Origin of the sequence: Pseudomonas songnenensis, assembly GCF_003696315.1 — a bacterium.
In the GTDB taxonomy this organism is placed as follows: Bacteria; Pseudomonadota; Gammaproteobacteria; order Pseudomonadales; family Pseudomonadaceae; genus Stutzerimonas; species Stutzerimonas songnenensis.
Genome location: NZ_RFFN01000008.1, coordinates 1 through 57,671 on the forward strand (window position 1 = coordinate 1; position 57,671 = coordinate 57,671).

The window sequence follows — 57,671 nt, forward strand, 5'->3', positions numbered from 1 at the left end:
GGCAGGCCTTGCAGCCGATGCACACCGACACGTCGATCAGCTTGGTCACCTTCTCCACGCCGCCGGAGCGGATCTGCGGCGAAGGCTCGGTGGTCGCCGAACGCGCGATGATGTTCTGCAGGTTGATCTGGTCACCTCGCATCAGACGTCTCCTATGGCTTCTCGACGTTCACCAGGAACGACTTGAATTCCGGGGTCTGGGTGTTGCCGTCGCCCACGAAGGGGGTCAGCGTGTTGGTCAGGTGGGCTTTCTTCGCCACGCCGGTGAAGCCCCAGTGGATCGGGATACCGACCTGATGCACGGTGCGCCCGTCCACCTGCAGCGGACGCAGGCGCTTGGTCACCACCGCCACCGCATCGATATGCCCGCGCTTGGAGCGCACCCGCACCTTTTCCCCCGCGGCGATGCCCAGCTCGCCAGCCAGCACCTCGCCGATCTCGACGAACTTCTCCGGCTGGACGATGACATTGAGCAGCACGTGGGTCGTCCAGTAGTGGAAGTNTCTCCGGCTGGACGATGACATTGAGCAGCACGTGGGTCGTCCAGTAGTGGAAGTGTTCGGTGAGGCGGTAGGTGGTCGCCGCATATGGAAACTCCTCGAACGTGCCGAAGGTGTCGCGATCCTCGGGGAATATCCGCGCTACCGGGTTGTGGTAGGCCAGCGGATTGTCCGGATGCAGCGGATTGTTGGGGATCGGCGATTCCAGCGGCTCGTAGTGCTCGGGGAATGGCCCCTCGCCCAGCCACTCGCTGGCGAAGAAGTGCCCGGTGCCGCTCTCGGTGAGGATGAACGGCTTGACGTCATCTTCCGGCGGCGCGGCCACGGGGTAGTCCGGTACGTCGGCACCGACCCAGCGTTCACCGTTCCACCAGACCAGCGCACGGTTCGGGTCCCACGGCGTGCCGTCGGGGCGGGCCGACGCGCGGTTGTAGAGAATCCGCCGGTTCAGTGGCCAGGCCCAGGCCCAGCCGAGGGTGACACCGATGTCGTAAGGGTCCGAGTTGTCGCGCCGGTCCATCATGTTGCCCTGCTCGGTCCAGGCGCCCGAATAGATTCAGCAGCCGCAGGACGTCGAACCGTCGGCGCGCAGCTCGCCGAAGTCGTTGAGCAGCTCGCCCTTGCGACGGATGATCCGCCCCTGGTCCTCGATGTCCGCCAGCGCGCGGCCGTTGTATTCCTTGGCCAGCTCCGACGCGGCGGGATGCGCCGGGTCGCTGTAGTTCCAGGTCAGGTTGAGGATCGGCTCGGGGAAGGCGCCGCCCTCGTCCCGATAGAGTTTCTGCAGGCGATGGAACAGCCCGGCGAGAATCGCCGTATCGGTCTTCGCCTCGCCGGGTGGCGGTGCCGCCTGGTGGTGCCACTGCAGCCAGCGCGAGCTGTTGGTGATCGATCCGTCATCCTCGGCGAAGGTGGTGGTCGGCAGGCGGAACACCGCGGTCTGGATCTGGCTCGGGTCGACGTCGTTGAACTCGCCGTGGTTTTTCCAGAACTCGCCGGTCTCGGTGGCCAATGGATCCATGATCACCAGCCACTTGAGCTTCGACAGCCCATCCAGCACCTTCGCCTTGTTCGGGAAGGCCGCGAGGATGTTGAAGCCCTGGCAGAAGGCGCCGGTCATCTTGCCCTTGGTCATGTCGTTGACCGCGTAGAGCACGTCGTACAGCGGCTCGGACAGCTTCGGCAACCACTCGTAGCACCAGTCGTTCTCGGCGCTGGCGGCATCACCGTAGAACGCCTTCATCATGCTGACGAAGAAGCGCTCGTAGTGCTTCCAGTACGACACCTGGTTGGGCAACAGCGGCTGGCGCACTTTCTGCCGGATGTAGTCCTCGTAGCGCTGGGCGCTGGCCGCCGGCAGCGTCATGTAGCCGGTCAGCAGGTTGGAGAGCAGGCCGATATCGGTCAGCCCCTGGATGTTGGAGTGCCCGCGCAGCGCGTTGACCCCGCCTCCCGGCATGCCCATGTTGCCCAGCAGCAGCTGGACCATGGCGCCGGTGCGGATCATCTGCGCGCCGATGGAATGCTGGGTCCAGCCCAGGGCGTAGAGGATGGTCATGGTCTTGTCCGGCGCCGCGCTCTGTGCCAGCAGCTCCCAGAGCTGCAGGACCTTGGCCTGCGGCATGCCACAGACGCGCTCGACCATCTCCACCGTGTAACGGCTGTAATGCTTGCGCATCATCTGGAACACGCAGCGCGGGTGTTGCAGCGTTTCGTCGCGACGGACGAAGCCCTGCTCGTCCAGGTCGAAGTTCCAGGTGGCCTTGTCGTACTGGTGGCGCTCCTCGTCGTAGCCGGTGAACAGCCCGTCGTTGAACTCGAAGCCTTCACGCACCAGGTGCGCTGCATCGGTGTAGTGCAGCACGTATTCGTGGGCGTAGCGGTCGTTCTCGATCAGGTAGCTGATCAGCCCGCCGAGGAAGACGATATCGGTCCCGGTGCGGATCCAGGCGTGATAGTCCGCCACCGCAGTGGTGCGGTTGTAGCGCGGGTCGATGGAGATCAGGATCGCGTCGCTGCGCTCCTTGGCCTGCATGACCCAGCGGAAGCCCACCGGATGCGCCTCGGCCGAATTCCCGCCCATGGACAGGATGATGTTGGCATTGCGGATGTCGACCCAGCTGTTGGTCATGGCACCGCGACCGAATGAAGGGGCAAGACCTGCCACCGTCGGTCCGTGTCAGACGCGCGCCTGGTTGTCGAGTTTGAGAATACCCAGCGCCCGGGAGATCTTCTGCGTGAGGTAGGCCGTCTCGTTGGTGCACGCCGAGGCCGCCACCATGGAGGTGGTCATCCAGCGGTTGACCAGCTGCCCCTGGTCATCGTGGGTCTCGAAGTTGCGGTCGCGGTCGTCCTTCATCAGGCGGGCGATGCGGTCGAGCGCCTCGTCCCAGCTGATGCGCTTCCACTCGTCGGTACCTGGCTCGCGGACCTGCGGGTAGCGCACCCGCGAATCGCTCTTGATGAAATCGAGCACCCCGGCGCCCCGTGGGCAGAGCGAACCGCGGCTGACCGGATGATCCGGGTCGCCCTCGACATGGAAGATATGGTCATGGCTGTTGATCGCGCCGTCGCCGCGCGCGTACAGCAGCATGCCGCAGCCCACCGAACAATAGGTGCAGATGTTGCGAGTGACCTTGGCACCAGAGAGCTTGAAATGCCGCACCGAGGCCAGCGCCTCCTGCGGGGCGAACCCCATCATCGCCATGCTGGAAGCGCCCAATCCGGCTGCGCCGAACTTGAGAAACTGCCGCCGGGATACTCGTGCCGTCATCGGTATCTCCTGTCATGAATGCTCGGCTCAACTGCTAGAAGGGTCGACTGGGTACGGCTGGCAGAGGTTCAGGCGGGATGACGGGCGGCTCTACCGCCGGGGGTGCAAGGTGGTCGGAATGCGTTGCGTCCCCGTCGGAAGCGTGACTGCGAGGAGGCACAGAGGGCCGCTTAGCGGTCCGCGCGCAACCGCTCGAGCAGCTCCCGTCCCAGCCGCTGGCGGGTGTTGCCGTAGTCGGTCCAGGGATCGTCGCTGCGCGTACTCAGGTAGTCGCGGACGTTGCCCAGCCGCCACTGATCGGCGCCTTCCAGATGGCGCATTTGTTCCAGGCTCACCGGCAGCGAAACACCAAGGCCGGGGCGCGCCCGCACCGAGTAGGCGGCGACGGTACTGGCGCCCTTCTGGTTGCGCAGGTAGTCGACGAAAATGCGCTCGACACGGTTCTGCGGGCCCATCTTGTCGACGATCAGCTGCGGCGACTCCCGCGCCAGCCGCTCCGTCACCGAGCGCGCGAAGCTGCGCGCGCAATCCCAGTCGTGGCGCCGCTCGATCGGCACCACCACATGCATGCCGCGCCCGCCGCTGGTCTTGAGGAAGGCGCGCAGCCCCAGCTCGTCAAGCAGCGCCAGGGTCAGCTCGGTAGCCTCGACCATGCTCGCCCAGGGCAGTGCCGGGTCCGGATCCAGATCGAAGATCACCCGGTCCGGTCGCTCGATGCGATCGCTGCGGGCGTTCCAGGTATGGAATTCGACGCTTCCCATCTGCACCGCCTCGATGACGGCGGTGATGTTGTCGGCCTGGATCAAGCGGGCATGCTCGGGATCGAGGTTTTTCGGCAGTGCGCGCATGTGCGGCATCTTCAACCGGCCGCAATGACGCTGGAAGAAGCTCTCACCGGCGATACCTTCCGGCGCGCGGACGATGGAAAGCGGTCGTCCTGCGAGCTGTGGCACCAGCCGGTCCGCCACCGACAGGTAGTACTCGGCCAGCGCCAGCTTGGTGGTGCCGCTGGCCTCGTCGATCACCCGCTGATGGCTGCTGATGCCCACACCGCCTACCAGCGGCCGTTCGGTGCTTTTGCGCTTTGCTGGCATGGCGATCCCGGTCAACTGGCCTTCTTGCTGGATTTGCTATCGGCGGCCGGCGCCTTGCGTGCTCGCGGCGATGTGGATGCAGTCGATTTGGTTGTTTTGGCCTTGCTCGTGGCTTTCGGTTTGGCCGGCGCCTTTTTCGGTGCGTCGTCCGCCTCGTCCTCCTCGCTGGCTGCGCGGGCCTTGCCCGGCTTGGCGGCGAGGCTGCGCTTGAGCAGCTCGGTGAGGTCGATGACATCCGCCGAACGGCGATCCACCGCTTCTTCGGGCCCGCCGACGGCTTCCAGCTTGCCTTCGCGCGCCTTCTTCTCCACCAGGTCCATGATCTGGTCCTGGAAAGTGTCCTTGTACTGGTCCGGCTTCCATTTCTCGGTCATGTCCTCGACCAGACGCTTGGCCATGTCCAGTTCGCGCTCGGCCAGGTCCGGATCGAGCGCTTCGTCCTTGAGCTCGAGGTACTCGACGCCGCGCACCTCGTCGGCCCAGCGCAGGGTGTTCATCACCAGCGCCTTGCCCAGCGGCATCACCACCGCCAGGTGCTGCTTGTTGCGCAGCACCACGTTGGCGATGCCGACCTTGCCGGTCTGGATCAGCGTCTCGCGCAGCAAGGCGTAGACCTTTTCCCCGCGGCGGTCAGGCGTCAGGTAATACGGCGTGTCGATGTAGAGAAAGGAGATGTCCTTGGCATCGACGAAGGCGACGATGTCCACGGTCTGGGTCGCCTTGGGGTGGGCGCCTTTGATCTCGTCATCGCTGATCACGACGTAGTGACCCTTCTCGTACTCCACGCCCTTGACGATGTTCTCGCTGTCGATGTCTTCGCCGGTGGTCTTGTTGATGCGCTTGTAGCCGACCCGGTCCATGCTGCGTTTGTCCAGCCAGTCGAAATCGATCCCCTGGCGGGTGGTGGCCGGTACCAGCGCCACCGGGATGTGTACCAGTCCGAAGCTGACTGCGCCTTTCCAGATCGTGCGTGGCATGGTCGTTCTCCAAGCGTTGATGTGGCCGAGCCATTCGTTGGCCCGGCAATGGGTCAGCCGTTGACCACGGTGCCGCCGTTGACGTGGATGACCTGACCGCTGACGTAGGCTGCATCGCTGCTCGCCAGGTAGACGTACGCTGGCGCCACCTCATCGGGCTGGCCTGGGCGCTTCATCGGCGTGTTGGAACCGAATTCGGCGACCTCGTCGGCATCGAAGGTCGAGGGAATCAGCGGCGTCCAGATCGGTCCCGGCGCGACGCCGTTGACGCGAATGCCGCGCTCGACGAGGTTCATCGACAGCGAACGGGTGAAGGCCGTGATCGCGCCCTTGGTCGCCGAATAATCCAGCAACTGCGGGCTGCCCTTGTAGGCGGTCACCGAAGTGGTATTGATGATCGAGGCCCCCTTGCCCAGGTGCGGCAGCGCGGCCTTGGTCATCTGGAACATGCCGAAGATGTTCGTGCGGAAGGTCTTCTCCCACTGCTCTTCGCTGATGTCCTCGAGCTTTTCCTGCGGGTGCTGCTCGGCGGCGTTGTTGACCAGGATGTCGAGCTTGCCGAACGCGGCGAGGGTTTCGTCGATGACATTGCGGCAGACGCCGCGATCGGCCACGTCACCGGCGAAGGTCAGGCAGCGACGCCCGTACTGTTCGACCACGGTGCGGGTTTCTTCGGCGTCCTGATGCTGGTCGAGGTACAGAATCGCCACATCGGCGCCTTCGCGGGCGTACAGCACGGCCACCGAGCGCCCGATGCCGCTGTCACCGCCGGTGATGATCGCGACCTTGCCCTCGAGCTTGCCCGCCGCCTTGTAGTCTTCGCCGCGGTATTCCGGGCGAGGGTTCATCAGCCCTTCCTTGCCGGGCTCGGGCTGCTCCTGCGGCGGTAGGGTCTGATTGTCTTCGGCCATGGAAAATCCTCCGTCAAGGTAGTGAGCCTGTCTTCGGAGGACTGGAACGGCGCGAGAAAAGTTTCTACGGGGCGATGAGAGGGCCCGGACTCAGGCCCTCGCGGATCAGGAAAGCGTCAGGACGACACGACCACGCGGGATGCCGCTTTCGACGTAACGATGGGCCTCGATGGCCTGCTCGAAGGGAAACTGCCGATCGACCTGCGGACGCACCAGGCGGTCGACGGTCAGTTGGTTGATGTGTTGCAGCGCGCGCTCGACGGCCTCGCGTTTCTGCTCGATCCCGAGTTCCGGCTGCCCGGTGAAGTCGCACAGGCAATGCAGGAAGAACTTGAAGTTCTTCTTGAAGGCCGCGCAGACCGGCAGCGCGGTCTCGTTGCCGCCGTTCATGCCATAGAGGATCAGCTTGCCCAGCGGCGCCATGACATCGCCGAGCAGCTTCATCTGCGAGCCGCCACAGGCATCCAGCACCACCTCGACACCGCGCCCTTCGGTCAGCTTCTGCAGGCGACCGACCAGGTCTTCTTCCTCGGTGACGATCACCGTCTCGGCACCCAGTTCGCGCAGGTAGTCACGGTCCTCGCTGGTGTCGCAGGTGGCGATCACCCGTCCGCCCAGCGCCTTGGCCAGCTGCACGGCAGCCGGGCCGGTGCAATGCGCGGCCTGATTGATCAGCACGTACTGGCCCGGCTCCAGCTGAGCCAGTTCGACCAGGGCGAAATAACTCACCAGCATCGGTGTGTAGTGGATTGCCGCCTCGCTGGCGCTGAGCATGTCCGGGTAGCGCACCAGTGCCTGCTGCGGCAGCAGCGCGTGCTCGGCGTAGAGCGGATACTGATTGAGATCGTGGGCCGGGAAGCCGGCAACATGATCGCCGACGCTGAAGCCCTGAACGCCCTCACCCACCGCCAGCACCTCGCCCGCCACTTCACTGCCGAGCCCGGCGGGCAGACGTGCGTGTCGTGGCGCCAGGTCCTGCCGCCAGAGCACGTCGTTCCAGCTCACGCCGATGGCGCGCACGGCAATCAGGACTTCGCCCGGGCCGGCAACCGGCACCGCGCGCTCTTCCTGACGCAACACGTCGGCCGGGCCGAACTGATGAAAACGGATGATGCGGGACATTGCGACCCCTCGCTTACTACTGTGCAAACGGACTCTATCGTCAGTATCGTCACAACTCCAGCGAACGACGCGGATTCCCATCGATAGTTGCCATGCACGGCAATGATGGGTTTGCGTATGTATCCTCGCGCGGCACATCGCAGGTTTGTGCATTTTGAAAGCGGGATCGGGCATGCGCTCGCCTGCGCAAGCTGTCTAGAATGCAGCGACCCACCGAAACGGACCGTGGTCCGGCCACCAGGCTCGACGTGAACCAGACATGAATCGCAACGACCTTCGCCGTGTTGACCTCAATCTGCTGATCGTCTTCGAAACGCTGATGCACGAGCGCAGCGTGACCCGTGCCGCCGAGAAGCTCTTTCTCGGCCAGCCGGCGATCAGCGCCGCGCTGGCCCGCCTGCGCGCGCTGTTCGACGACCCGCTGTTCGTGCGCACCGGGCGCAGCATGGAACCCACTGCCCGCGCGCTGGACATCGCCCAGCTGTTGTCGCCGGCGCTGGACTCGATCTCCACCGCCGTCAGCCGCGCCTCCACCTTCGACCCGGCCACCAGCACCCAGGTGTTTCGCATCGGCCTGACCGATGAGGTCGAGTTCGCCCTGCTGCCGCCGCTGCTGCGCCGCCTGCGCGCCGAAGCGCCGGACGTGGTGCTGGTGGTGCGCCGCGCCAACTACCTGCTGATGCCCGGCCTGCTGGCCTCCGGGGAGATCTCGGTGGGTGTCTGCTACACCGAGGAGCTGCCGGCCAATGCCAAGCGCAAGGTACTGCGCCGGCCCAAACCGATGCTGCTGCGGGCCGACAGCATTCCCGGCCGGCTGAGCATGGAGGACTACTGCAGCCGTCCGCATGCCATGGTTTCCTTTGCCGGCGACCTCAACGGCTATATCGACGAGGAGCTGGCCCTGCACGGCTGCAAGCGCAAGGTGGTGCTGGCGGTACCGCAGTTCAACGGCCTGGCCAGCCTGCTTGCCGGCACCGACATCATCGCCACCGTCCCGGATTACGCCGCGGCCGCGCTGGCGGCGAACGGCGGCGTGCGCGCCGAGCCCCTGCCCTTCCAGACCAGCCAGGACTTCGAGCTGTCCATGGCCTGGCGCGGCGCCCAGGACAATGACCCCGCCGAGCGCTGGCTGCGCTCGCGTATCCAGATGTTCGTCGGCGATCCGGATAGTCTGTAGGGTGGAAAACGGCGCAGCCTTTTCCACGCGTATCCATACCCACGCACACTGCCTCGTGATTCCAGTGCCCTGCCCTGGCGGCTCCTTTTACCAACCGGGATAGCCCTCGATTGGTGGAAAGACCTGGCGGCCGTTATCCACCCTGCGGATATCACGTGGGCCTGATACTCGATGCCTAACCATCACCGCCAATGATATTCACCTTCGCCTCGTTCGATTTTTGCTGAACGCCTTGACCACGCAGACTCCTGTCATCAACAAATCCGACTTGCGGAGTCAAGCATGGAACGTTCGTTCAACGCCTTGCGTTTTCCCCTTATCGCCCTGACGGTGCTGATCACCGCCGCTTGTGGCAAGGCACCGGAGGCCACCCAGTCGGGCATGCCGCCACCCGCCGTCAGCGTCGCGGAAGTCATCGAACAGCAGGTTACCGAGTGGGATGAACTCACTGGCCGCCTGGAAGCGCCGGAGTCGGTGGAGATTCGCCCGCGGGTGTCGGGTTTCATCGACAAGGTGGCCTTCGAGGAAGGTGCGCTGGTGAAGAAAGGCGATCTCCTGTTCCAGATCGACCCTCGCCCGTTCCAGGCCGAGGTCAAGCGCCTGCAGGCACAGCTGCAACAGGCGCGCGCAACGCAGCAGCGCACCGTCGCCGAGGCCGAACGCGGTGAACGGTTGCGGCAGAAGAATGCCATCTCGGCAGAGCTCGCCGATGCCCGCGTCAGTGCTGCCAGCGAAGCTCGCTCGGCAACCGCCGCGATTCAGGCGCAACTGGACCGCGCTCAGCTCGACCTCTCCTTCACCCGCGTGACCGCGCCCATCGAAGGCCGCGTCGGCCGGGCGCTGATCACCGCCGGCAACCTGGTCAATGCCGGCGAGGCGCTGCTGACCACGCTGGTTTCCACCGACAAGGTCTATGCCTACTTCGAAGCGGACGAGCGTACCTACCTCAAGTACCGCGAGCTGGCGCGCAACGGCGACCGCGGCGAAACCACGCCGGTCTACCTCGGCCTGTCCGACGAGGATGGCCATCCGCACCTGGGCCACATGAACTTCATCGACAACCAGGTCGACCCGCGCACCGGCACCATTCGCGGCCGCGCGGTGTTCGACAACCGCGACGGCAGCTTTACCCCCGGTCTGTACGCGCGCCTGAAGCTGGTCGGCAGCGCCACCTACGACGCCGTGCTGATCAAGGACGTGGCGGTCGGCACGGATCTGGGCAAGAAGTTCGTTCTGGTCCTGGCCGAGGACGGCACCGTCGCCTACCGGCCGGTCGAACTGGGCCCCAAGCTCGAAGGCCTGCGCATCGTCCGCAGCGGCCTGGCCAAGGGCGAGCGCATCGTCGTCAATGGCCTGCAGCGCGTTCGCCCGGGCAGCCCGGTGCAGGCGGAGTCGGTGCCCATGGCCGACGCCGAAACGCTCGCCACCCTGCGCCAGCAGAACCGCGCGATCAGCGAAGCGATGAAGCCACAGATCGTCGAGCGCAGCCTGGCTCAGCGCCCAAGCAGCTGAACACGGTCTCTCAACTGACCTGAACTTCGGCGCGCCTGCCGCGCCAATCCGATCGATCCGCCAGGGCGCCAGACGCGCGCCCTACCCCGGAGTGCGCCATGAATTTCTCGCAGTTCTTCATCAAACGGCCGATTTTCGCCGCCGTGCTGTCGCTGGTGATCCTCATCGGCGGGGCCATCTCGCTGTTCCAGCTGCCGATCAGCGAATACCCCGAAGTCGTCCCGCCCACCGTGGTGGTACGCGCCAACTTCCCCGGCGCCAACCCCAAGGTGATCGGCGAAACCGTCGCCTCCCCGCTGGAGCAGGCCATCACCGGCGTCGAGGGCATGCTCTACATGTCGTCCCAGGCGACCGCCGACGGCAAGCTGACCCTGACCATCACCTTTGGCCTGGGCACTGACCTGGACAATGCCCAGGTGCAGGTACAGAACCGCGTCACGCGCACCATGCCGACCTTGCCCACCGAGGTGCAGCGCCTCGGCGTGACCGTGGACAAGGCCTCCCCGGACCTGACCATGGTGGTGCACCTGACCTCGCCGGATCAGCGCTACGACATGCTCTACCTGTCCAACTACGCCGCACTCAACGTCAAGGACGAGCTGGCGCGGCTGGATGGCATCGGCGATGTGCAGCTGTTCGGCATGGGCGATTACTCGTTGCGCGTCTGGCTCGACCCGGAGAAGGTCGCCTCGCGCAACCTCACCGCATCGGACGTGGTCAACGCGATTCGCGAACAGAACCGCCAGGTCGCCGCAGGTTCTCTGGGCGCGCCGCCGGCACCGGGCGCGACAGACTTCCAGCTGTCGATCAACACCCAGGGCCGTCTGGTCACCGAGGAAGAATTCGAAAACATCATCATTCGGGCCAGCGAAGACGGCTCGATCACCCGCCTGCGGGACATCGCCCGGGTCGAGCTGGGCTCCAGCCAGTACGCGCTGCGTTCGCTGCTGAACAACCAGCCCGCGGTGGCGATTCCGGTATTCCAGCGCCCGGGGTCGAACGCCATCGAGATCTCCGACTCGGTGCGCGCACGCATGGCCGAACTGAAACGCGACTTCCCGGAAGGCGTGGACTACGAGATCGTCTACGACCCCACCATCTTCGTGCGCGGCTCGATCGAGGCGGTGGTGCACACCCTGCTCGAGGCCATCGTGCTGGTGGTGCTGGTGGTGATCCTGTTCCTGCAGACCTGGCGCGCCTCGATCATTCCGCTGGCCGCCGTGCCGGTGTCGCTGATCGGCACCTTCGCGGTCATGCACCTGCTCGGTTTCTCGCTCAACGCGCTGTCGCTGTTCGGCCTGGTGCTGGCCATCGGCATCGTGGTGGACGACGCCATCGTCGTGGTGGAAAACGTCGAGCGCAACATCGGCCTCGGCAAATCGCCGGAGGAAGCGACCCGTCAGGCCATGAAGGAAGTGACCGGGCCGATCATCGCCACGGCGCTGGTGCTGTGCGCGGTGTTCATCCCGACCGCATTCATTTCCGGCCTCACCGGTCAGTTCTACCAGCAGTTCGCGCTGACCATCGCCATTTCCACGGTGATCTCGGCCTTCAACTCGCTGACCCTGTCGCCGGCACTGGCTGCCAGCCTGCTCAAGGCCCACGACGCGCCGAAGGACGGCTTCTCGCGGCTGCTCGACCGCCTGTTCGGTGGCTGGCTGTTCGCGCCGTTCAACCGCATGTTCGACCGCGCCAGCCACGGTTACGTCGGCCTGGTGCGGCGCATCCTGCGCGGCAGCGGCATTGCGCTGGTGGTCTATGTCGGACTGGTCGGCCTCGGCTACATGGGCTTCGCCAGCACGCCGACCGGTTTCGTGCCGCCGCAGGACAAGCAGTACCTGGTCGCCTTCGCCCAGCTGCCGGACGCCGCCACCCTGGACCGCACCGAGGACGTGATCAAGCGCATGTCGGAAATCGCCGGAAAACACCCCGGCGTGGAAAACACCGTGGCCTTCCCGGGGCTGTCGATCAACGGTTTCACCAACAGCCCGAACAGCGGCATCGTCTTCACTCCGCTCAAGCCCTTCGATGAGCGCAAGGATCCGTCACTCTCGGCCAACGCCATCGCGGCGGACCTGAACGGCCAGTTTGCGCAGATCCAGGACGCCTTTATCGCCATCTTCCCGCCGCCGCCCGTACAGGGCCTGGGCACCATCGGCGGCTTCCGCGTGCAGGTGCAGGACCGCGGCAACCTCGGCTACGAGGAGCTCTACACCCAGGTGCAGAACGTCATCGCCAAGAGCGCCGACTATCCGGAGCTGGCCGGCCTGTTCACCAGCTATCAGGTCAACGTGCCGCAGGTGGATGCCGACATCGACCGCGAGAAGGCCAAGACCCACGGTGTGCCGATCGACGAGATCTTCGACACCATGCAGGTCTACCTGGGCTCGCTGTATGCCAACGACTTCAACCGCTTCGGCCGTACCTATCAGGTCAACGTCCAGGCGGACCAGAAGTTCCGCCTGGCACCGGAGCAGATCGGCCAGCTGAAGGTGCGCAACAACCGCGGCGAGATGGTCCCGCTGTCGACCTTCGTCAACGTCACGGACAGCGCCGGTCCGGATCGGGTGATGCACTACAACGCCTTCCTCACCGCCGAGATCAACGGCGCCGCTGCAGCGGGCTACAGCTCAGGTCAGGCCGAGGCGGCCATGGAGCGTCTGCTCAAGGCTGAGTTGCCCAATGGCATGAGCTACGAATGGACCGAGCTGACCTACCAGCAGATCCTTGCCGGCAACACCGCAATCTTCGTCTTCCCGCTCTGCGTGCTGCTGGCCTTCCTGGTGCTGGCCGCGCAATACGAGAGCTGGAGCCTGCCGCTGGCGGTGATCCTGATCGTGCCGATGACGCTGTTGTCCGCCATCACCGGAGTGATCCTGGCCGGCAGCGACAACAACGTGTTCACCCAGATCGGCCTGATCGTGCTGGTGGGTCTGGCGTGCAAGAACGCGATCCTCATCGTCGAGTTCGCCAAGGACAAGCAGGAAGAAGGCATGGACCGCCTGGCCGCGATCCTCGAAGCGTGCCGCCTGCGTCTGCGGCCGATCCTGATGACCAGCTTCGCCTTCATCATGGGCGTGGTGCCGCTGGTGCTTTCCAGCGGGGCCGGTGCCGAGATGCGTCATGCCATGGGCGTCGCGGTGTTCAGCGGCATGCTCGGGGTGACCTTCTTCGGTCTGCTGCTGACCCCGGTGTTCTATCTGGTGATTCGTGCCTTCGTCGAGAAACGCGAAGCCCGCAAAGCGGTTTACAAGGAGGCCCGCGCATGAAGTTCTTCGCCCTTTCCCTGCTCACTCTGGCACTGAGCGCCTGTGCGGTCGGCCCGGATTATCGGGCGCCGCAGCCGGAAGCGGCGCGTATCGGCGGCGCTTCGGCTGCCGACTACGACCGCTCGCGCTTCGAGGCGGCCTGGTGGCAGCAGTTCGAAGACCCGACGCTGGACGCCCTGGTCGGCGAAGCGCTGGCCGAGAACCGCGAGCTGCGTATCGCCTATGCCCGTCTGCGTGCGGCGCGCGCGATTCGCGACGACGTCAGCAATGATCGCCTACCCACCGTCACGGCGGGCGCCAGCGCCGATATCGGCAAGGCCCAGCAACCGGGCGTGACCGAACAGCGCGTGAATGCCGAACGCTATGACCTGGGGCTGGACATGGCCTGGGAGCTGGACCTGTTCGGCCGCATCCAGCGCCGCCTGGAGGCCAGCGAAGCGCAGGCCGAAGCCGTCGAGGCTGACCTATACCAACTACAAGTCAGCCTGATCGCCGAACTCGTGGACGCCTACGGTCTGCTGCGCGGTGCCCAGCTGCGTGAGCGGATCGCCCGCGACAACCTGGCCAACCAGCGCAATTCCCATGAATTGACCGAACAGCTGCGCGAAGCGGGCGTCGGCAGCGAACTCGACGTGCTGCGCGCCGATGCCCGCCTGGCGGCCACCGAAGCCAGCCTGCCGCAGCTCCGGGCGCAGCAGGCGCGTGCACGCAACCGCATCGCTACCCTGCTCGGCCAGCGCGCCGATCAGCTCAGCGTCGACCTCTCGCCGCGCGAGCTGCCGGCAATCGCCAAGGCGCTACCGATTGGCGATCCCGGCGAGCTGCTGCGCCGGCGCCCGGACATTCGTGCAGCCGAGCGCCAGCTGGCCGCGGCCACTGCCGATGTCGGCGTAGCGACAGCCGATCTGTTTCCGCGGGTGAGTCTGTCGGGCTTTCTCGGCTTCGTTGCCGGGCGCGGCTCGCAGATCGGCTCCAGCGCGGCGCGGGCCTGGGGCGTGGCGCCGAGCATCAGCTGGGCGGCGTTCGATCTGGGTAGCGTGCGTGCGCGTTTGCGCGGTGCCGAAGCGGATGCCGATGCAGCGCTGGCCAGCTATGAACAGCAGGTCCTGCTCGCCTTGGAGGAGTCGGAGAACGCCTTCAGCGACTACGCCAACGCCCAGCAGCGCCTGCTCTCGTTGCTGCGCCAGTCCACCGCCAGCCGTGCCGCCGCACAGCAGGCGGAGATCCGCTATCGCGAAGGCACAGCCGACTTTCTCGTGTTGTTGGATGCCGAACGCGAGCGCCTGACGGCCGAAGACGCCCAGGCGCAGGCCGAGGTCGAGCTCTATCGCGGCGTGGTCGCGCTGTACAAGGCACTTGGTGGCGGCTGGAGGCCGAGCGCCTGATACCGGCTCTCTCGTTGGATCGCCTCTGGTCGATCACTCCTGCCCCGGGTGCTGCAACGCCGCGGGGCATTTTTTTGCCGCTCGGCAGCACCACTCTTTCGTCCGCCTCGCTCTTGAGCGAAGCACGCCGTGCCTGGACGCCTCAGCAGCTTAGGCTGCCGATGAATGCACCGGCTGGCGCCAGCTTCGTCCCGTTTGTATTGTCGGAGGCAGACAACAATCCGGACTGCCCCAGATGCCCCTCGAAGCGTTCATGAACCCATCCGTGTCCAGCCAGCTCCAGCAGGTACTTGCGCTGCTGCAGCGTCACCTGGGCGGGAACCTGCTGGCCGTGCATCTGTTCGGCTCGGCCGTTGTCGGTGGTCTGAAACCCGGCAGCGATATCGACCTGCTCGTTACCGTCGCCGTCCCCTTGCCGAAGGACACGCGCCACACGCTGATGCGCGAGCTGCTGATGATTTCCGCCTGGCCGGCCAACGAGCGAATGCGCCCGCTGGAAGTCACCTGGGTGGTACACCACTCGGTACGGCCTTGGCGTTATCCGGCAATGCGCGAACTGCAGTTCGGCGAATGGCTGCGCGTCGATATCGAAGCCGACCGCATCGAGCCGCCCCAGGAGGACCATGATCTGGCCATTCTTCTGCACCAGGCGCGCAAGAACGGCGTCAGTCTGATCGGCCCTGACGCGGCCGAGTTGTTCGACCCGGTGCCCGAGGAAGACATGCGCCAAGCCTTGCGCGACACGCTGGCGCAATGGCGCGAGCCCGCCGACTGGCAGGGAGACGAGTGCAACGTGGTGCTGGCCGTAGCGCGCATCTGGCTCACCCTGACCACGGACGCCATCGCACCGAAGCACGTCGCAGCGGTCTGGCTGCTCGAGCGTCTGCCGGATGAGCACCGTGCCGTGCTGGAGAAAGCCAGCCAGGCCTATCTGGGCGAAGCGATCGAAAAGCCTGCCCTGAGCCCACAGGCGGTGGAGGCGTTCATCCGGCATGCGCAAACGCAGTTGCAGCCGTCGCAACCAACAGGAGCAGAGCGATGATGACCACAGACCAGATCGCCGCCTTCTGCCTGGCTCTGCCCGGCACCCGTGAAGATCTCAAGTGGGGCAGCAATCGGGTGTTTTCCGTGGCGGGCAACAAGATGTTCGCCGTTCTCGATTTCCTTGGCGAGAACCTGGTATTCAAGGTCCACAGCGACCTCTTCCTGGGCTTCGTGGACCGTCCCGGCATCCGCCCTGCTCCTTACCTGGCACGGGCGCACTGGATCAGCATGAGCAGTCGGCAGATCCCCATGGGTGACGACGAGCTGCGCGACCTGCTGACCCGCGCGCACCAGCTGGTGGTACGCAGGCTGCCAAAGCGCCTGCAACCAGGGCTGTTACTGGATCTGGATTGAGTCAGCGCTGGATGGATCAGTCGCAACGAACCGACGGCCATGGCACGCAAGCGATATCGAGTCACTGCAGCGGCTTTCGCCGGACCTCCCCTGCCCTCGGCGCTTCAGGCCTGCCAGGCCAGACGGTGTACCCGTGGCTGCTAGACCACGGTCGCTGGGCCACCGGCAAAATGTGACGTGGTGCCACTCCCGTCGGGTTGGTTGGGGAAAGCGCTTTCAGTCGTCACCTATCTTTGGCATAAGGGGCGGCTGAAAGCCTAGACGCGTCCTAGCGGTCGGTCCGCATGGATGCACTGCCAACCAACCAGAATAAAGAGTCTTTCATGAAGCCGATCATCACTCTTGCCGGGCTTTTGCTGGCGGTCGCCAGCGTTTGCGCCCAGGCAGAGCCAATCGTCATCAAGTTCTCCCACGTAGTGGCCGACGACACGCCCAAGGGCAAGGGTGCGTTGATGTTCAAGCGCCTTGCCGAAGAGCGCTTGCCCGGTCAGGTACGCGTCGAGGTCTATCCCAACTCGACACTGTTCGGTGATGCCACCGAGCTGGAAGCGCTGCGCAACGACGAAGTCCAGCTGCTCGCGCCATCACTGGCCAAGTTCGAGCAGTACACCAAGCAGCTGCAGGTATTCGACCTGCCCTTCCTGTTCGACGACATCGAAGCGGTCAATCGCTTTCAGAAACGCGCCAAGGGCAAGCAACTGCTGCGCTCGATGGAAGACAAGAACATCACCGGTCTGGCCTATTGGCACAACGGCATGAAGCAGCTGTCGGCAACCCGCATGCTGCGCCAGCCGAGCGATGCTTCGGGCCTGAGCTTCCGCATCCAGCCGTCCGCCGTTCTGGAAGCGCAGTTCGGCACCGTGGGCGCATCTACCCAGAAGATTCCGTTCGCCGACGTCTACGACGCGCTGCGCGCCGGTACCGTACAAGGCGCCGAAAATCCCTGGTCGAACATCTACAGCAAGAAAATGCACACCGTGCAGCCCTATATCATCGAGACCGATCATGGCGTGCTCGATTACATGGTGGTGAGCAACACGCGCTTCTGGATGGGGATGCCGCACAAGATCCGTTTCGAACTCGAAGCGATCCTCGATGAGGTCAGCTTCATGGTCAATCGCGAGGCCGAAGAGCTGAACCGGGCCGACCGCGAGCGGATTCGCCAGGCCGGCACATCGGAAATCGTCGCCCTGACCCCGGAAGAGCGCGAACGCTGGCGGGAAGCGATGCGCCCGGTGTGGCAGCAGTTCGAGCCGGTGATCGGCGCGGACATCATCAAGGCAGCCGAAACGGTCAACCGCAAGCAGCGCAACTGACCGGACCTGCAGTGCAAAAAGCCCCGCTGATTGGCGGGGCTTTTTTATGCCCGTGCAGTCAGGGCGCGGTGGTCGAAAGCACCGGCGCCTGTTCCAGCTGCTGAGCATCCCAGCCACCACCCAACGCGGCGATCAGCAGCACACTGGCGGTCAGTCGATCCCCCAGCAACGTCAGGTTGGTGCGCTGGTTGTTCAACGCGGTGGTCTGCACGGTGGCCACGCTGAGGAAGTCGACGGTACCTGCGCGGTACTGGTTTTCGATCAGGCGCAGGGACTCCTGTGCGGCCTCCAGCGCCTCGCGCTGCACCACCGCCTCCTCTTCCAGCACGCGCAACTGCACCAGGTAGTTTTCCACCTCGCGGAAGCTGTCGAGCACGGTCTGGCGGTAGTTGGCGACCGTCTGGTCGTAGCTGGCCTCGGCCCGTTCCAGTTCCGCACGACGGCCACCGAAGTCGAGCAGGGTCAGCGCCAGTTGCGGCCCCAGCGACCAGAAACGGTTCGGCACGCTGAACAGGTCGCTGAAGCTGCTGTTGCGATAGCCACCGCTGGCCGACAGTGTCAGGTCCGGATACCAGGCGGCTTCCGCCACGCCGATGTTGGCATTGGCGGCCATCACCTGACGCTCGGCCGAGGCAATGTCGGGGCGCCGCTCCAGCAACTGGGACGGCACCGCCAGCGGTACAGCCGGCAGTGCCGGGATGTGCGCGCGTTCGGCGATCTCCAGCTCCGACGGCGCGACGCCCACCAGCACCGCGATGGCATGCTCCATCTGCGCCCGCTGCCACTTGAGGTCGATGGCTTGCGCCTGGGTACTCTTGAGCTGCGTCTGCGCCTGGCTGACATCGGACCGGGGCACGATGCCGGCGCGGTACTGGTTCTCCGTCAGCCGCAGCGAGCGCGCATAGGCTTCAACGGTCTGGTCGAGCAACCGCTGGTGTTCGTCGATCACCCGCAGCTGCAGATAGGTCTGCACCAGCTCGGCCTGCAGGCTCAGGCGAGCCGCCGCAAGGTCCGCCGCGCTGGCCTGCATGTTCGCCCGATTGGCTTCCAGGTTGCGCCGCAGCCGGCCCCAGATGTCGGCCTCCCAGGATGCGCTCAGGCCCGCTTCGTAGGTTTCGCCGACACCACTGGCAAGACTTCCGCTGGTGGAATCCGAGCGGCTGCCACCCTGCGCCGAGCGCGTGACGCCCGCGTTGCCGGAGAGGATTGGAAACAGCTGCGAGCGCGCGCCACGAACCAGCGCCCGTGCCTGGCGGAACTGCGCCTCGGCCGCGGCGAGGTTCTGGTTCGAGACATTCAACCGCGCCACCAGCGCATCCAGTTCGGCATCGCCGTACAGCCGCCACCACTCGCCCCGTTGCAGCGCATCGGCCGGCGTGGCGGGTTTCCAGCCTTCGGCCTGCTTGAATTCGCTGGCCACAGGCAGGTCCGGTCGCTGGTAGTCGGGGCCGAGCGTACAGGCTGCCAACGACAGCGTGAGCATGGCTACCGCCAGGGGGCGCAGAACATGGTTCAGCGATGAGGGGTGCAACGACGACGAGTTCATAGCGAGTTTTCCAGGGCGGCATCGGTGCGTACACCGCGCCAGCTGTTGAAACGATGGCGCAGACGATCCAGGTACAGATAGACCACCGGCGTGGTGTAGAGCGTGAGGATCTGGCTCAGCAGCAGACCGCCGATGATGGTCAGACCCAGCGGCTGGCGCATCTCGGCCCCTTCCGCACCGCCGAGCAGCAGCGGCAACGCACCGAGGATCGCCGCCATGGTGGTCATCAGGATCGGCCGGAACCGCAGCAGGCAGGCGCGATGGATCGAATCGGCGGGCGACAGCTTGTCCTGGCGCTCGAACTGCAACGCCAGGTCGATCATCAGGATGGCGTTCTTCTTCACCACCCCGATCAGCAAAAACAGCCCGAGCAACGAGATCAGGCTGAACTGGTCGCCGGTGAGGATGATCGCCAGCAAGGCGCCCACCCCCGCCGAGGGCAAGGTGGAGAGGATGGTCAGCGGATGGATGTAGCTCTCGTAGAGGATGCCCAGCACGATGTAGACCAGCAGCAAGGCGCCGAGAATCATCAGCGGCTGGCCTTCCTGAGTGGTCTGGAAGGCGCTGCCCGTTCCGCCAATGCGTCCCTGTACCTCGCTGGGCATGCCGATGGCCGCCACCGCGCGCTCGATGGCGAGCGTCGCCTGATCGAGGCTGACGCCGGGGGCCAGGTCGAAGTCGATATTTTCGGCGGCGAACTGCCCATCGTGGCTGACCCGATCTTCCTCCAGGCTGCGCTCGTAGCGGGCAAACGCCGCCAGCGGCACGCGGCGGCCATCACTGGTGACGACATGAATCTGCTCCAGCACCTCCGGGTACTGTGCGTAGCTCGGATCGATCTCCATCACCACCTGATACTGGTTGAGCGACTCGTAGATGGTCGAGATCTGCCGCTGGCTGAAAGCATTGTTGAGCAGCGTGGTCACGGTGCTCATGTCGATGCCCAGGCGCTTGGCCGCGTCACGGTCGATCTTCAGGCTGATCTGCTGCGCGCCCTCGCCGTCATTGGCGTCGATGCTGGTGAGCTCCGGCAGTTCCGATAGCGCCCGGGTCACCTGTGGCACCCAGGTACGCAGGTCGTTGAGGTCGCTCGCCAACAGCGTATAGGCATAGGCCGAGCTGCTCTGCCGGCCGCCGCCGAACTGCAGGTCCTGGTCGGCCATGAGGAACATGCGTCCACCGGGCACCTTCGGCTGGTTCTTGCGGATGCGCTCGATGACCTTTTGCGCCGAAATCTTGCGCTCGCCAAGCGGTTTCAGCCGCACGATCATGAACGCGTTATTGATGCCGCCCTGCCCGCCGATGAAGCCGGCCACGCTTTCCACCGCCGGATCGGCGAGGACCGCCTTGCGGAAGATTTCCATCTTCGGCTGCATGACCTGGAACGACATGCCGTCGTCACCGCGGATGAAACCGGTGATCTGTCCGGTGTCCTGCTGCGGCAGAAAGGTCTTGGGCACCTGCACATAGAGCACCACGTTCAGCGCGATGGTCGCCAGCAGGCTCAGCAAGGTGATGCGCCGATGACGCAGCGCCCAGCTCAGCGAGCGATCGTAGTAGCGCAGCAGCCATTGATGGGCATCGTGGCTCCAGCGCTGCAGACGCCCTTCCTTCTCCGGTTCGTGCGGCTTGAGCCAACGGGCGCAGAGCATCGGCGTCAGGGTCAGCGAAACCAGCAGCGACACCAGGATCGCCGCGGCCAGGGTGATGGAGAACTCGCGGAACAGCCGCTCGACGATGCCGCCCATGTAAAGGATGGAAACGAACACCACCACCAGCGACAGGTTCATCGACAACAGCGTGAAACCCACCTCGCGGGTGCCGACGTAGGCCGCCTTCAGCGGTGGCATGCCGTCGTCGATATGCCGTGCGATGTTTTCCAGCACCACGATGGCGTCGTCCACCACCAGGCCAGCAGCCAGGATCAATGCCATCAGCGACAGCACGTTGAGCGAGAACCCGAACAGGTACATGACGGCAAAGGTGCCCACCAGCGACACAGGCACCGCCAGCGCCGGGATCAGTGCGGTGCGCAGGCGGCCGAGGAACAGGAACACCAGCACGATGACCAGGCCCACCGCGATCAGCAGCGTGCGCTCGGCCTCGTGCAGCGTCGCGCGAATCACCGGCGAGCGATCCATGGCGATGTTCAGGTCGACGCTGCCCGGCATGATCGCCTGCAGGGCCGGCAGCTCGCGGCGGATGCCTTCGATGGTCTCGATGATGTTGGCACCGGCCTGGCGGTTGACGATCAGCAACACCGCCTGCTCGTTGTTGAAGAAGCCGCTGTTGTAGCGGTCCTCCACCGAATCCCGCACCCGTGCCACGTCGCCGAGACGCAGCGCGGCGCCATCCTGGTAGCGGATGATCAGCGGCGTGTAGTCGGCCGCCTGGTGCAGCTGGTCATTGGCGCGCACCTGCCAGTGCTGATCGGCGTCCTCCACCATGCCCTTGGGCCGGCGCACGTTGCCGTTGGCGATGGTCTGGCGCACCTCGTCCAGCGACACACCGTACTGCTCCAGCTGCTGCGGCTGCAGTTCCACCCGTACCGCGGGCAGCGAGCTGCCGCCGACCTGGATTTCGCCGACGCCGGACACCTGCGACAGCTTCTGCGCCAGGATGGTGGAGCCGATGTCGTACAGCTCGGCCTTGTCCAGCACCTCTGACGTCAGCGAAAGCACCATGATCGGTGCCTGGGACGGATTGATCTTGCGGTAGGTGGGCATGCTGCGCATGCCGCTGGGCAACAGGTTGCGCGAGGCGTTGATGGCCGCCTGCACGTCGCGGGCAGCGCCGTTGATATCCCGATCCAGATCAAACTGGATGATGATCCGGGTCGAGCCCTGGCTGCTGCGACTGGTCATCTGGCTGACGCCGGCGATGCTGCCCAGCGAGCGCTCCAGTGGCGTGGCCACGCTGGAGGCCATGATTTCCGGGCTGGCGCCGGGCAGGCTGGCCTGCACGGTGATCACCGGGAAATCCATGTTCGGCAGCGGCGACACCGGTAGCAGGCCGAAGCTGACCCCACCCAGCAGCAGGATTGCCAGGCTGAGCAGCATGGTCGCCACCGGGCGGGCGATGAACGGGGCGGAAAGGTTCATGCCTGCCCCCGCGCGATTGCAGTCCGGCTCACGCTTGCGCCTCCGCCAGCGGCTCGCGACGGCGCCCGAAGCGCTGGCCGAGGCGGTCGAAGAACAGGTAGATCACCGGTGTGGTGAACAGCGTCAGCAGCTGGCTGAGCAGCAGGCCGCCCACCAGCACCAGGCCGAGCGGCTGGCGCAGTTCGGCACCGGAGCCGGATGCCAGCATCAGCGGAATCGCACCGAACAGCGCCGCCAGGGTGGTCATCAGGATCGGCCGGAAGCGCAGCAGTGCCGCGCGGTAGATCGCATCCTGCGGGCTCATGCCCTGCTGTCGTTCGGCCTCCAGGGCGAAGTCGATCATCATGATCGCGTTCTTCTTGACGATGCCGATCAAGAGGATGATGCCGATGATCGCGATCAGCCCCAGGTCGTTGCCGGTCAGCAGCAAGGCGAGCAAGGCGCCGACCGCTGCCGAGGGCAGCGTCGAGAGGATGGTGATCGGGTGGATGTAGCTCTCGTAGAGCACGCCGAGCACGATGTACATCGTCACCACCGCGGCAAGGATCAGCAGCAGCGTGCTCGACAGCGAGGCGCGGAACGCCTCCGCCGCGCCCTGGAAGCGCGTCTGGATGCCGGCCGGCAGGCCGATTTCCTGCTCCACCGCCTCGATCACCTGCACCGCCTTGCCCAGCGACACGCCACTGGCCAGGTTGAACGAGAGCGTCACCGCCGGGAACTGGCCGATATGGTTGATCAGCAGTGGCGCGTTGCGCTGCTCAAAGGTTGCCAGGCTGGACAGCCGTACCGGCGTGCCACCTTCGCTTTGCACGAACAACTGTTCCAGCGCCTGCGGACCAAGACGGTTGCCCGCCTCCGCTTCCAGCACCACGCGGTACTGGCTGGCCTGGGTGAAGATGGTGGAAATCTGCCGCTGGCCGAAGGCGTCGTACAGCGCATCGGTGATGTCCGCGACCTGGATACCCAGACGCGCCGCCGCGTCGCGATCGATGTCCAGGTAGATCTGCAAGCCATTGCTCTGCAGGTCGCTGGCCACGTCGGTCAGTTCCGGCCGTGCACGCAGGGCCTCGACCAGGCGCGGCGTCCACTCCTGCAGCAACTCGCTGTCCGGCGTTTCCAGGCTGAACTGGAACTGCGTGCGGCTGACCCGATCCTCGATGGACAGGTCCTGTACCGGCTGCAGATACAGCTCGATACCCGGCACCTTGGCCAGCTCCGGCCGCAGGCGATCGATCACCTGGCTGGCGGTCTGGGCGCGCTCGCCGTGGGGCTTGAGGTTGATCAGCAGGCGGCCGCTGTTGAGCGTGACGTTGTCGCCATCCACACCGATATAGGACGACAGACTGTCCACCGCCGGGTCGGCGAGGATCACCCGGGCCAGTGCCTGCTGGCGCTCGCTCATGGCGCGGAAGGAAATCGACTGTGGCGCCTCGCTGATGCCCTGGATGACGCCGGTGTCCTGCACCGGGAAGAAACCCTTGGGCACGGCGAGGTAGAGCACCACCGTCAGCCCCAGCGTGGCCACCGCCACCAGCAGGGTCAGGGTCTGGTGGCGCAGCACCCAGGTCAGCCAGCGCGAGTAGCCGCCGATCAGCCGCTCGACCCAGTCCGGCTTGGCCTCGGCGACACTGTGCGGCTTGAGCAGCTTGGCGCACATCATCGGCGTCAGGGTCAGCGAGACCACCAGCGAGATGAGGATGGCCACCGCCAGGGTGATGGCGAACTCGCGGAACAACCGGCCCACCACGTCCTGCATGAACAGCAGCGGGATCAGCACGGCGATCAGCGAGAAGGTCAGCGAAATCAGCGTGAAGCCGATCTGCCTGGCACCCTTGAGCGCGGCGTTGAGCGGTGTCTCGCCCTCTTCCAGGTGCCGCGCGATGTTCTCCAGCATGACGATGGCATCGTCCACCACGAAGCCGGTGGCGATGGTCAGCGCCATCAACGTCAGGTTGTTCAACGAGAAGCCGCACAGGTACATCACGGCGAAGGTGCCGACCAGCGACAGCGGCACCGCGATCGACGGGATCACCGTGGCCGAGAGCTTCTTGAGGAAGACAAAGGTCACCATCACCACCAGGAAGGTGGCGAGCATCAGCTCGTGCTGCACGTCCCGCACTGCGGCGCGGATGGTCTGGGTGCGGTCGGTGAGTACCACCACGTCCAGCCCGGCCGGCATGCTGGCCTTCACTTCCGGCAACAGCGCCTGGATGCGCTCGACCACCTCGATGACGTTGGCGCCCGGCTGGCGCTGGATGTTGAGCAGCACCGCCTGGTTGTCGTTGGCCCAGGCGGCCAGGCGCTCGTTCTCGGCACCGTCGACGATATCGGCGACGTCCTTCAGGCGCAGGGCGGCGCCGTCCTTATAGGTGAGGATGAGCTCGGCGTATTCCTCCGGCGTCTTCAACTGGTCGTTGGCATCGAGCATCGACACCCGGGTCGGCCCGTCGAAGTTGCCCTTGGGCTGGTTGACGTTGGAGCTGGTGATCAGCGAACGCACGTCTGCCAGCGACAGCCCATAGGCCGCCAGCGCCTCGGGGTTGGAGCGGATGCGTACCGCCGGGCGCTGACCGCCGGCGATGCTGACCATCCCCACTCCGCTGATCTGCGCCAGCTTCTGCGCCATGCGCGTATCGACCAGATCGTGCAGCTTGGGCAGCGGCAGCGACTCGGAGGTCACCGCCAGCGTCAGTACCGGCGTGTCGGCCGGGTTGACCTTGTTGTAAACCGGCGGTGCCGGCAGGTCGTTGGGCAACAGGTTGTTCGCCCCGTTGATCGCCGCCTGCACCTCCTGCTCGGCCACATCCAGTGCGACATCCAGCGAAAAGCGCAGGGTGATCACCGAGGCGCCGCCGGAACTGGTCGACGACATCTGTGCCAGCCCCGGCATCTGGCCGAACTGGCGCTCCAGCGGCGCGGTCACGGCGCTGGTCATCACCTCCGGGCTGGCGCCCGGATATAGCGTCATCACGCGGATGGTCGGGTAATCCACCTGCGGCAGCGCAGCCACTGGCAGCAGCTTGTAGGCGATCAAGCCGGCCAGCAGGATCGCGACCATGCTCAGCGTGGTCGCGACCGGGCGCAGGATGAACAGACGGGAGATGTTCATTGCGCCTCGCGCTCCGCGGCCTCGCCGCCACCGAGCACCGGGTTCTCGGCGGCCTCTTCGGCCATGCGGCGACTGCCGACCACTTCCACCTCGGCACCGTCACGCAGTCGGTCGGTCCCTTCCATCACTACCCGCTCACCCACCTCGAGCCCCTCGAGCACCACGGTCGTCTCGCCGTTGCTCGGCCCGGCCTTGAGCAGACGCAGCTGCACCTTGTCGTCCTCGCCAACGACGTAGGCGAAGGTGCCGCGCGAACCAAACTGCAACGCAGCCGAGGGAATCAGCACCGCATCGCGCAGGGTTTCCACCCGCAGGCGAACATTGACGAACTGGTTGGGGATGAGCAGTTCCTGCTCATTGTCGAAACGCGCCTTCAGTCGCAAGGTGCCGGTGGTGGCGTCGATCTGATTGTCGATGCTCTCCAGCACGCCTTCGCCGAACATGACCTTTTCACCACGATCCCAGATCTGCACGGCCAGCTTGTCGCCCTGACGGTAGCGGGTCAGCACCGGCAACAGATCGCCTTCCGGCAGCGTGAAGCTGATCGACATCGGTTGCGTCTGGGTGATCACCACCAGCGGCGTGGTGTCATTGGCGGCGACCAGATTGCCGACATCGAGCTGGCGCAAGCCAACCCGCCCGTCGATGGGCGAGCGAATCTGGGTGAACTCCAGGTTCAGCCGTGCCTCGTTGACCGATGCCTGATTGGCCGCCAGCGTGCCCTGGTACTGGCTGACCAGCGCTTCCTGGGTATCCAGCGTCTGCTTGGCAATGCTGTCGTCGGCGTACAGCCCGCGATAACGCTCGAAGTCGACCTGGGCGTTCTTCAGCTGCGCGCGGTTCTGCTGCAAGGTGCCTTCCGCCTGCTGCAAGGCCACCTTGTAGGGCCGCGGATCGATCACGGCGAGCAGATCACCCTTCTTGACGCGCTGCCCCTCCTCGAAGCGCAGCTCGACCAGCTCACCCGCCACGCGGCTGCGCAGATTCACCGTATTGAGCGGTGTGACGCTGCCCAGCGCCTTGTTGAATACCTCGAACTCACCCTGCTCCACCTTGGCGACGCGCACGGGAACCGCCCCGCCGAACGCACCGAAGCCCGGACGGCCGCCCGGGCGCTGCGGCTCCTCCTTGCTGGGAGCAGGCCATAGCCACCAGAGCAGCGCTGCGATGGCAAGGACAACGAGGATCAGGAGCACCCAGCGGAGGCTGGAGCGCGCGGGAGTGGGATGCGTCTCGGACATGAACGGAGTTCGCTTGAAAAGGAGCGTGAACCATAAGCAGTCGCGAACCGCTCGCAAAGTGCCTTTACGGCATTTTTACGTATCGACATGTATGTCGGCCCGCTTTGACCCTCCCGTCCCGGAACCATGCAGCAGGTCTTAAGTCTATTTACCGTTCTTCTCGCTGCACCGGGTTTGCACGTGAAGAAAGCTGTGGGCAGGCCATGCGTCTGTCAGCACGCCGAATCGGACATTGTCGTGTCGTTAACGGGCTATCGCATCGATGGCCGCAAAGGATCAAGGAATGAATGTATCGCTGGTCATCCTGGCGCTCACCGTCGCCAGTTTTCTTCTCGGCTTCCTGCGTGATCTGTTCATCGCCCGCTCATTCGGCCTCAGCTGGGAAGCGGACCTCATCTTCGTAGCGCTGATACTTCCGCTTTTCTTCGAGAACTTCCTTGGCCTGGCGTTGCGCGATGCCCTGATCCCGTATCTGCAAAAGCTGCGCAGCCAGTCGCAATCGCTGTTCGAGGCGGTGGCGCGGTGGCTTTACTGGCGCATCATGCTGCTCGGCGGCGCAGCCTGCCTCTTGATACTGCTGACCAGCTATTGGGTACTCAATGCACTCGCGCCGGGCTGGACGCCCGAGCAGGTCGCCAACGGCCAGCTGGTCTTCTGCGTCGGTGCACTGCTGATCGGCGTGCAGGCAGCGCTGTACTGCCAGGGCGCCTTGTTGAACATGGATAACGTGTTCATTCTGCCGATGACCCGCACCCTGCTGCTCAATGCCGGCGCGATCGTCGGCATCCTCCTGTTCGAACCCAGCGGCATGGTCATCTTTCTCGGCATGCTGCTGCCCCAGGTGGTGCTGATCGTCCTGCAGCATCGCCGCATCCATTACCTGCGCGGCGAGACGATGCCGCTTGAGAAAGGCCATGGCAGTCAGTTCGGCCTGGCCTTCGCCCCGGTGCTGATGGCCGCGGGAGCCCAGCAGGCCTGCATACTGGCGGAGCGGATGTTCGCCTCGTTTCTCGAAGAGGGCAGCATCACCATGCTCTCGTTCGCCTTCCGCATCGTCACCATACCCCTGACGCTGTATGCGATGTCGGTGCTGTCCGTGCTGTTCCCGCAGTTCTCGGCGAGCTGGAACGACCGGGATCACACCGGCCATGCCGCCGTGATCCGCAAGGGGCTGCTGGCCACGCTTCTCTTCCTGGTCCCGGCGACCGTGGTGCTCTGCTCCTTCCCGGAGGCGGTGGTGTCGGTGCTGCTGGAGCGCGGCGAGTTCGGTGCCGAGCAGACCCGGGCGACGGCCTCGCTGATGGTCATCTACGCGCTCGGCCTGCCAGCGATGGGCCTTGCGCTACTCTGGGGGCGCGCGCTGCTCGCACAGCATCAGGTCCGCCTGTTCCTGGTGATCACGCTGATCAGCTCAGCCATGACGATCGGTCTGGATGCTGCGCTTTACCGACATTACGGCGCCGCCGGCCTGGCATTGGCCTTCTCCAGTGGCGCGACACTGCAGGCGACGTTCATGGGATTGTTCGTCTATCGGGCCTCACCCAAAGGGGCCGGCATCGCGGTGCTGGCCCGCTGGCTAGGGACGGCAGTCGTGGTGGCCGTTGCGCTGCATTTCGTGCCCCAGCCACATGGGCTGATCGAGCTAAGCCTGTATATCGGGCTGGTACTCGCAGCATTTGCCGCCGGCGTGACACTGCTTGGCGAGCGTGACCTGTTCCGGCTTCGCTACTGGTCCATGCGAAAGGCCTGACTACCCCTGCGCCCAAGCCAATCGTTGCATCGAGCTCACGCAGAGGAGTCGCGCAGAAACAAAAAGGCCGCTGTCGATGACAGCGGCCTTTTTCTCGAAAGGGTAGCGCTCAGCCGCCGAAGGCCAGCATACCCATCGTGTTGATGCTCGGTGTAGTCCAGGTTTCGGTCTTGCTCTCGACTTGGACCAGACGCGGTTTGCGCTGCTCCATGACGATATCCAGCGCGCGGCTCGGCAGGATGTCGATGTCGTCGAAGGTGATGATCTGGCCCGGCTCGACGGCGCGCTTGAGCGCCGTCTTGCGCAGCAGGCCGATCGGTACGTGGTCCGGATGCTGGGCCAGCTTGATCGCCTCACCGCGGAACTGGAACCCACCGATGCCGCGTTCGATCAGCTCGCCCGGTTTCATCGCACGCTTGGCGATCGCCGCAACACCCAGGGTCGGCTCGGTGGAGTTATTGAGCAGCACGCCACCGCCGCTGAGTACGCGGCGTACGGTCTTGCCCACTTCCAGAGAGCACAGGTGGAACGGACGCACCAGGGTGTAGAACGGTCCGCGGCCCAGCTTGAAGTATTCGATGGCCTGCGCCTGGTCCTCGTCGTGCTTGCCGACCAGAAATACGCCGCCCGCCGGATAGCCCGAAGGGATCACATAATCCACGATCGGCTGCCCTGCCCGCTCGGCCATCATGCCGAGGAGACTGGCGCTATCGTCCAGATTGGTCGAAGCCAATCCTTCCATACCCTGACGGGTGATGGTCGCGCCGAGACCGTTCCCGATGATCACCTGCTCGATCTGCACCTTGGTGCCGTCGGTAAACGAGGTGGTTTGGTCGATGCTGATTCCCTGGCGATTGGCCCAGTAAGCCATGTCCTCCGGCGAAGGATCATGGTTCAGGTAGCCTTTCATATTGCCGTAGACCAGCGGCTCGAAACCCATCTGCAGAGCATCTTCGCGCAACGCAGCAAGAGAGCCCGGCTGGTCGCCCTCCGCTTCGGTCAGGAAGCCTTTGCCTGCCAGATACGAACCGGTGGTTACCTGCAGCTCGGCATTGACGGTAACCACTTTAAGCCCGGCCTCGAATGCACGCTCGATGACCGACGTGCCGTGGAACACGTCACCGCTGCACTCGACAATAAGATCGGAATGGTCGATCAGCTCGTCCAGTGAATTGGTGAGCACATCCGCGAGCGGAAAGTCAGCCATCGAGGAAAGCGGGCGGCGTGTCAGAACGCGGGATATTTCCATGTCCGGATAGTGATTTCTGATCAACCGTACAAAGCCGCGGGCGATCATTCCGGTTCCGGAAACACCGATTCTCTTGATCTCTGAAGTAGGCATAAATGAATCCATTCAATGGGCATCAGCGCTATGACAGCAGCCGAGCGAAAAGATTTTTGAAAAGCTGCCTATTTGCCACTTTTGCAGACTTCTCCACACCCGGAATTCCTGAGGCGGGTGGCGTCACTGAAATTAGTTGCCGGGACGAAATTACGCTAATTGACGACGACAAGCGGTTGCCCGCCTGCCGATGGTTTTCTGTCGCCAGAAAAACGAAACGGCGAGGCCTGTTAAAGCGCCTCGCCGTTGAATGTTGCCAGCGGGTGAACGTCAGCTGAGTGAAGCGATTGCCGCATCGTAGTTCGGCTCGCTGCCGATCTCGCCGACCAGTTCGCTATGCAGCACGCGATCCTGTTCGTCCAGCACGACGACTGCCCGCGCTGCAACGCCGGCCAGCGGGCCGCTGGCAATGGCCACGCCATAGTTCACGAGAAACTCGGCGCCGCGCATGGTCGACAGGTTGACCACATTTTCCAGCCCCTCAGCGCCGCAGAAGCGCTTCTGCGCGAACGGCAGGTCGGCGGAGATACACAGCACCACGGTGTTCGCCAGCGCATTGGCCTGGGTATTGAACTTGCGCACCGAAGTGGCGCAGGTCGGGGTATCGACGCTCGGGAAAATATTGAGGATCTTGCGCTTGCCGGCGAACGCCGAGAGTTCGACGTCGGCGAGATCCGCGCCAACCAGGCTGAATGGCTTGGCCTGCTGACCGACTTGCGGGAACTCACCGGCTACCTGGACTGGCGCGCCTTTCAGAGTGATTTCAGACATTGCGTGGCTCCTTGATGCACAGAGGCAGAAAAAAGCCGTGGAACCTCAGTCAGCCCCACGGCTTTGAAAGATGGCCGACATCGGACATCAACTACGTGCGAAATATTCCTTGGTCAGTTTGACCACGACCGGACTCAGCAGCAGCAGCGAGATCAGGTTGGGGATCGCCATCAGACCGTTGAGCGTATCGGCCAGCAGCCAGGCGAAGTCGAGCTGGGCGATCGCACCGAACGGCACGGCCAGCACCCAGATCACCCGGAACGGCCAGATGGCACGGGTGCCGACCAGGAACTCCCAGCACTTCTCGCCGAAATAGCTCCAGCCGAGGATGGTAGTGAAGGCGAAGACCACCAGCGCGATGGTCAGGATGATGCCGCCGATACCTGGCATGGCTGATTCGAACGCTGCTGCGGACAGCGCCGCCCCGCTTTCGCCGCTGGTCCAGACGCCCGTGCAGATGATCGCCAGACCGGTCATCGAGCAGACGATGATGGTGTCGATGAACGTCCCCAGCATGCCGATCATGCCCGAGCGTACCGAGCTGGTAGTGGTGCCGGCTGCCTGGGCGATACCCGCCGTGCCGAGGCCCGCCTCGTTGGAGAAGATGCCGCGGGCGACACCAAAGCGAATTGCCGCCATGACCGCAGCGCCGGCAAAGCCACCGGTGGCGGCGATCGGGGTGAAGGCATGGGTGAAGATCAGATCGAATGCTGCCGGAATCGCCGAGACATTCACTACCAGTACCACTGCAGCGGCGATCAGGTAGGCCAGGCACATGAACGGCACGAGCGATGCAGCCACCACCCCGATGCGGCGAATGCCACCAAGGATCACCAGGCCGACGATCACCATGGTGACCAGGCCGGTTGCCCACAACGGTACCGCGAAGGTGGTTTCCAGGGCGTGGGCCATGCTGTTGACCTGCACCATGTTGCCGATGCCGAAGCCAGCCAGACCGCCGAAGATGGCGAAGGCTGTTCCCAGCCAGACCCACTTCTTGCCCAGGCCGTTCTTGATGGCATACATCGGACCGCCGACATGCTCGCCTCGGTCGTCCTTCTCACGGTAGTGGACTGCCAGAACAACTTCGCAGTACTTGGTGGCCATACCGACCAGCGCGGTGCACCACATCCAGAACAGCGCACCTGGGCCGCCGAGGAAGATGGCGGTGGCCACGCCAGCGATATTGCCGGTACCTACGGTTGCCGCCAGCGATGTCATCAGTGCCTGGAACGGACTGATCTCGCCCGTGGCTTCGTCACCCTTGGCACGTCCACCCCACATCAGCGCAAAACCGGTCGGGATGCGTGTCAATGGCATGAACTTGAGGAAGATCATCAGGAACAGACCGGTACCAAGGATCAGCACCAGCATGGGCGGGCCCCAGACGAGGCCATTGACGCTATTTACGAGGTTGTTCAGAAATTCCATTCGAGCACCTTATTTCTTATAAGCGAGTTCCCTCGCGTTAGGGTCGCGCTACCGTGGAGCCGTTGAAAAACATGACGCTTGTGGCGGTGGTTTTTCAGCGACCAGGTAACGACGATTCCGGTCCGCCTCTGGAGCCTGTAAGCGCTGAGGCGGCAGGCGCTTTGCAAGACTCGTGCTAGAGCGTCGCGCGGTTATGACCGCGACGGTCGGAAGCGTGGATGCTACCACTGCATTCGCTCGTTGGGCTTGGGGCAATCGCGCCAGATTAGGTGATCGAATCGACCTGCAAAAGCAGACCGACCGGTCAAGACCGGCACGCTGCCGTCCAGCGAGTACGAATGGCACGGAAAGCGAAAATCAGCGTAGCCCACTCTGGTGCGCCTGCCAGTCGTGTTTGATGCGCTTTGGTGCGACTTACGCTGCTGCAGGAGTGACCCGCGTCGGGCGGTGCATCCATGCGCAGCGGTAACTGATCAGAAATCGCGGCGGTAAAACACGTCCAGCGAGCTGGCCAGACCGCTGGCTGCTTCGAGGAAAATGCGACGAGTCAGTTGGTAGCGCAGCGCGATGGTATTGGTCGGCTCGAATACGCCGACGCCATAGCGCAACGCCAGCCGTTCGGTCAGGCGTCCGGTGGCGACCACGCTGGTACCGGCGCCGGTTCCTTCGGTGTCCAGCTGAAAATCCTGGATCCCCAGGCGTTGCGCCAACCCACCGGTGATGGATGAACTGCCAGCCAGGCCGAGGCCCAGCGCGGCCTGCGCCAACAGGTTGCTATCGCCGGTGTCCGCGCCCAGTGGCCTGCCAAGCACCAGATAGGCCAGGGCCTGTTCCTGACTCATGGCTGGCTCGGAAAACACGTCTATCCGCGGTTGCTCGGCGCTGCCGGTAATGCGCAGGCCGGCTACAACATTCTCCGCCTCGATTCGACGTATCGCTTCGATATTGAGGAACGGCTGGCTGATCAGGCCAGTGAACAGCAACTCGGCACGGCGGATGGTCAGCCGTTGGCCATAGGCGCGGTAGCGTCCGTTCTTCAACTGCAGTTCGCCGCGTGCATCGAGGTTGTCGCCGATGTGCAGATACCCGGCGAGATCGGCAGTCAGGCCGAAGCCGGTGAACCGCAAGCGGTCCTGACCCACCTCGACGTCGATATCCATTTTCACTGCCAGCGGGGTCGCCGGCTCTTCGGCCTCGCGGCCGACGATGACGGTGTCTTCGGAAACCCTGACGGTTGCCGGCGGCAGTTCGCGGACGGTGATCGCCCCCCGCGGCACCGCAACCCGCCCACTGACGGCGAGGTCCTGGCCGCTCAGCACGATACGCAGATCCGGCTCGACCTCGAGGTCCGCGTAGGGCTCGACCACTACCGGCAAGCGATTGCCTTTTATAGCCAGGTCCAGGTCCAGCGCATCGCGCCAATCCAGCGTGCCGCTCAGATTGCCGCGCCCTTGTTCGCCGGCACGCCAGTCGCCATCGATGTTCAGCCGTTCGCCCTCGATCAGCATGCGGACCCGCAGATCCTCGAACGTGGTTGGCAGCTCGCTACCGGCTATCTCGCCACCGCTAAGCAGCAGTTGGCCATTGAGCGTGGGTTGCTGAAGGCTGCCGGAGAGCTGGCCACTGCCGTTCAGCTGACCGCGCAAGCGTTCGACCATGGGCACGAACGGACGCGCCACGGCAAGATCGAGACCGCTCAGACGGAACTCGCCATCGATTGGCTTGTTCTCTGGACGCGGATCGATGCGTACCTGTACGTCGAGTTCGCCAAGCTCCCCGCCCTGGAAGCGCAGCTCGCTGTCGATCCGCTCGGGCAACAGTCGGCTGTTAAGGGCCAGGATCTGGTATGGGAAGTCGTGCCATTCATCCGCATCACGGATACGCAGCACGCCCGGGCCGGCATCGACCTGGACCCGCCCATTGGGGCCACTGGCGGGTAGGTCGAGCTCGATATCGGCGTTCAGTTCGCCTTGCCAGCGAAAGTCCTCGGGCAGGTACTCGGCAAGGGACTGCAAGGCGAAGTCGCGCAGCCGGTAACGAATCCGTGGCTCCGGCATGATGCGCTGATCTTCGGCGCAAAGACTGGCAGGACCGGAGCGCCAGCAATGCGCGCCGAGCTCCAGCCGGCCGTCGGCGAAGCGCTGCAATGAGGCTGGCCGCTGCAATGCCCAGTTCTGCTGTTCGGCACTGAGTTCGCCGCGTGTCAGCCGCCCCAGCCAGTCCTCGCCACGTAGCCCGCCGTCGACGGCCAGCGCCAGGTCAAGCAATGGGCCCTGCAGCCGCAGGTCTGCCTGATGCTTGTCTGCAGTGCCTTCTGCATTGACCTGTAGCGCGCCGAGATCGGTTTCACCTGCTCGAATATCGTCGGCGTTGAGCACCAGTCGGCCGCGCTCGCCGTCGGATAGCTGTCCCTGGAGGCTGAGCCGGCGCAATCGATTGTCCTGGTAGGCGAGATTACGCCCGCTGAGCTCGATCTTTCCGCTCGGCGCCGCAGCGGTGCCGCCCAACGTCACCTGACCATTGAGTTGCCCGCGAAGATCCGGCCAAAGCTGCGCCAGGCGACGCAGTTCCAGCTGCACGCGGCCGTCCAGTGTTTGCGCCCAGGCGCCCTCGCCATGCACCCGGTTGTCACCCATGCGCAGGTCAATGACAGGCAGGTTCCAGCGCTCGCCCTCCCCGCTGGCCTGCAACCGAAGGCTGGTGTTCTGGCCACGCAACCGTCCATTGATGTCCAGGCTGGCCTCGGCCTGCAGGCGCTCATCGCGCAAGGCGCCCTGGCTTTGCAAGGTGCCGCCGAGGTTGCCCGGCAATTCTGCCAGCCAGTACGCCGGGTCGAGATCGCTCAGGGCCAGATCGGCTTTCCAGTCGATGCCGTCGGCGAAGCCGACACTGACCGACCCCGTGGCACTACCCTGCCCGGCTCGCAGCTCCAGTTGCGGCAGGTGGACGGCCTCGAGATTGCCGCTGACCGGGCTGTTCAGCGTGAAGTCCCCAGCCGGACCGGCCATGGCCGATTCGAAGTTGCCGAGGTAGTTGCCATCCTCGTACTGAATTTGCGCCTTGAGGTCGCGCAGCGTCACCGGTGGCTCTTCGATCTCTGGATACAGCCGCCGCCAGGGAAAATCACGCCAGAGCAGATCGGCGTTCGCAGCCAAACCGTCCTGCCAGTCGACGTCACCACTCAGCCGTACGTGACGCTGCTGACCGGCGTCCAGCTCCAGCATGGCGATCTGCGCGCCGGTGGTGCTGACGACACCTTCGAGCGCGACCCGCACGGCGCCGCCATCTCCCGGTAAACGGGTGGTGCCGAGCAGACGATAGCCATCCTGCATGTTGCCGCTCGCCGTCAGCTCCAGATCATCCAGGCGCAAGGTCTCCGGCAGGTCAGGCAACGCCTTGAAACCGTCAGCATTCAGCCTGACGGTCGCAGGCAGCTGCTCGTCCAGCGCACGCACATGACCGCTGAGGCTGCCCTGCAGATAGCCCTGACTTTCGACCTGCAACTGCAGCTGTTCGCGCAGATCCCCTTCGATGGCGATCATCAGCGCCCAGGGTTGTTCGTCCGGGGACTGCAACGCAGCCTGCCCTTGCAATTGCAGCGGCCAGTTGCCGCTGGGTTGCAGGCGGCCGGTCAGCGACAGATCGAGATCATCCCGGCGCACGTCCAGACGCTGGATATCCAGGCCGTCAGCACGCCAGCTCGCCTGCAGCTGCAGGCGCCGCAGTTGCTCGGCGTCATTGAGCGTCACCTGCCCGATCTCGATGCGCTCTACCTGCAAAGCCAACGGCAGGTTGATATCCGGCAGGCTGAAAGGCTCGGCGTTGGGGTCCGGTTCGCTCGGAGGAAAGTTGAGATCGATATCCCCCGTCACCAGCTCATCGATACACAGGGTTCGTTTGAGCAGGCAAGCCGGCGACCAGGCGAGCCGGGGCTGCTGAACCTCCACGCGGCTGCCATCCTGTTCCCAGATCAGTCGATCAGCCTGCCAGCGTTGGCCGAGGCGCCCTTCGAACGCCTCGACCGTCAGACCGGGTACCTGCGCCAGCAGCCAGCGGCTGCCGGCTGACGTACCAAGCAGCGTGCCGAGCGCGATGGCCAGCAACAGGACAAGTCCAAGCAACGTCCAGCCTATGCCGCGCAACAACCGCCTCACAGCTCAGGCCCCATGGAAAAGTGCAGGCGGACACCGCCTTCGCTGTCCAGCGGATGAGCGAGGTCGACGCGAATCGGACCGACCGGTGACACCCAGCGCACACCAACACCGACTGCGCTTTTGAGGGTGGGGATCTCCAGCGAGTTGAAGGCGTTGCCCTGGTCGACGAAGGTCGCGACGCGCCATTTTTCGGCAATCGAATACTGGTATTCCGCGCTCACCGCAAACTGGTAGCGGCCGCCGATCTTGTCGCCGTCGGAGTTGGTTGGCGACAGGCTCTGATAGTCGTAGCCACGCACGCTCTGATCGCCGCCGGCGAAATAGCGCAGCGACGGCGGCACGTTGACGTATTCATCGGTCCAGTTGCCACCAAGCTGCACCCTGCCGAGAAAACGATGGCGCTGGCCGAGCGTAGTAAGTCCGCGCAGCAGGACGTTGGCGTGAACCAGATCTGCATCGGACAGCACGCCGGATTTGGCCGCCGCCACTTCGAACTGCAGGCGATAGCCATTGCTTGGGTCGATGCGATTGTCACTGCGCAGATAGCTGTAAGCGATGCCAGGCATCAGCAAGGTGCTGATCCCCGAGTCATCGCCAAGCTTGTATTCCTCATGCTGCCACTTCAGCGAAACCACGCGCAGCCAGCCGCTGGGCAACCGGCTGTGCCATTCCGGGCCGACCTTGAGCAGACGGCTCAGCGTATCGGTACCGGCAATTTCCTCGTACTGGTAGCCGCCAACGAAACGCAGCTTGTCGGTCAGCGGTGGATCGAGCGGAATGTCGTACCACAAACCGACGTTCTGCCGCGGCGCAGACAGTTCGGTTTCAGCGCCATAGCTGTGGCCCTGGGGGTTCACCCAGTGGCGGGTCCAGTTCAGCCGAATGCGTGGGCCGACATCGGTGGAATAGCCCAGACCAAGGCCGAACGTGCGCGGCTTGCGTGTGGTGAGTGCCACCGCGACGGGAATACGCTGATCGCTGGCGCTGGTTGGGTTGGCATCGACGCGCACACCTTCGAAGTAGCCACTCGACTGCAGTGCCTGGCTAAGCTCCGCGATCAGCTCGGAGTCGTAGGGGGTATCGGCATCGAACGGCACCATGCGCCTGAGCAGGTCGTCATCGAACGGCGCATCGCCTTCGAATCGCACGTCACCCAGGCGGTAGCGTGGCCCGCTGTCGAAGACCAGCTCGACATCCGCGGTATTCTCCCGTGGGTCGACGGCGAGCCGCTGGCGAGTGAAGCGGCCATCGAAATAGCCATAGCGCGAAGCCTGGTTGAGAAATTGCTGTTTCACGTCCTCGTAACGGCCGTGATTGAGCACATCGCCCTGGCGCAGGCTGCGCTGTGCGACCCGAAAGCCTGAGAACTCCGCTGCCGGCCCGTCCAGGCGGACCGTGATGTTGCGCAGGCGCACCGGCTCACCGGTCTGGACGCGCACTACCAGAGTCGGCTCATCGCCTTCACGTACATCGGTTCGGATTCGGCTGCGATAGTAGCCCAGCGCTTGCAGTGCCTTTTCCGCTTGGCGCTGCGCTACCCGGCTGTAGCGCAACAGCTCGTTGGCATCGCGATCGCCCAGCTCGCCAATGTAGTTCTCGATGTTCTCGCGAAGCGCCCGGTTCTGTGGCTCGATACGAACGTCCAGTTCGGCGGCGCTGGCAGAAATGCCGCTCAACATCAGGACTGCGGCTACCAGCGGGCCGATTCGGTTCGATTTGCACATGGCGCGCAATGCTAACACGGGCTCGCGGGGATGCCAGAACCCGCTGGTTAGACGGTATGTAAGGTGGCTTTGCGGGGGGACGGGCATCGGCTGACATCGCGTGGCTTCAGACCAGTCAGACTGACCCGCCCGGATAAAATTCGCCCACACCTAACGCGCCGCTTCCATCCGCCTTGGCGCAGGATGGAAAAAGATATGTTCCACCACCGGCCCGACGGCAATCTGGCCGATTTCCTCGTAGCCCTGTCGCTGGTAGAAGTTCAGGTAACGCGGGTTGCCGGTATCGATCACCAGCCCCTGTGAGGTTTCATCTTCGGCGCACCACTCATGGACGGCCTGGAGCAGCTGCTCGCCGTAATGCTGCCCCTGAAACTGCGGATGTACACCGAGCAGCGGCAGCAGATGCACCGCGCCAGAGGGCAGGCAGGCCAGCACCGCTGCGTGATAATCCAGATAGCGGCGCGTACAACGGAACCCCGCGGTCAGCAGCATACGTGCGCGCCAGGCCCAGCTTTCGGTGATATCCAGCCGGCGTTGCGGTGGTGCGATCAGCGCGACGGCGATCAACCGGTCGTCCAGCAGCAGGCCCAAGGCTGGCTGTTGCTGTAGAAAATGCTGGTTCACCAGTTCCCGCACTGTCGCGCGCACTCGCTGCTGGTAGCCGGGACGGTCGGCTTCGAACAGGTAGGCGAAGGTCGGTTCGTGACGGTAGGCGTGATACAGCAGCGAGCGTGTTTCGCGGTCATAACCACTATCGAGCGTGCGAACCTCGGCAGACATCGGCATGGCAACTTCTCGGCTTTTTTTCAGGAGGAGTGATTGCAACTTAGCAGCGCTTCGGCCGCCCCGCCACGCCGCGGACGTTTAGCAGTTGGTAAGCCTGACGGCACCTCTCTAGAATCAGTGCTTTCTGCTCACGACAGACTGGCTTGTCAGCAGCGCCTGCCTGCCGCGAGCTGCAGCCACTTACAGCCTTCACGGATTCTCATGAAAATCGTTTCTTTCAATATCAATGGATTGCGCGCAAGACCTCATCAACTTTCTGCGATTATTGAAAAGCACCAGCCGGACGTCATCGGCCTGCAGGAAACCAAGGTTTCTGACGAACAGTTCCCACAGGCGGAGATCGAGGCGCTCGGCTACCACGTCCACTACCACGGGCAGAAAGGTCACTACGGAGTGGCCCTGCTTTCGCGCCAGGCACCGCTGGAGATTCACAAGGGCTTTCCCGGCGATGGCGAGGACTCGCAGAAGCGCTTCATCTGGGGCCGATTTGCCGATGCCAGTGGCCTACCGGTCACCGTCATGAACGGCTACTTCCCCCAGGGCGAAAGCCGCGCTCATCCGGTGAAGTTTCCCGCCAAGACCAAGTTCTATGCCGATCTGCAGGCCCTGCTCGAACAGCGTTTCAGCCCGGACGAATCGCTGGCGCTGATGGGTGACTTCAATATCTCGCCGCAGGATTGCGACATCGGCATCGGCGAGGTGAATGCCAAGCGCTGGCTGCGCACCGGCAAGTGCAGCTTCCTGCCGGAGGAGCGCGAGTGGCTGGGACGCCTTAAAGGCTGGGGCCTGCAGGACAGCTTCCGCACCCTGAATCCGGAAGTCGTCGACCGCTTCAGCTGGTTCGACTACCGCAGCCGCGGCTTCGAGGACGAGCCGCGCCGCGGGCTGCGCATCGACTACATACTCACCACCCATGCGCTGCATGAGCGCGTGACCGGTTGCGGCGTGGATTACGACATCCGCGCGATGGAAAAGCCATCCGACCACTGCCCGGTCTGGATCGAGCTGCGCTGAAGGCGTCTACCCTGCCCCTCCGGCGTTTCGTCTGTCATCTTTCGGTAACCGGATCGTCTTAATCTCGCGGCCTTCTACAAGGAGGTCGCAAGATGAAGCCAGGCTTGATTGGACGGTTGAGGAAACGGGCGCTGCCCCTGCTGCTGCTCGCCGCGGCGAATGGCAGTTTCGCCGCGCTGCCGGTGCCCGCAGACGGTTCTGCCGTATTGCTCGTACAGGGTTCCAACACCGTGGGCGCCAAGCTCGCACCGATGCTCATCGCCGGGTTGTTCGAGGCCGAGGGCTTTCAGGACATCAGCATTCAGCCGACCGAGGTGGAGAACGAGCAGCGGGTCAGCGCCCGCACGCGCCAGGGCAAAGCGGTAATCGCCACGGTGGCCGCGCATGGCACCGGTACTGGCTTCGCCGGGCTTAAGAATGGTCAGGGTGATCTCGCAGCAGCGTCCAGGCCGATCAAAACCAGCGAGCGTGCCGAGCTGGCCGAACTGGGCGAGATGCGCAGCGTCAAGGCGGAACAGGTCATTGCCATCGATGGTCTGGCCATCATCGTGCACCCAGGCAACCCCATCGATTCGTTGACCACCACGCAACTGGCCGGGCTGTTCGCCGGCGAAATCCGCAACTGGCGCGAGCTCGGCGGACAGGACCTGCCGGTGCGGCTGCACGCGCGCGATGACCGTTCCGGTACCTACGACACCTTCAACGAGCTGGTATTGGCGCGTCAGGGCAAGTCGCTCTGGAGCGATGCCCGCCGCTATGAATCCAACGACGAACTGTCCCGCGCGGTCACCCTGGATGCAGGCGCCATCGGCTTCACCGGCCTGGCCTCGCTGGGCAAGGCCAAGGCGCTGGCCATCGCCGATGGCGACTCGCAGCCGATGCTGCCCTCCCGCGCCCTGGTCGCGACCGAAGACTATCCGCTGTCGCGCCGGCTGTTCCTCTATGCCCATCCGCGCCAGCAGACGCCCTGGACCGCGGCCTACATCGAGTTCATCCATAGCAAGGCCGGCCAGAATATCGTCGAGCGATCCGGCTACGTCGCCCAGCATGTCGAAGCGATTCGGCAAACTGCACTCGCCGACATGCCAGCCTTCTATCAGCAACTGGCGAGCGAAGCCCAGCGCCTGACGGTCAACTTTCGCTTCGAGGAAGGCAGCGCCCAGCTGGACAACAAGGCCCAGCGCGACCTCGAGCGGGTCACCGATTATCTGCGCGAGAACGGCAAGCTCACCGACAGCGCAGCACTGGTGGGCTTCGGAGACGCAACGGGCGATCCGGCGCGCGCGGCACTGCTCTCCAAGCTGCGCGCCATGACGGTCCGTCGCGAGCTCAATAAACGCGGCGTGTTTCTCAAGGAAATCAACGGAATGGGTTCAGAACTTCCAGTTGCTTCTAATGACGCCGGCAGCGGCCGGGTAAAGAACCGCCGCGTGGAAGTCTGGGTGTACTAAAGCGATGCGTTAAAAAAGGCAAAGCCACCGTTCGTGGCTTTGCCTTTGGTCCTGCCTGCGCGACGGGCGACGCCTCAGCGGCTGCGCAGCGCCTCGCGCGGCACGTACTTGCCCAGCTCGTGACGGGCAATGGCCACCCGATGCACCTCGTCCGGGCCATCGGCCAGGCGCAGGGTACGCTGCATCGCCCACCAGTGCGCCAGCGGGAAGTCCTCGGAAACCCCGGCGCCACCGTGGATCTGAATGGCGCGGTCGATGACCTTCAGCGCGACGTTGGGTGCGACCACCTTGATCTGTGCGATCTCGCTGGCGGCGATCTTGTTGCCTACGGTATCCATCATGTACGCCGCGTTCAGCGTCAGCAGGCGCGCCATGTTGATCTCGATGCGGCACTCGGCGATGTAATCAAAGTTGGCACCCAGCCGGGCCAGCGGCTTGCCGAAGGCGGTGCGGCTGACGGCGCGTTCGCACATCAGCTTGAGGGCGCGCTCGGCGACACCAATCGAGCGCATGCAGTGGTGAATGCGGCCCGGGCCAAGCCGGCCTTGAGCGATCTCGAAGCCGCGGCCTTCGCCGAGCAGGACGTTCTCGTAAGGCACGCGCACGTTTTCCAGCAGCACTTCCGCGTGGCCGTGCGGCGCGTCGTCGTAGCCAAACACCGGCAGCGGGCGCAGCACCTTCACGCCGGGGGTATCCATCGGCACCAGGATCATCGAGTGCTGGGCATGGCGCGGCGCATCCGGGTTGGTCAGGCCCATGAAGATCATGATCTTGCAGCGCGGATCGCAGGCACCGGAGGTCCACCACTTGCGACCGTTAATGACCCACTCGTCGCCCTCGCGCACCGCGCGGGCTTCCATGTTGGTGGCGTCGGACGAGGCCACACCCGGCTCGGTCATGCCGAAGGCCGAACGGATTTCGCCGCGCAGCAGCGGTTCCAGCCACTCGCGCTTCTGCGCCTCGCTGCCGTAGCGCACAAGCACTTCCATGTTGCCGGTGTCCGGCGCCGAGCAGTTGAACGCTTCCGGGCCGAGGCCCGAGCTGCCCATGATTTCCGCCAGCGGTGCGTATTCGGTGTTGGTCAGGCCGGCGCCCAGTTCCGATTCCGGCAGAAACAGGTTCCACAGCCCTTCTGCCTTGGCCTTGGCCTTGAGCTCCTCGACGATAGCGGTCGGCTGCCAGCGGTCACCTTCGGCGACCTGCTGGTAGAACACCTTTTCGGCGGGATAGACGTGAGCATCCATGAACGCTTGCACGCGCTCTCTCAGCTCTTGAACCTTCGGGGAGTAGGCGAAATTCATGGGCGACAACCTTCTGGCAGGTAATGTTTTGTAGTTTTGAATGCTAGAGGAGGCCTGGTGATTTATCTAAGCTATTTTCCTCGTGTATAAACATTCATCACCGATATATGATCGGCGAATTCCGATACACGCCGGAGAGCACAACAATGAACCTGAACAAGGTCGATCTGAATCTATTCATCGTCTTCGACGCCATCTACACCGAAGCGAATCTGACACGCGCCGGGCAGATCGTCGGCATCACCCAGCCCGCGGTTTCCAACGCCCTCGCCCGCCTACGCGAAACCTTCAACGATCCGCTGTTCGTGCGCACTGCCCAGGGCATGGTGCCGACGCCAATGGCGCAGAACATCATCGGCCCGGTACGCAATGCGCTGCAGCTGCTGCGGGTGTCGGTGCAGGAAAGCCGGACCTTTAGCCCGGCGCAGGCGAACAAGACCTTCCGCATCAGCATGACCGACCTCACCGAGGCGGTGATGCTGCCGCCGCTGTTCCAGCGCCTGCGCCGCCTGGCACCGAACGTGAAGATCGAGAGCATGCTGGCCAAACGCCGCGAGACGACCAAGGAACTGGCCGCCGGCCGCCTGGATTTCGCCATGGATGCACCGCTCAACACCGACCCTCAGGTTCGCCACGTCAAGTTGCTGGAAGATCGCTACATCTGCGCCATGCGCCGCGGCCACCCGCTGGCCAAGGACAAGCTCACCCTGGAGCAGTACCTGTCGCTGTCGCACATCCACATTTCCAGCCGCCGCAGCGGGCTGGGTCTGGTGGATCTGGCGTTGGGCAAGATGGGTCTGCAGCGCAAGATCGCCCTGCGCTCGCAGCACTACCTGATGGCGACTCAGGTGATCGACCAGACCGACATGGCGGTGACCGTTCCCGAGCGTTTCGCCCGGCGCCACAACCTGCACCAGGTCGACCTGCCGGTGGACATCATGCCGCTGGAAACCCACATCTACTGGCATGAAAGCACCGATCAGGATCCAGCCAACCGCTGGATGCGCGAGCAGATGATCGAGATCGCCCAGCAGGTCACCGCGCAGCAGGACCTCTGACGCGCTGGCGGGTGAAAGCCCGCCTCAGGCGCTGTCGCGCATCACCACTTCGAAGCCCACATCGATACAACGCTCGGCCGGCTGCTGACCCCGCATCAGGCTCAGCAGCATCTGCGCCGCCAGCTCGCCGATCTCGCCACGCCGGGTGCGCACCGTGCTCAGCGCCGGCCGCATCCATGCCGCAGCCGGCAGGTCGTTGAAACCGGCGATTGCCAGCCGCCCCGGCACTTCGAGTCCCAGCTGATGGGCGCGAAACAGCGCCCCGAGGGCCAGGTCGTCGTTGTTGAAGAACACCGCGTCGATCTGCGGATGCTGCGCCAGCAGCCGATCCAGTAGCTCCGCGCCAAGCCCGATGGACGACAGCTGCGGCGTCAGCAGCTCCAGCGTCGGCTCATAGCGACCGGCGTCGCGCATGGCCTGACGGTAGCCTTCGGCGCGTTGCAGGGTCCGAGGGTCGAGCTGCGCCGCGGCGAAGGCGACGTGACGGTAGCCGCGCTCAAGCAGGGTGCGGGTCATGGCCACGCCGGCTTCCAGCTGCGAGAAGCCTACGCAGTAGTCATCCGGCCGCTCGCTCAGCTCCATCAGGGTGACCATCGGTGCTGTGTAGCTGGCCAACACCGCACGCGCGGCCTCGCTGCGCTCGAAGCCGGTGATCAGCAGCCCGGCCGGCTGATGGGCCAGGTAGGCGCGCAGCAATCGCTCGTCCTCTTCGGGGCGATAGTGGCTGACGCCGATCATCATCTCGTAGCCCGCCGGCATCAGCACGCGCTGGATGGCCTCGACCGTGTCGACGAACACCGCGTTGGACAGCGAAGGAATGATCACCGCGACCAGATTGGAACGCGAACTCGCCAGGCTGCGCGCCGCCGGATGCGGCACGTAGCCGAGCGCCTTGACCGCCTGCTCGACACGCTCACGCAATGCATCGGAAACCAGATCCGGTTGCGACAGCGCGCGGGATGCCGACATCAGCGAGCAGCCGGCGCTACGTGCGACATCCGAGAGGGTTATCCGCTCGGCAGAGCGGCGACGGCGTGTGGTCATGATCAATCCAGCATCTGAAGGCGGCGAATTCTATCAGCGGTATGGAAAGCAGCGCCCTACTGGGACGCTTTCTCCACTTCGGCCTGCACCTGGTCGAACAGCTCCTGGCCAACCGCGTCGATCACCGTCTGGATCGCGGGCTGCGCCCTCTCGCGCATGCGCTGGATCTCGTCGGCACTGACCTCGTTGATCTGCATGCCACGCTCTTTCAACGTCGCCAATGCCTGGCTGGCCTCGCGGCGGGTGTCTTCACGCTCGGCATCGCGCGCCTTTTCCGCGGCTTTCATGAGGATGTCCTGCTCGGTCGCGGACAGCCCATCCCACCAGCGCTTGGAAACCGTGACGATCCAGGGGCTGTAGACGTGGTTGGTCACGCTCAGGTACTTCTGCACCTCATAGAACTTGGACGAGAGGATGGTATTGAACGGGTTTTCCTGGCCGTCCACCGCCTTGGTTTCCAGCGCCGTGAACAGCTCGGAGAACGGCAGCGGCACCGCGTTGGCGCCCATGCGCTTGAAGGTGTCGATGAACACCGGGTTGGGCATCACGCGCAGCTTGATGCCATTGAAGTCTTCGTACTTTTCGATCGGCCGGGCGCTATTGGTCACGTTGCGAAAACCGTTCTCCCAGTACACCAGTCCGACCAGCCCCTTTTCCTCGAGTTTGTCCATCACCTGCCTGCCTACCGAGCCGTCCAGTACCTGATCGGCCTGGCGCGGATCGGTGAACAGGAACGGCGTATCCCACACCGCCATCTCCTTGCTGATGCCGACCAGCGTCGCGGTCGAGCCAACCATCATTTCCTGCGCGCCGCCGATAAGGGCGTTCTGCATCTGGTCGTCCGAACCGAGGCTGGCGGAGGCGAAGGTACGCACCTTCAGCTTGCCGCCCGAGGCCTTGGCCACTTCCTCGGCCAGCAGCTTGGCTGCCCTGCCCTGGTTGCTGTCTTCGTTGAGCCCGTAGCCGAAGCGGATCATGCGCGGGCGGATGTCGTCCGCGGCCTGCGCGTAACCGAGGCTGAGTGTGCTGCCGAGCAAGGCGGCAGCCAGGGTGCTGATGAGAAGTCGTTTCATGTCGCGTTACCTTCTTGTTGTTGGACGTTGGGTTGTAAAGCGCTTGAATTGCAAGACCGGCGCTACCGCAGCCAGGCCAGGGGCACGGTGATGATCGAAGGCACGGCGATGAGCAGCCCGACGATCACCAGATAGATAAGGAAGAACGGCATCACGCCGCGCACCAGGGTTTCCATGCGCAATCGGCCGATACCGCCGACCACGTTGAGCACGGTGCCCACCGGCGGTGTGATCAGTCCGATGGAACCGATCAGCACGAACATCACGCCGAAGTACACCGGGTCGATGCCGGCCTTGATCGCGATCGGCGCAAGCACCGGGCCGAGGATCAGGATGGTCGGCGTCAGGTCCAGCACCATGCCGACGGCGATCATCAGCAGCATGATGGCGACCATCAGCAGTTTCGGGTCCTGCGCCAGCGGGCCGAGCATCGCCGCGATCTCGTCGGGCAGCTGCGCCAGGGTGATCATGTACGCCGACACGGTTGCGGCGGCGCAGAGGAACATCACCGAGGCCGTGGTGCGGCTGGCACGGGTCAGCACCTCGACCAGCCCGGCCCAGTTCAGCTCGCGATACAGCAGGGTCGAAACGGCCAGGGCGTATACGGCGGCGACCACCGCCGCTTCGGTCGGGGTGAACAGACCGCCACGCAGCCCGCCGACGATGATCACCGGCAGCATCAGCGCGGCAGCACCGTCGACCAGCACGCGGCGGCGCTCTGCAGCGCTGGCCTTTTCCTGTTTCGGTTCGTCGATCCGCCGAGCGATCAGCGTCCAGGCCACGATCAGACCCATGCCCATGATCAGCCCCGGCACCATGCCGGCGAGAAACAGCTGGCTGATCGACGTACCGGTGACCACGCCGTAGATCACGAACGGCATCGACGGCGGAATGATCGGCGCGATGATTCCACCCGCCGCCACCAGGCCCGATGACGAACTCAACGGGTAGCCGCGCTCACGCATCATTGGCAGCAGCAGCGTCGCCAGCGCGGCGGTATCGGCCAATGCCGAGCCGGACATGCTGGCCAGCAGCACCGAGGCGGCAATCGCCACGTAACCCAGGCCGCCGCGCTTGTGGCCGAAATAGGCCTGCGCCATGGCGATGATGCGACGCGAGATGCCGCCGGCATTCATCAGCTCGCCGGCCAGGATGAAGAACGGCACCGCCAGCAGCGGGAAGCTGTCAGCGCCGGCCTGAAGATTCTGAGCCAGCAGCTGCACGTCCCAGAAATCCAGGTACCACATCAGCACCGAGCCGGTGAGCAGCAGCGCGAAGGCGATGGGCATGCCAAGGGTCATGAAGCCCAGCAGCGATGAAAGGAAGACGACGACGGTCATACAAGGTCCTCGGTTGGGCAGTGCCCGTATTGTTCTGAATGCGGCGTCGCTTCAGTCCGCGGTGACATTCGCAGCAGCAACGGTCGATGGCTGATCACGCCGCCAGACGTTGACCAGCTGCAGCAGCGCCAGTACCGCCAGCGCGACCATGCTGGCGGCCACGGGCAACATCGCCAGGCCCAGCGGATAACCGACTACCGGGCTGTTGATGGTCCAGCCGAACTGCATCTGGTTCCAGCCACCCCAGGCCGCCAGGCCGCTCGCAGCTGCCACCAGCAGCCAGCTGAGGGAGTCGACGACGCGGCGGGACAGCCGCGGGAAGCGGTCGCGCAGCATGGAAAAGCTCATCAGCTCGCCGCGGCGCATGCTCGAGGCGACGCCAACAAATACCAGCCAGACGAACGCCAGCCGCGACAGCTCCTCGGCGCCCGTCCAACCGGTGCCGAAGGCGTAACGCAGCACCACGCTGGAGAACACAACGATGACCATGAAGGCCATCAGCGCGGCCATCAGCCAGTCGGTCAGACGGTCGAAGTGTTGCGCGACCGTGCCGCTGTAGATCGGCTCGTTGGTCAAAGGCGGCGCCGTGGTAGCGCTATCAAACGGACGCGAAGAAAGATCGACCCGGGTTTCAATAAGCTCATCCAGACCGGCGCCCTGCATCCAATCGACGATGTGGCGCAGAACGACTTCGCGGGGCTGGCTGGCATCCACGGTCAATACGCCGGGTTCGCCCTCGGGTGATTCGAGGGTGGCGAATTGGCTGTCGACCAGGGAAATCGGCATGAAATGCCCCGCCCTGCCACCGACTCGCTGTATGGCGGTTTCGTAATCGATGGCCAGATGGGCGAAACGCAGCTCCGGAACCGCACTGCGCAGCAACTCCCGATAGCTGCGCTTGAGCGCCGAGCACGCCAGCACGAAGCCGCTGCCTGCCGCTAAAGTGCGCTGCATTTCAGCGATCAGCGCATGTAGCCACTCCACGCGGTCGGCGTCGGACAGCGGCGTGCCGGCACGCATGCGCGCCACGTTCTCTGCCGGGTGAAAGTTGTCCGCTTCGATATGCGGCAGGCCGAGCGCATCGGCTACGGCGTGGCTGGTGTCCGTCTTGCCGGAACCGCTGACGCCCATGACGACCAGAACCGGAAGCGCGGAAGCCTTTGAGGTATGCACTGAAGGCATGCGAGGAATCCATTGTTTTGCTTGTTTGGCCTGATGTTAGCGCTATCACGCATCACGATAGAACTACCGCTCGTCGACCATACGGTCACGAAACGGCTGTTCTCGCACGGCATTGCGATCGACTTTCGCGTCGGCACGACTACAATCGCGTCCCTTGTAATCGAGGACACCAAGCATGCCCAAAGCCATGTGCCGCCACATTCTGGTCAAGACCGAGGCCGAAGCTGCGCAGCTGAAAAAGCGCATCGCCAATGGCGAAGCATTTGACGTGCTGGCGCGCAAGTACTCGACGTGCCCGTCCGGCAAGAAAGGTGGCGATCTCGGTGAAGTGCGCCCCGGGCAGATGGTGCGCAGCATCGATCAGGTGATTTTCAAGAAGCCGCTGCGCGAAGTGCACGGCCCGGTAAAGAGCCAGTTCGGCTACCACCTGGTGCAGGTGTTCTACCGCGACTGAGCTGGCGCTTAGCCAAAGCGTTGCAGCTGCATTTCCCGCAGGCGACTGAGCGTGCGGCGGAACGGGAATGCCAGATAGCCCTCGGTATACAGCTCGTCCAGGGCCACTTCGGCTTCGATATAGAGCGGAATCCGCCGGTCATAGCACTCGTCCACCAGCGCGATAAAGCGGCGCACGGCATCATCCCGCGCGGCGAGCCTGGGCAACTGGCGATCACCCGCCGCCACCCGCGCGGCTCCATCCTCGGTGCCGCGGGCAATGCGCCCATCGCGCTGCGTGCCGCCGAGCCTGGGCACAGCACCAATCAGGATCGCCGTGAAACGGTCGCACAGTTCGATGAAGTCCAGCGCCGAAAACGGCTGCTCGCAGAGATCGGCGAAGCGGCACCAGAGCACCGATTCGCTACGCCGCACGACGTCGAGCTGGCGACGGCTGAGGGCGAGTGGCTCGGTGCTGAACGCACCATCGGCCAGCGCCTCGAACGTCGCGGCTAACGCACTGGCGCCGTCGAACGGGGCGATCCAGTAGCGCTGCAGCGCAGCGCCGGGACGCAGGCGGTGATCGGCGCCCCCATCCACATCCACCACATGCATGTGCTGCACGATGGCATCGATGGCCGGCAGAAAACGCTCGCGATTGAAGCCGTCGGCGTACAGCTGCTCCGGCGGCTGGTTGGAGGTGGCGACGATCACCACGTCATGCTCGAAGAGCACCTGGAACAGGCGTCCCAGGATGATTGCGTCGCCGATATCACCGACGAAAAGCTCGTCGAAGCAGAGCACGCGAATCTCTTGTGAAAGCTCTCTGGCCAGGGTCTGCAACGGATCGGCCGTGCCGTTGAGCTGGAACAGCCGGATATGCACCCAGCGCATGAAATGGTGGAAATGCTGCCGCCGCGAAGCAACCGTCAGGCTTGCGTGAAACAGGTCCATCAGCCAGGTCTTGCCACGCCCGACCGGTCCCCATAGGTAGACGCCGAGCGGCAGGTCCGCACCTGAAACAAGCGCCTCATGACAGGCCTGAAGCCGTGCAACGGCGCGCTGTTGAGCCGCATCGGGTACGAAACCGTCTTGCGTAATGGCCTGCTGATAACGTTCAAGGGGCGAGTCGACGTGCATGATCGTCCGGCGCAAAAGCCGCCATGGTAGCGCGCGACCGCTCAGTTGTGCCCATCCTGCAGCAGTCGCTCGGCCTGGGCGCCGAGCTGCTCCAGCAGCATCGCCTGCGCTGGCAACAGTTGCTCGTGAACACGGGTCAACGCATAGACTGGCACGCTGATGGCCGGTTCGAGCAGACGGGCCTGCACCGCGCCGCCAGTGGTCGCCAGCGCGGTGAACGGGTCGACCAGCGCCACGCCCTGCCCCGCGGACACCAGCTGTCGCGCCAGCTGATAGGTCTGCACCCAGGTAACGACGCGCGGCGGCGGATCGAGCTCCTCGATGTGGCCGCGCAACAGGCTGCCCAGCGCATCGCGGGCGTCGATGCCGATCAGCGTTTCACCCACCAAGGCCTGCAGCCGCAGCGGCCTGTGCAGTTCATCCGGCGGCCACCAGCCAGGCGGCGCGATCACGTGCATGCGTCCCTCGGCCAATAGCCGGCTGCTCAGTCCCGGATGCTCCACCGCCTGTGAAGTCAGCCCGAGATCGGCTTCGCGCAGTAGCAGGGCCTCGACAATTTCCGCCGTGTGCTGCGTGGCGAGCTGACAGACCGTACGTGGAAATCGCTCGCGCCAGGTGCGCAACGTCTGCGGCAGCAGCGCCTGAGCCAAGGCCGGCGTACAGATCAGGCGCAGGGCGCACTCCTCGCCCCGGCCGAGGCTGTCAGCTAGCCGCCGCAGATTCTGCAGGTCGATAGCCAGGCGTTCGGTCTGCTGCTGCAACACGCGCGCCTCGGCGGTGGGCTGCAGCTTGCCGCGCACCCGGTCGAACAGCGCAAAGCCAAGTTGCTGCTCGGCATGCTTGAGAATCTTGCTCGCCGCCGGCTGGGAGATATGCAGCAGCTCGGCCGCGGCCGTCAGGCTGCCGGTTTGCAGGATCGCCTGGAACAGTTCGATATGACGCAGCCGCATGCATGTCCCCCTTCAGTCAATCGAGCATAACCGCAGGTTATGGGAACGCTCCATCCTTTCATTGGCCGCCTCGCTGGCACGCGGCCTAGGCTGCGCTGATCGAGTCGCAGGAGCAGTTGCATGCGGGTAGCAGTCATCGGCGCAGGCGTTATCGGGCTTGCCACAGCCTATTCACTGGTGCGCCAGGGGCACTGTGTCGAGCTGATCGAAGGGCGCGACGATGTCGCCTTGGAAACCAGCTTCGCCAATGGCGGGCAGCTCAGCTATCGCTACGTTTCGCCCCTGGCCGATACCGGCGTGCCGCTGCAGGCGATTGGCTGGATGCTGCGCGGAGCCGATGCCCCGTTGCGTTTCCGACCGCAGGCGAGCCTGCATCAGTGGCGCTGGTGCCTGCAGTTCCTGCTGGCGTGCCGGCGTTCGGTCAACCGGCGCAACGCGGCTCACTTGCTGCGGCTCGCCCTGCACAGCCAGCAGATCCTGCGCAGCTGGCGCGAGCAGGACCAGCTGGACGGCTTCGCCTGGCGCGCCAACGGCAAACTGGTGATCTATCGCGATCAACACAGCCTGCACAAGGGCGCAGCGGCCATCGACGACGAATCAGGGCAGCGGCTGCTGGACGCCGCGCAATGCGTCGACGTCGAGCCGGCGCTGACGACGTTGGCGTCATCGCTGCACGGCGGCATCTATTCGCCCGGCGACGAGGTTGCCGACTGCCATCTGTTCTGCACCGAACTGCTGCGGCGACTGCGGGCATCGCCTGCGTTTCATCTGCATACCGGCCAATCGGTGAGCGCATTGCGCACCGAAGGCAAGCGCGTCCGCGCGGTCGTGCTCGGGCGCGATGACATCGCCATCGACCATCTGGTAGTCGCGGCCGGCACCGGCAGCGTCGGGCTGCTTCGGCCATTGGGTATCGACCTGCCGATCTACCCGCTCAAGGGCTACAGCCTGACCGTTGGGCTGGCCGACCAAGACCGCGTGCCGCAGACCAACGTCACCGACTACGACAACAAGGTCGTCTACGCCCGCCTCGATGACCAGCTGCGCGTCGCGGCGATGGTGGATATCGCCGGCTGGGATGCCGGGCTCGACCAGCAACGCATCGCCACCCTGCAACGTCTGGCTGGTGCGACCTTCCCCGGTGCCGGCGACTACCAACGCGCGCGGCAGTGGGCTGGCCTGCGCCCGGCGACGCCCCAAGGTACACCGCTGATCGGCCGCACCAGATTCGACAATCTCTGGCTCAACGTCGGCCACGGCAGCCTCGGCTTCACCCTGGCCTGTGGCAGCGCCGACCTGCTCGCCAGCGTAATCGACGGATCGCCACCCGCTGTCTCCCTGGACGGCTTGAGTCTGCCCGCCTGACCACTCAAAGAGGAAACCGATATGCCCGTTCAACGCATCGAGAGCAATCCGCGCATGTCCGCCGCGGTCATTCATGCAGACCTTGTGTTCCTCGCCGGCCAGGTGCCGGACGACCGCGGCCTGGATGCCGCAGGACAGACCCGCGAGGTGCTGGCGAAGATCGACCGGCTGCTGGCCGCCGCCGGCTCCAGTCGCGAGCACCTGCTCAGCGCGCAGATCTGGCTGAAGGACATCGACGCCGACTTCGCTGCCATGAACGAGGTCTGGAGCGACTGGCTGCCAGCAGGCTGCGCACCGGCACGGGCGACGGTACAGGCGCGTCTGGCCTCGCCCGAGGTGCTGGTCGAGATCATGGTGAGCGCCGCGCGCGCCTGACCACAGCGGTCTATCGTTCCTGCGCCGGCCAACCACAGTTGCAATCACCCACAATACAAACAAGAGGGAACCGCAATGAACCACCAGATCCGTAACGGCCTGTTCGGCATCACCCTGGCCGGCGTGCTCGCCAGCGCCTTGGCGAGCACCAGCGTGCTGGCACAGGAGCGCTTCGTCACCATCGGCACCGGAGGGCAGACCGGCGTGTATTACACCGCCGGCCAGTCGGTGTGCCGCTTCCTCAATCGTGCCGAGGTGAAGCCCGCCATCAAATGCAACGCACCCTCGACCGCGGGTAGCGTGACCAACATCGTGTCGTTGCACAAAGGCGAGTACGACTTCGGCTTCATCCAGTCCGACCATCAGCACAAGGCGCTACAAGGCCTGGCGCCCTTCGACAAGGAGGGCGCCGTCGAACTGCGCGCGGTGTTCTCATTGCAGTCGGAGATTCTCACCGTGGTCGTTCGCAACGACAGCGGCATCACCGATCTGGCCGGACTCGAAGGCAAGCGGGTGAACATCGGCGTGCCCGGCTCGGGCAGTCGCGACACTTTCGAGGAGGTCATGCAGGCCAAGGGCTGGACGAACGCCAGCTTCGCCCTGGCCGCGGAACTCAAACCGGCGGAAATGGCTTCCGCCTTGGGTGACAACAACCTTGACGCCATCACCTATGTGGTCGGCCATCCGAGCGGTGCGATCCAGGAAGCCTTGACCAATGTGAAGGGCAGGATCATTCCGGTGCAGGGCGCCGAGATCGACAGCCTGCTGGCCAAGGCCGATTACTACAGTGCCGTGGAAATCTCCGCCGGGCTCTACCCGGGCGTGGAAGGTGCCATTCCGTCGATCGGCGGTAAGGCCGTGCTGGCGACCACCAGCAAGACCGACCCGGAGGTGGTCTATCAGCTGGTCAAGTCGGTATTCGACAACCTCGACAGGTTCAAGCGCCTGCATCCGGCCTTTGCCGATCTCAAAGCCGAAGACATGATTCGCGTCGGGCTGACTGTGCCGCTGCACGAGGGCGCCGAGCGTTATTACAAGGAGAAGGGCTGGCTGTAAGCCGGCGAAATCAGCGGGCGTCACCGCCCGCTGATGCACAGACTCAGAGCTCCATGGACAGGCTAACGCTCAGGTTGCGCGGCTCACCCGGCATGACCCAGACATTGCTGTAGGAACGCTCGTAGTAGGTCCGGTCGAAGGCGTTGTTCAGATTCACGCCGAGGGTCAGCTTTTGCGTCGCCTTGTAGCGCGCCAGCAGGTCCACGGTCGTGTACGACGGCAATTCGAAGTCGCTATCGGCCTGCCCTGCCCGATCACCCACGTAGTTCACCGCGCCGCCAAGGGAGAGCCCGCTGAGATCGCCATCGAGGAATTCGTAGGTGGTCAGCAGGCTGCCGCTGTGGCGTGGCACGTTGAGCAGCCGGCTGCCGCTGGCCAGGGTGTTGTCGCGAGTCACCTCGGCATCCACATAGGCATAGCCACCGATCACGCGAATCGCGTCGGTCAGCTGTCCTGCCAGCTGCAGGTCAATCCCGCGGCTGCGCACCTCACCAGCGGCGATCTGAAAGCCGCTGTTCGCCGGATCGCTGGTCAGCACGTTTTCCTTGGTCAGATGGAACGCTGCGGCGGTGAGCCCCAAACGGCCGTCGAACAGGTCGAGTTTGACCCCTGCCTCATAACCCACGCCTTCTTCCGGATCGAACGTGGCGCCGCTGAAGTCCGCGCCATTGTTCGGCTTGAACGACTGCGAGGCGTTGGCGAACAGCCCGACCTCCGGCATCAGCTGATAGAGCACACCGACACGAGGCGTGACCTTTTCATGAGTCTGCTCGGTGCGCCGGCCAGCAACCTCATTGTCCAGACGTTGCTCGTAGTGGTCATAGCGGGCGCCGATGACCCCGAAGAGCTTGTCGGTAAAGCGCATCTGGTCCTGCAGGTTCAGCGCCCGGCTATGCACCAGCTCGTTACGGTCAACCGTACGCGCCGGGTTGAACGCCGGACGCGGTGCACCGTAGACCGGGTTGTAGAGATCGATGGTGCGCAGGTTGTTGGAGCGCAGCATGAATTCGCTCAGGGCGTAACGTTCGTACTCGGTGCCGATCAAAAGCTGATGCTCGATCGAACCGGTATCGAAGCGCCCACGCAGCTCCAGTTGGGTGATCGCGTCCTGCCAGTCGTAGTCGCGATAACGCAGGTTGCGGGTCAGCGTGCGGCCGTCTGCTGCGACCTCTGCCGCCTCGGTGGCGTAGCCATCCATCCGGCCCTGCTTGTAGTGGCTGGCCAGGCGCAGCGTCCAGACCTCGTTGAGGTCGTGTTCGAGTTCGGCCTGCAGCATTTCGTTGTCGTTGCTGATCGGCCCATCCGAGGGTTCGCCATAGAACGCTGAACGGGACACCTTGCCCAGGTCGCCACCGGGCGCGACCACGCCGCGATCGAAGGTCTGGCGGTTGCGCACCACCTCTGCCTGCACCAGCAGCCGCGTATCAGGGCTCAGCTCCCAGCTGAAGGACGGCGCGACGAACTGCCGCTCAGCCTCGCGATGATCGCGGAAGCTATTGCCGTCTTCGATGGCGATGTTCATGCGATAGAGCATGTTGCCGTCTTCATCGAGCGGCGTGTTCACGTCCAGCGCAGTGCGATAGCGATCCCAGCGACCGGCGCTGAGATCGAGACGGGCAAAGCTGTCCAGCTGCGGCCGCTTGCTGACGATATTGATGGTGCCGCCCGGATCACCGCGTCCGTAAAGGCTGGCCGAAGGCCCCTTGAGCACTTCGACCCGCTCGATATTGGAAGCGTCCGGTGGGTTCATGAAGCCGCGGTTGACGCTGAAACCGTCCTTGTAGAACTCCCCGGTAGTCAGCCCGCGCACGCTGTACTCGTACATGGTCAGGCCACCGAAGTCGTTCTGCCTGGCGACACCGCCGGCGAAGTCCAGCGCCTTCTCAACGCGCGGGCTGTCCAGATCCTGCAGCACGGATGCCGGAACGACGCTGATTGATTGGGGTATTTCCTCGATGGGTGTGTCGGTTTTCGTCGCGCTGCGCGTGCGTTTGGCGCGGTAGCCCTGAACCGGTCCATCGGCGCGCTCCTGGTCGGCCGTGATCACGACCGAATCCAGTACCGCCGCCTCCTCTGCCATGGCCAGCGGCGCACCAGCCAGGATCACCGCCGCTCCGCAACCCACCCATTTTACTACCGCACTTGCGTTATTCATGCTTTAACTCAGACGCCGATGTTATATCGTAACAATGCTGTCTGTTTGGCGCTCGAGTGTCAATGAAACGATTCGCATCCGCGCGCACTCCAAGACCGCTACCGGGCGATTCTTGGTTGCCTTGTCAGCCCGTCCTTACGCCGGCCGGCGCAGCTATGCGACAATGCGCGGCTGAACTTCGGTAGCCACCCCGCATTCATCCGGCAGCAGGCGCAAACGCCCACCGTTGTCATTCACCTCAAGAATCGCTGGATCGACCAGCTCGCTGTCGGAGCGAGCTGGACCGCTGAGTATTGGTATCGGATCGGTATCAGCCTGATTCACGCAGCCACACGTCATTGATAGGTAAGCCCTTGATCTCCACCGCCAACATCACCATGCAGTTCGGTGCCAAGCCGCTGTTCGAAAACGTTTCCGTCAAATTCGGCGGTGGCAACCGCTACGGCCTGATCGGCGCCAATGGCTGCGGCAAGTCGACCTTCATGAAGATCCTCGGTGGCGATCTGGAACCGTCCGCCGGCCAGGTGATGCTTGAGCCGAACGTACGGCTGGGCAAGCTGCGCCAGGATCAGTTCGCCTACGAAGAATTCAACGTGATCGACACGGTGATCATGGGCCACGAGGAACTGTGGAAGGTCAAGGCTGAGCGCGACCGCATCTATTCGCTGCCGGAAATGAGCGAAGAGGATGGAATGAAAGTCGGTGAACTAGAAGGTGAATTCGCCGAAATGGACGGTTACACCGCCGAATCTCGCGCCGGCGAACTGCTGCTTGGCCTGGGCATCCCGCTGGAACAGCACTTCGGCCCGATGAGCGAAGTCGCTCCGGGCTGGAAGCTGCGTGTGTTGCTGGCCCAGGCGCTGTTTTCCGATCCGGATGTGCTGCTGCTGGACGAACCGACCAACCACCTGGACATCAACACCATCCGCTGGCTGGAAACGATTCTGACAGCGCGTAACAGCACCATGATCATCATTTCCCACGACCGCCACTTCCTGAACTCGGTCTGCACCCACATGGCCGACCTCGATTACGGCGAGCTGCGCCTGTTCCCGGGCAACTATGACGAGTACATGACTGCCGCCACGCAGTCGCGCGAGCAGCTGCTGTCGGACAACGCCAAGAAGAAGGCGCAGATCGCCGAGTTGCAGACCTTTGTCAGCCGCTTCTCGGCCAACGCCTCCAAGGCCAAGCAAGCCACCAGCCGCGCCAAGCAGATCGACAAGATCCAGCTGGCCGAGGTGAAGCCGTCCAGTCGTATCAGTCCGTTCATCCGTTTCGAACAGACGAAAAAGCTGCACCGCCAGGCAGTGACGGTGGAGCGCCTGTCCAAGGGCTTCGACGACAAGGAACTGTTCAAGAACTTCAGCTTTACCGTCGAGGCCGGCGAGCGTGTGGCGATCATCGGACCGAACGGTATCGGCAAGACCACCCTGCTGCGCACCCTGGTTGGTGAACTGACCCCGGACAGCGGCAGCGTCAAATGGACCGAAAGCGCCGACTACGGCTATTACGCCCAGGACCATGCCCATGATTTCGAGGATGACGTCAGTCTGTTCGACTGGATGAGCCAGTGGACTCAGGGCGGCGAGCAGCTGGTGCGTGGCACCCTCGGCCGCATGCTGTTCTCCAACGACGAGATTCTCAAATCGGTCAAGGTCATCTCCGGTGGCGAGCAGGGTCGCATGCTGTTCGGCAAGCTGATCCTGCAAAAGCCCAACGTGCTGGTGATGGACGAACCGACCAACCACCTCGACATGGAATCCATCGAGGCGCTCAACCTGGCGCTGGAGAACTACCCGGGCACGCTGATCTTCGTCAGCCATGACCGCGAGTTCGTAAGCTCGCTGGCCACCCGCATCATCGAGCTGTCGGAGAACGGCGTGACCGACTTCAGCGGCAGCTACGACGATTATCTGCGCAGCCAGGGCGTGCTGGTCTGAGCCTCACCCGCCCCTATCGCAGCGCCTTTTTCTTCGGAGAGGGCGCTGCAGACTCATAGGCAACGCCTCAGCAGTGCGTCTTGCCGCGCATCAGCTGGCAAAGCGGCGAGCAAGAAAGTCCAGCAGCAGCGCATTCACCCTCCCCGCCTGTTCGTTCTGAATCCAATGGCCGCACGGCGCCAGTTCGTGTCGTTCCAGATCCGGTACCCATTCCGGCATCTTCTGCAGCGTATAGGCCTCGAGCTCGCCTACCGGATCGTGGTCGCCGATCAGGAACATGGTCGGCTGGGTGATCTTGCGCCCCTGCAGTGACTCGGTGACCTGCCAGTTGCGTTCGAAGTTGCGATACCAGTTCAGCGCACCGCGAAAACCGTGCTCGGCGAATGTCTGTCGATACACTGCC

40 protein-coding genes and 2 pseudogenes (1 of these 42 running past the window's edge) are annotated in these 57,671 nt (G+C 64.2%); 17 read left to right on the forward strand and 25 right to left on the reverse strand.

Annotation, left to right across the window (positions count from 1 at the left end; genetic code table 11):
- The 6 genes and pseudogenes from EA798_RS20795 to EA798_RS17685 form a co-directional block, all read right to left on the reverse strand.
- Positions 1-142: pseudogene (locus tag EA798_RS20795) on the reverse strand (formate dehydrogenase subunit beta); the annotation flags it as partial.
- A gap of 10 nt (positions 143-152) precedes the next feature.
- A pseudogene (gene fdnG, locus EA798_RS20550) lies at positions 153-3,273 on the reverse strand (formate dehydrogenase-N subunit alpha).
- A gap of 170 nt (positions 3,274-3,443) precedes the next feature.
- Positions 3,444-4,367, reverse strand: a complete 924-nt coding sequence (ligD, locus tag EA798_RS17670; RefSeq protein WP_122099874.1) for a non-homologous end-joining DNA ligase — start codon at positions 4,365-4,367, stop codon at positions 3,444-3,446.
- Positions 4,368-4,378: 11 nt separating this feature from the next.
- Positions 4,379-5,344: a non-homologous end joining protein Ku gene (gene ku, locus EA798_RS17675; RefSeq protein ID WP_122099782.1), complete on the reverse strand. Its 966-nt coding sequence runs from the start codon at positions 5,342-5,344 to the stop codon at positions 4,379-4,381.
- A gap of 53 nt (positions 5,345-5,397) precedes the next feature.
- A complete protein-coding gene (locus EA798_RS17680) occupies positions 5,398-6,255 on the reverse strand; it encodes an SDR family oxidoreductase (protein ID WP_122099783.1) in 858 nt (285 codons plus the stop codon).
- Positions 6,256-6,360: 105 nt separating this feature from the next.
- The gene (locus tag EA798_RS17685; protein WP_122099784.1) at positions 6,361-7,377 is read right to left on the reverse strand and encodes a zinc-dependent alcohol dehydrogenase family protein; all 1,017 of its coding nucleotides are present in this window, start codon (positions 7,375-7,377) and stop codon (positions 6,361-6,363) included.
- 259 nt (positions 7,378-7,636) lie between these two features.
- On the opposite strand from EA798_RS17685, the gene EA798_RS17690 reads away from it, so the two are divergent.
- The 7 genes from EA798_RS17690 (at position 7,637) to EA798_RS17725 (ending at position 17,434) form a co-directional block, all read left to right on the forward strand.
- Positions 7,637-8,554 (forward strand): LysR substrate-binding domain-containing protein, encoded by a 918-nt coding sequence (locus EA798_RS17690; protein ID WP_013982836.1) that lies wholly within the window; start codon positions 7,637-7,639, stop codon positions 8,552-8,554.
- A gap of 282 nt (positions 8,555-8,836) precedes the next feature.
- Entirely contained in the window at positions 8,837-10,066 is a 1,230-nt protein-coding gene (mexE, locus tag EA798_RS17695; RefSeq protein WP_122099785.1) for a multidrug efflux RND transporter periplasmic adaptor subunit MexE, read from the forward strand.
- Between the two features lie 98 nt (positions 10,067-10,164).
- Positions 10,165-13,335, forward strand: coding sequence for an efflux RND transporter permease subunit (locus tag EA798_RS17700; protein ID WP_122099786.1), 3,171 nt, complete (start codon positions 10,165-10,167; stop codon positions 13,333-13,335).
- Positions 13,332-14,720 (forward strand): efflux transporter outer membrane subunit, encoded by a 1,389-nt coding sequence (locus EA798_RS17705; protein WP_122099787.1) that lies wholly within the window; start codon positions 13,332-13,334, stop codon positions 14,718-14,720. The genes EA798_RS17700 and EA798_RS17705 overlap by 4 nt, the downstream gene beginning before the upstream one ends.
- Positions 14,721-14,973: 253 nt before the next feature.
- Complete coding sequence (locus EA798_RS17715) at positions 14,974-15,762, forward strand: aminoglycoside adenylyltransferase family protein (protein WP_122099788.1); 789 nt, start codon at positions 14,974-14,976, stop codon at positions 15,760-15,762.
- Positions 15,762-16,118 (forward strand): MmcQ/YjbR family DNA-binding protein, encoded by a 357-nt coding sequence (locus EA798_RS17720; RefSeq protein WP_122099876.1) that lies wholly within the window; start codon positions 15,762-15,764, stop codon positions 16,116-16,118. The genes EA798_RS17715 and EA798_RS17720 overlap by 1 nt, the downstream gene beginning before the upstream one ends.
- 323 nt (positions 16,119-16,441) lie before the next feature.
- Positions 16,442-17,434 carry a TRAP transporter substrate-binding protein gene (locus EA798_RS17725; protein ID WP_122099789.1) on the forward strand — a complete coding sequence of 331 codons (993 nt, stop codon included), beginning with the start codon at positions 16,442-16,444 and terminating at the stop codon, positions 17,432-17,434.
- Between the two features lie 58 nt (positions 17,435-17,492).
- On the opposite strand, the gene EA798_RS17730 is transcribed toward EA798_RS17725, so the two are convergent.
- From EA798_RS17730 to EA798_RS17745, 4 genes are read right to left on the reverse strand one after another with little or no spacing between them, the layout of a single operon-like run.
- The gene (locus EA798_RS17730; protein ID WP_122099790.1) at positions 17,493-18,980 is read right to left on the reverse strand and encodes an efflux transporter outer membrane subunit; all 1,488 of its coding nucleotides are present in this window, start codon (positions 18,978-18,980) and stop codon (positions 17,493-17,495) included.
- On the reverse strand, positions 18,977-22,081 hold the full coding sequence (locus tag EA798_RS17735) for an efflux RND transporter permease subunit (protein WP_122099791.1): 3,105 nt from the start codon (positions 22,079-22,081) through the stop codon (positions 18,977-18,979). The genes EA798_RS17730 and EA798_RS17735 overlap by 4 nt, the downstream gene beginning before the upstream one ends.
- Before the next feature lie 28 nt (positions 22,082-22,109).
- Complete coding sequence (locus tag EA798_RS17740; protein WP_122099792.1) at positions 22,110-25,190, reverse strand: MdtB/MuxB family multidrug efflux RND transporter permease subunit; 3,081 nt, start codon at positions 25,188-25,190, stop codon at positions 22,110-22,112.
- Positions 25,187-26,431 (reverse strand): MdtA/MuxA family multidrug efflux RND transporter periplasmic adaptor subunit, encoded by a 1,245-nt coding sequence (locus tag EA798_RS17745; protein ID WP_106158669.1) that lies wholly within the window; start codon positions 26,429-26,431, stop codon positions 25,187-25,189. The genes EA798_RS17740 and EA798_RS17745 overlap by 4 nt, the downstream gene beginning before the upstream one ends.
- 283 nt (positions 26,432-26,714) lie before the next feature.
- On the opposite strand from EA798_RS17745, the gene EA798_RS17750 reads away from it, so the two are divergent.
- Complete coding sequence (locus tag EA798_RS17750; RefSeq protein WP_122099793.1) at positions 26,715-28,181, forward strand: lipid II flippase MurJ; 1,467 nt, start codon at positions 26,715-26,717, stop codon at positions 28,179-28,181.
- Between the two features lie 109 nt (positions 28,182-28,290).
- Here the strand turns inward: EA798_RS17750 and EA798_RS17755 are convergent, their stop codons facing one another.
- The gene (locus EA798_RS17755) at positions 28,291-29,478 is read right to left on the reverse strand and encodes an NAD(P)-dependent oxidoreductase (RefSeq protein WP_122099794.1); all 1,188 of its coding nucleotides are present in this window, start codon (positions 29,476-29,478) and stop codon (positions 28,291-28,293) included.
- A 47-nt stretch (positions 29,479-29,525) separates the two neighbouring features.
- On the opposite strand from EA798_RS17755, the gene EA798_RS20555 reads away from it, so the two are divergent.
- Positions 29,526-29,801: a hypothetical protein gene (locus EA798_RS20555; protein ID WP_147456789.1), complete on the forward strand. Its 276-nt coding sequence runs from the start codon at positions 29,526-29,528 to the stop codon at positions 29,799-29,801.
- Here EA798_RS20555 and tpx read toward each other — a convergent pair.
- The 5 genes from tpx to EA798_RS17780 all read right to left on the reverse strand — a co-directional run bounded on the left by tpx (position 29,794) and on the right by EA798_RS17780 (position 38,389).
- Positions 29,794-30,294, reverse strand: coding sequence for a thiol peroxidase (gene tpx / locus EA798_RS17760; RefSeq protein WP_106158666.1), 501 nt, complete (start codon positions 30,292-30,294; stop codon positions 29,794-29,796). The two genes, EA798_RS20555 and tpx, sit on opposite strands and share 8 nt — an antisense overlap.
- Before the next feature lie 87 nt (positions 30,295-30,381).
- Positions 30,382-31,725 (reverse strand): alanine/glycine:cation symporter family protein, encoded by a 1,344-nt coding sequence (locus EA798_RS17765; RefSeq protein WP_106158665.1) that lies wholly within the window; start codon positions 31,723-31,725, stop codon positions 30,382-30,384.
- A gap of 473 nt (positions 31,726-32,198) precedes the next feature.
- On the reverse strand, positions 32,199-35,879 hold the full coding sequence (locus EA798_RS17770) for a translocation/assembly module TamB domain-containing protein (RefSeq protein ID WP_122099795.1): 3,681 nt from the start codon (positions 35,877-35,879) through the stop codon (positions 32,199-32,201).
- A complete protein-coding gene (locus tag EA798_RS17775) occupies positions 35,876-37,558 on the reverse strand; it encodes an autotransporter assembly complex protein TamA (protein ID WP_420849568.1) in 1,683 nt (560 codons plus the stop codon). The genes EA798_RS17770 and EA798_RS17775 overlap by 4 nt, the downstream gene beginning before the upstream one ends.
- 195 nt (positions 37,559-37,753) lie before the next feature.
- On the reverse strand, positions 37,754-38,389 hold the full coding sequence (locus EA798_RS17780; RefSeq protein WP_122099797.1) for a GNAT family N-acetyltransferase: 636 nt from the start codon (positions 38,387-38,389) through the stop codon (positions 37,754-37,756).
- A gap of 201 nt (positions 38,390-38,590) precedes the next feature.
- Between EA798_RS17780 and xthA the strand changes: the two genes are divergently transcribed.
- Both xthA and EA798_RS17790 read left to right on the forward strand, forming a co-directional pair.
- A complete protein-coding gene (gene xthA / locus EA798_RS17785; protein WP_122099798.1) occupies positions 38,591-39,403 on the forward strand; it encodes an exodeoxyribonuclease III in 813 nt (270 codons plus the stop codon).
- 92 nt (positions 39,404-39,495) lie between these two features.
- Entirely contained in the window at positions 39,496-40,854 is a 1,359-nt protein-coding gene (locus EA798_RS17790; RefSeq protein ID WP_122099799.1) for a phosphate ABC transporter substrate-binding/OmpA family protein, read from the forward strand.
- A gap of 74 nt (positions 40,855-40,928) precedes the next feature.
- On the opposite strand, the gene EA798_RS17795 is transcribed toward EA798_RS17790, so the two are convergent.
- Positions 40,929-42,155: an acyl-CoA dehydrogenase gene (locus EA798_RS17795; protein ID WP_038659999.1), complete on the reverse strand. Its 1,227-nt coding sequence runs from the start codon at positions 42,153-42,155 to the stop codon at positions 40,929-40,931.
- Between the two features lie 146 nt (positions 42,156-42,301).
- Between EA798_RS17795 and EA798_RS17800 the strand changes: the two genes are divergently transcribed.
- The gene (locus tag EA798_RS17800; RefSeq protein ID WP_011913327.1) at positions 42,302-43,213 is read left to right on the forward strand and encodes a LysR family transcriptional regulator; all 912 of its coding nucleotides are present in this window, start codon (positions 42,302-42,304) and stop codon (positions 43,211-43,213) included.
- A 24-nt stretch (positions 43,214-43,237) separates the two neighbouring features.
- On the opposite strand, the gene gntR is transcribed toward EA798_RS17800, so the two are convergent.
- The 4 genes from gntR to EA798_RS17820 all read right to left on the reverse strand — a co-directional run bounded on the left by gntR (position 43,238) and on the right by EA798_RS17820 (position 47,852).
- Positions 43,238-44,257, reverse strand: coding sequence for an HTH-type transcriptional regulator GntR (gene gntR / locus EA798_RS17805; protein WP_122099800.1), 1,020 nt, complete (start codon positions 44,255-44,257; stop codon positions 43,238-43,240).
- Positions 44,258-44,313: 56 nt separating this feature from the next.
- Positions 44,314-45,330 carry a TRAP transporter substrate-binding protein gene (locus EA798_RS17810; RefSeq protein WP_122099801.1) on the reverse strand — a complete coding sequence of 339 codons (1,017 nt, stop codon included), beginning with the start codon at positions 45,328-45,330 and terminating at the stop codon, positions 44,314-44,316.
- 62 nt (positions 45,331-45,392) lie between these two features.
- Positions 45,393-46,670, reverse strand: a complete 1,278-nt coding sequence (locus EA798_RS17815) for a TRAP transporter large permease (protein WP_014820165.1) — start codon at positions 46,668-46,670, stop codon at positions 45,393-45,395.
- A 51-nt stretch (positions 46,671-46,721) separates the two neighbouring features.
- Positions 46,722-47,852 carry a gluconokinase, GntK/IdnK-type gene (locus tag EA798_RS17820; RefSeq protein ID WP_122099802.1) on the reverse strand — a complete coding sequence of 377 codons (1,131 nt, stop codon included), beginning with the start codon at positions 47,850-47,852 and terminating at the stop codon, positions 46,722-46,724.
- A gap of 175 nt (positions 47,853-48,027) precedes the next feature.
- Between EA798_RS17820 and EA798_RS17825 the strand changes: the two genes are divergently transcribed.
- Positions 48,028-48,306: a peptidylprolyl isomerase gene (locus EA798_RS17825; RefSeq protein WP_003285081.1), complete on the forward strand. Its 279-nt coding sequence runs from the start codon at positions 48,028-48,030 to the stop codon at positions 48,304-48,306.
- A gap of 8 nt (positions 48,307-48,314) precedes the next feature.
- On the opposite strand, the gene zapE is transcribed toward EA798_RS17825, so the two are convergent.
- Both zapE and EA798_RS17835 read right to left on the reverse strand, forming a co-directional pair.
- A complete protein-coding gene (zapE, locus tag EA798_RS17830; RefSeq protein ID WP_122099803.1) occupies positions 48,315-49,424 on the reverse strand; it encodes a cell division protein ZapE in 1,110 nt (369 codons plus the stop codon).
- 41 nt (positions 49,425-49,465) lie between these two features.
- Positions 49,466-50,374 carry a LysR family transcriptional regulator gene (locus EA798_RS17835; RefSeq protein WP_122099804.1) on the reverse strand — a complete coding sequence of 303 codons (909 nt, stop codon included), beginning with the start codon at positions 50,372-50,374 and terminating at the stop codon, positions 49,466-49,468.
- Positions 50,375-50,494: 120 nt separating this feature from the next.
- Here EA798_RS17835 and EA798_RS17840 point away from each other — a divergent pair, with 120 nt between their 5' ends.
- From EA798_RS17840 to EA798_RS17850, 3 genes are all read left to right on the forward strand, one after another.
- On the forward strand, positions 50,495-51,739 hold the full coding sequence (locus tag EA798_RS17840; protein WP_122099805.1) for a D-amino acid dehydrogenase: 1,245 nt from the start codon (positions 50,495-50,497) through the stop codon (positions 51,737-51,739).
- 21 nt (positions 51,740-51,760) lie between these two features.
- On the forward strand, positions 51,761-52,114 hold the full coding sequence (locus EA798_RS17845; protein ID WP_122099806.1) for a RidA family protein: 354 nt from the start codon (positions 51,761-51,763) through the stop codon (positions 52,112-52,114).
- Positions 52,115-52,189: 75 nt separating this feature from the next.
- Positions 52,190-53,170 (forward strand): TAXI family TRAP transporter solute-binding subunit, encoded by a 981-nt coding sequence (locus EA798_RS17850; RefSeq protein WP_122099807.1) that lies wholly within the window; start codon positions 52,190-52,192, stop codon positions 53,168-53,170.
- 43 nt (positions 53,171-53,213) lie between these two features.
- Here EA798_RS17850 and EA798_RS17855 read toward each other — a convergent pair whose 3' ends face one another.
- Positions 53,214-55,325: a TonB-dependent siderophore receptor gene (locus EA798_RS17855; RefSeq protein ID WP_122099808.1), complete on the reverse strand. Its 2,112-nt coding sequence runs from the start codon at positions 55,323-55,325 to the stop codon at positions 53,214-53,216.
- A 353-nt stretch (positions 55,326-55,678) separates the two neighbouring features.
- On the opposite strand from EA798_RS17855, the gene EA798_RS17865 reads away from it, so the two are divergent.
- Complete coding sequence (locus EA798_RS17865) at positions 55,679-57,268, forward strand: ABC-F family ATPase (RefSeq protein ID WP_122099809.1); 1,590 nt, start codon at positions 55,679-55,681, stop codon at positions 57,266-57,268.
- Positions 57,269-57,358: 90 nt separating this feature from the next.
- Here EA798_RS17865 and EA798_RS17870 read toward each other — a convergent pair whose 3' ends face one another.
- On the reverse strand, positions 57,359-57,671 hold the 3' portion of the coding sequence (locus EA798_RS17870) for an alpha/beta fold hydrolase (protein ID WP_122099810.1). It continues 647 nt past the right edge of the window; the window shows 313 of its 960 coding nt (coding positions 648-960); its start codon lies off the right edge, out of view — the gene reads right to left on this strand; its stop codon occupies positions 57,359-57,361.

Excerpts from the sequence above, each read along its gene's own strand:
- ligD (WP_122099874.1), bottom strand. The coding sequence starts at position 4,367 with ATGCCAGCAAAGCGCAAAAGCACCGAACGGCCGCTGGTAGGCGGTGTG.
- ku (WP_122099782.1), bottom strand. The coding sequence starts at position 5,344 with ATGCCACGCACGATCTGGAAAGGCGCAGTCAGCTTCGGACTGGTACAC.
- EA798_RS17680 (WP_122099783.1), bottom strand. The coding sequence starts at position 6,255 with ATGGCCGAAGACAATCAGACCCTACCGCCGCAGGAGCAGCCCGAGCCC.
- EA798_RS17685 (WP_122099784.1), bottom strand. The coding sequence starts at position 7,377 with ATGTCCCGCATCATCCGTTTTCATCAGTTCGGCCCGGCCGACGTGTTG.
- EA798_RS17690 (WP_013982836.1), top strand. The coding sequence starts at position 7,637 with ATGAATCGCAACGACCTTCGCCGTGTTGACCTCAATCTGCTGATCGTC.
- mexE (WP_122099785.1), top strand. The coding sequence starts at position 8,837 with ATGGAACGTTCGTTCAACGCCTTGCGTTTTCCCCTTATCGCCCTGACG.
- EA798_RS17700 (WP_122099786.1), top strand. The coding sequence starts at position 10,165 with ATGAATTTCTCGCAGTTCTTCATCAAACGGCCGATTTTCGCCGCCGTG.
- EA798_RS17705 (WP_122099787.1), top strand. The coding sequence starts at position 13,332 with ATGAAGTTCTTCGCCCTTTCCCTGCTCACTCTGGCACTGAGCGCCTGT.
- EA798_RS17715 (WP_122099788.1), top strand. The coding sequence starts at position 14,974 with ATGAACCCATCCGTGTCCAGCCAGCTCCAGCAGGTACTTGCGCTGCTG.
- EA798_RS17720 (WP_122099876.1), top strand. The coding sequence starts at position 15,762 with ATGACCACAGACCAGATCGCCGCCTTCTGCCTGGCTCTGCCCGGCACC.
- EA798_RS17725 (WP_122099789.1), top strand. The coding sequence starts at position 16,442 with ATGAAGCCGATCATCACTCTTGCCGGGCTTTTGCTGGCGGTCGCCAGC.
- EA798_RS17730 (WP_122099790.1), bottom strand. The coding sequence starts at position 18,980 with ATGAACTCGTCGTCGTTGCACCCCTCATCGCTGAACCATGTTCTGCGC.
- EA798_RS17735 (WP_122099791.1), bottom strand. The coding sequence starts at position 22,081 with ATGAACCTTTCCGCCCCGTTCATCGCCCGCCCGGTGGCGACCATGCTG.
- EA798_RS17740 (WP_122099792.1), bottom strand. The coding sequence starts at position 25,190 with ATGAACATCTCCCGTCTGTTCATCCTGCGCCCGGTCGCGACCACGCTG.
- EA798_RS17745 (WP_106158669.1), bottom strand. The coding sequence starts at position 26,431 with ATGTCCGAGACGCATCCCACTCCCGCGCGCTCCAGCCTCCGCTGGGTG.
- EA798_RS17750 (WP_122099793.1), top strand. The coding sequence starts at position 26,715 with ATGAATGTATCGCTGGTCATCCTGGCGCTCACCGTCGCCAGTTTTCTT.
- EA798_RS17755 (WP_122099794.1), bottom strand. The coding sequence starts at position 29,478 with ATGATCGCCCGCGGCTTTGTACGGTTGATCAGAAATCACTATCCGGAC.
- EA798_RS20555 (WP_147456789.1), top strand. The coding sequence starts at position 29,526 with ATGAATCCATTCAATGGGCATCAGCGCTATGACAGCAGCCGAGCGAAA.
- tpx (WP_106158666.1), bottom strand. The coding sequence starts at position 30,294 with ATGTCTGAAATCACTCTGAAAGGCGCGCCAGTCCAGGTAGCCGGTGAG.
- EA798_RS17765 (WP_106158665.1), bottom strand. The coding sequence starts at position 31,725 with ATGGAATTTCTGAACAACCTCGTAAATAGCGTCAATGGCCTCGTCTGG.
- EA798_RS17775 (WP_420849568.1), bottom strand. The coding sequence starts at position 37,558 with ATGTTGAGCGGCATTTCTGCCAGCGCCGCCGAACTGGACGTTCGTATC.
- EA798_RS17780 (WP_122099797.1), bottom strand. The coding sequence starts at position 38,389 with ATGCCGATGTCTGCCGAGGTTCGCACGCTCGATAGTGGTTATGACCGC.
- xthA (WP_122099798.1), top strand. The coding sequence starts at position 38,591 with ATGAAAATCGTTTCTTTCAATATCAATGGATTGCGCGCAAGACCTCAT.
- EA798_RS17790 (WP_122099799.1), top strand. The coding sequence starts at position 39,496 with ATGAAGCCAGGCTTGATTGGACGGTTGAGGAAACGGGCGCTGCCCCTG.
- EA798_RS17795 (WP_038659999.1), bottom strand. The coding sequence starts at position 42,155 with ATGAATTTCGCCTACTCCCCGAAGGTTCAAGAGCTGAGAGAGCGCGTG.
- EA798_RS17800 (WP_011913327.1), top strand. The coding sequence starts at position 42,302 with ATGAACCTGAACAAGGTCGATCTGAATCTATTCATCGTCTTCGACGCC.
- gntR (WP_122099800.1), bottom strand. The coding sequence starts at position 44,257 with ATGACCACACGCCGTCGCCGCTCTGCCGAGCGGATAACCCTCTCGGAT.
- EA798_RS17810 (WP_122099801.1), bottom strand. The coding sequence starts at position 45,330 with ATGAAACGACTTCTCATCAGCACCCTGGCTGCCGCCTTGCTCGGCAGC.
- EA798_RS17815 (WP_014820165.1), bottom strand. The coding sequence starts at position 46,670 with ATGACCGTCGTCGTCTTCCTTTCATCGCTGCTGGGCTTCATGACCCTT.
- EA798_RS17820 (WP_122099802.1), bottom strand. The coding sequence starts at position 47,852 with ATGCCTTCAGTGCATACCTCAAAGGCTTCCGCGCTTCCGGTTCTGGTC.
- EA798_RS17825 (WP_003285081.1), top strand. The coding sequence starts at position 48,028 with ATGCCCAAAGCCATGTGCCGCCACATTCTGGTCAAGACCGAGGCCGAA.
- zapE (WP_122099803.1), bottom strand. The coding sequence starts at position 49,424 with ATGCACGTCGACTCGCCCCTTGAACGTTATCAGCAGGCCATTACGCAA.
- EA798_RS17835 (WP_122099804.1), bottom strand. The coding sequence starts at position 50,374 with ATGCGGCTGCGTCATATCGAACTGTTCCAGGCGATCCTGCAAACCGGC.
- EA798_RS17840 (WP_122099805.1), top strand. The coding sequence starts at position 50,495 with ATGCGGGTAGCAGTCATCGGCGCAGGCGTTATCGGGCTTGCCACAGCC.
- EA798_RS17845 (WP_122099806.1), top strand. The coding sequence starts at position 51,761 with ATGCCCGTTCAACGCATCGAGAGCAATCCGCGCATGTCCGCCGCGGTC.
- EA798_RS17850 (WP_122099807.1), top strand. The coding sequence starts at position 52,190 with ATGAACCACCAGATCCGTAACGGCCTGTTCGGCATCACCCTGGCCGGC.
- EA798_RS17855 (WP_122099808.1), bottom strand. The coding sequence starts at position 55,325 with ATGAATAACGCAAGTGCGGTAGTAAAATGGGTGGGTTGCGGAGCGGCG.